The sequence below is a fragment of the Erysipelothrix sp. strain 2 (EsS2-7-Brazil) genome (assembly GCF_016617655.1).
Taxonomy (GTDB): domain Bacteria; phylum Bacillota_I; class Bacilli_A; order Erysipelotrichales; family Erysipelotrichaceae; genus Erysipelothrix; species Erysipelothrix piscisicarius.
Window position 1 is genome coordinate 1 of record NZ_SCFT01000003.1, and the last position, 57,671, is coordinate 57,671.

The window sequence follows — 57,671 nt, forward strand, 5'->3', positions numbered from 1 at the left end:
AGATATTCGATTAAGTGGGAATATTTTTCTCGAATATCAATCGTTCGTTTCTTATAGACATTATTTTTATATCTAGAAATCGTAGAATGAGATATATTGAGTTTACGTGCTGCCTTGCGCATAGAGTAGCCGATGCTTAATAGAATATCAATTTGGTCTTTCATTTTTTTATCTAATTGTTTATACTTCATATGGGAGCTCCTTTTAGTCGGGTGGGCTCCTTTTATTATACAAAAACAACCGCACCTTGGGTGGTGCGGTTGAGATTTGAATTTAGGAAAGACAGTATAAACTGTCTTTTTTTTGACGTTTAGAACATAATACCAATGTTTTATAACATTGCACCATGAAATTCGTTGGGAACTCCTAAAATTAAGATAAAAAAGGGGTGGATGCATTGAATTGTAAACAATTAAAAAAACGGATTAAAGATTATAAAGTGCTGGCTCTGCTCATTCTGGTGGGATTGATGACGGTAACATGGTTGGGATGGGAAAATCGTCCAGCGCAAATGCGTTCAGCCCGTTATACCAATGTGCAAAACTATGAAACCATCACGGGATCCTATGACTTTACCGATACATATACTTATTTTGAGTCATTGGGTGCTCCAGTCTCGCAATCACTTTTCAAACTGGAAAAACCCTACACCTATAATGCCAATAAAGTTGATGTTGTATTTCAAGGATATGAACTTGTTGAACTTGAACAAGCAATTCAGATTGGAACTGCATCACGAACGCCAAAAACAAAACGGTATTTGATTATCCATGTAGTTATGGAAAATCACCAACAAGAACCAATTGTGGTGAAGAATTTTCAAAATTTCAATTTTGAACGGGATTATCTTACCGCGATTAAAACCGATGCCAGTTACCCAAATTTAAATTGGACCAGTGCATCTGCAACGGGCGGGCAAATTACGATACAACCCGAATCGTCCCAAGCAGGAGATCTCTTGGTTGCGTTGAGTCCGACTCATTATGCCAATCTCTTTATGGATGGCGGCATTAAAGTGGAGTCGCCTGAAATCGATTTTGAAGATGACTTATCGGATGATCGCTTGTTTGAAAGTTATCGTCAATTGGATCTTCCGATTGCTGAAACCGAAGTTGCGAAAATCTATGATACATCAGCTGCATTACCGACAAATATGCTGCGTTCAGCGAATGGTCATGGTGTGGTAACTGAGCAATATTTACCCGATGTTACGTTTAAATCTGAGGACGGACTTTTATCCGCAACGTTGGAACGTATCGATTTTATTAATGCTGAATACAAACCATCCTACCGTGAAGGAAGACGCTACGCGGAAAAAGGGGTGCAACGGTCTATGGTGTATCGGGTCCGATTTGAAAATCACGGTACCCGACCAATCCAGGTGACTGATTTACAAACGGCACTTGAATCGGTCAATACAGGGCGTAAACGTTCGAATTATCCAGCATCAAGTCGAAGCTTCATTAATCCAAATGAACCGAAAGAAGTTTTGTATGAATTGGAAGAACACAGCAATTCTGTCATGAAAATCAATAGCGGGGATCAACTCGAATTCACCGTTGTATCAGAGAGTAATCGCACCTTATTAACGGGAACCTTTACACTAGAAAAATAGGAGGCTTATTATGGCATTAATTGATATCGTTAAATATGAAGGAAATCAAGATATCTTCGCTTGGAAATATCCAGGCGATGAACTCACAACATTTACACAACTTATTGTGAATGAATCACAGGCGGCAGTTTTATATAGAGAGGGCGTTGCCTATGATGTTTTTGAAGCAGGAAGACATACCTTAGATACCGCAAACATTCCGCTTTTAAATAAAATCGTCAACCTACCTTTTGGTAAGAAATCGCCATTCAAGGCTGAAGTATGGTTTGTTAATAAAGCACATACACTTGATATTAAGTGGGGAACAACATCACCCATTCAAATTCAAGATCCTAAGTATGGGATCTACGTGCCTTTAAGCGCATACGGTCAATTTGGAATTACGGTCAACGATCCAAAGGCATTTCTCATAAAACTTGTTGGAACGTTAAAAAGTTTTGGTCGTGATGAAATTATTAACTATTTTAGAGGATTTTATAACACGCATGTGAAAGATGCAATTTCTACCTACCTTGTGGAAAAACGTATTACCGTGCTGGAGTTGAATGCATATCTTAAAGAACTTTCAGAATACGTTAAAGAACAAATGCAGCCAACATTTTCTGAATATGGAATTGAACTCTTAAATTTCTATATTGCGGATATCAGTGTTCCAGATACTGATGCTGCGGTTATGCGTCTTAAAGAAGCACTTTCAAAACGTGCTGAGATGGATATTGTTGGATACGACTACAAACAGGAGCGTTCTTTCGATACATTGGTAGGTGCTGCGCAAAATGAAGGAAGTTTGGGTAGTGTTATGGGTGCTGGAATGGGATTAGGTCTTGGCGCAGGTCTTGGTAAAACGATGAGTGAAACCATGGGCACGCTAAGTGTTGATAAGGATACGTCGTGTCCTCATTGTGGTGCGAAAGTCATGGACTCGGATAAGTTTTGTGGGACATGTTCCGAAATGCTTAATCATGAAGAAAAACAATGTCCTGGATGTCATGCAGACCTCAAGGATGCTTCGCAAAAATTTTGCCATGAGTGCGGAATCCAACTTCAAAAACAATGTCCATCATGTGACGCACTGTTAACAAATAATGCGAAATTCTGTGGATCATGTGGAAAGAAGGTTGATGACCATGAATAAAAACTATAATATCATCGGATTAATTACCGTGCTTGCGACGATCTTGATTGGATATCTCAGTGGGATGATTACCGAGATATCGTTTATCTGGATTTTAACTACTGAGGTTGTTTTCTTTTTAATCACCGGGTTTGTGGGTACGATGAAGTCAACATTCTTAAAAAGCAGTGTCACGACCATCACAGCACTCTATGCACTCTTATCAATCAGTTATACACTTATCGTAGCATTTCTTATTCATCAAGCAGACCAAACCCTTTTAATTGGTCAAATTGTGATTCATGCACTTCTTATCATCTTACTTTTAATTGTTAAGAATAAAGCTGATCGCTTAGAAATGAAATAGACTATGCAATTTAAAAAAATAACTATTAACCCCAAAACAAGACTTTATCAACGCAAAACAGGACGTTTAGTGTGGGGTGTTGTGCTATTTTTCTTTGGACTTTTCGGATTGGTCACGGAAGTGCAAGATGCATACCGATATGATTACAGTGGAATGATTCTTGGTGTTGCATTTATGTTTGGTGGCTTGGCGATGGTTTATTCCGCAACCAAATCAAACTTAAACTTAGAACGATATCTCGCATACAATCAACTTATCTTTAAAAAAGGAATTTTTTCGATTGATACCCTTGCGCGATCAATGGATCAAACATATCAAGAGACTTTACAAGATTTAGATCAACTTGTACGAAAAGGTTATCTTCAAGATATGAGTGTTAATCGTGATTCAAAAATGATTGAAGGTTTATTTGTCTCAAATTATAAAGCGCGCGTCCAGTCGAAGATGATTCGCTGTCCTGGGTGTGGTGCTTCAAATGAAGTAATCCAACATGAAACCATTCCTTGTGAATATTGTGGACGTAAATTAAAATACACGGATGCATAAAAAAACGTTCGGGCTGATGCCGGAACGTTTTATTTTTGTTTGGTTGTAATGAAGGGACCATCTTTCGTAATGGCGAAAGTATGTTCATATTGACAGCTAAGACATCCGTTATTGGTACGGGCAGTCCATCCGTTATCGTCTAATTTCGCATAAGGTGTGCTCTCATTAACAATCGGTTCTACCGTAATCACCATGCCTTCTTTGAGCTTAGCACCTGTTCCGTAAACACCGACAAAAGGAACCATGGGCTCTTCGTGAATGGTAGGACCCAGCCCGTGTCCTGAAAAATCCAATGACATCTTATAACCGAATTGTGTGATGTATTCATCCATGGCTGCACCGATATCACCAACACGATTGCCAACTTGGGCTTGTTCGATGCCGATGTAAAGCGCCTTTTCAGTAACTTCCATTAATTGTTTTACTTCTGGACTTGGATTATTTCCAACACAGTATGCCCAACATGAATCGGAAAGAAATCCATTAAGATCAACACAAAAGTCTACCTTAACGAGATCGCCATCTTTCAATTTTTTATGGGTAGGAAAGCCGTGACACATTTCGTCATTTACACTACAACATGTTGCGTATTTATAACCTTCATAACCGATTTGGGCAGCAACGCCACCGTTGTCCTCAATCATTTTTTGTACAAATTGGTCGATATCATGTGTTGATATTCCTGCTTTAATAAAGTCTCGTAAAGCCTCATGAATGGATGAGAGTAATTGACCGGATTGATACATACCGTCAATTTCGCGTTTTGATTTAATCGTAATCATAGATACTCCTTTTTTACTTATATTTCTATTATACGCTTAATTTGAAATAATTAAACCGCGTGGCAAAACGGCGCGTTGTGATATCTTGGTGATAAATTTGATAAAAAATGATAATTAATTTAATATATGTATAGAAATGGAAGATATTCCGGTAATGATTTTCAACAATGTGAAATTTTAAATATATTTTACAAACTCGTTGATTTTGTAAGGGATTTCGGCTATAATCCATATGCGTGCAACTATATTTCGCATATAGGCATTAGCGACTCGAATTTTTTTTCGTGAGCTCTTGTTTTCAGCGAGGATAGTTGTTTTTTTGTTGCAGGAGCTCTAGTGTAATCCAGGAAGAAGGAGATGAACGTATGAAGAATCAGTTCAAAGTAGTTCGAGCATTCACCCATAATATTGTCTTTGCCCAACTTGATAAGTATGACTATATCTTGATTGGCAAGGGCATCGGCTTTGACGCTAAGAGCAAAGCGGTCATCGATGAGGAATCTGTCACAAGTTTTTACCGTATTCAAGATTTAGATAAAATGAGTCAGTATGAAAAGATCGTTATGAACACGGATGATCACGTATTGCTCGTTACGGAAGCGGCAATTGCTTATGCGGAAAAAACCCTTAATTATAAATTTGATGAATCGATTCATATCTCATTACTCGATCATATTAATTTTGCGATTTATCGTTATCATAATCGCGTTAAGATGAGCAACTTCTTCACCGAGGAATACTATCTTATGTATTCTGAGCTTTATGATATTTCAAAACATATGGTTGAAATGATCAATGCCGAATTGGATGTAGAACTCCCTCATTCTGAGGTTGGCTCGGTAATTCTCCATTTACATGCTGCCATGCATCAAGGTAAGGTTTCAAACAGCGCCTTTTATGCTCAGGTGATTACTGCATCCGTCGACTTTATCAACAATCGTATTCCAGAAGAATTCACTCAAAATAGTGTGGGAAAAGCACGTTTAATTACACACCTCAAATTTGCATTTAAACGTTCAGAAGATAATGTAACCCTTACGAATCCATTGATTGATATTCTACGTGAACGGTATTGTGAAGCCTATGAAATCTCTGAAGATCTTGCATTAATGCTTGATCAAGAGTTTAATATTCAACTTCCTGAATCAGAAATTGGTTATATTGCACTACACATTTACAATTTACAACACTCTTAGTGTTGAGGAGGTTAGATTATGTTAGAAGCTGTGAAAGGCGGACTTATTGTTTCTTGTCAAGCACTTGATGGGGAACCGTTACAAAGCTCGATGATTATGGGTCGTATGGCGATTGCTGCAAAGGCAGCAGGTGCTGTAGGGATTCGAGCTCAAGGGGTTAATGATATCAATGAAATTAAAAAGATGGTAGATTTACCGGTAATTGGTATTATTAAGAAAAACTATGAAGGCAGTGAAGTGTTCATCACTGCAACACATCAAGAGGTTGAAGCACTTCTTGAAACGGAATGTGAAATGATTGCACTTGATGCAACAAACCGTGTTCGTCCCATGGGCGTGAAAACGGAAGACCTCGTCAAACAAATTCATGATGGTGGACGTCTAGCAATGGCAGACTGCTCAACTCTTGAAGAAGTCATCGAGGCAGAACGTATTGGTTTCGATTGTGTTTCATGTACACTTGCAGGCTACACATCGTATTCTAAAAATGTTGATGGACCGGATTTTGAACTGGTAGAGAAGATGGTTCAATCGGTAAAGGTTCCCGTAATTGCGGAAGGGAAAATACATTATCCCGAGCAATTAAAACGTATTATGGATTTAAAGGTTCATAGTGCTGTTGTAGGGGGTGCCATTACCCGTCCTCAAGAAATTGCGACACGCTTTATAGAAGCGATTAAGGAGAAATAATGTTTAAACAACTACAAAAAATTGGTAAATCATTTATGTTGCCAATTGCAATCCTTCCAGCTGCTGGATTGCTCTTAGGGATTGGTGGAGCACTATCAAACCCAAATACTGTAGCAGCTTATCCATTTTTAAATCAACCAATCTTACAGGCTGTATTCCAAGTTATGTCTGCAGCCGGAAGTACTGTATTTGGAAATCTTGCATTACTCTTAACAATTGGTCTTTGTGCAGGTCTTGCGAAAAAAGATAAAGCAACAGCGGTTTTAGCGGGTGTTGTTGGTTATCTTGTCATGAATGGAACCATGACGGCGCTTCTTGGGATTTTTAGTCCTGAAGGGGCAGCGATTGATACTGGTGTTATTGGTGGTATTGTAATCGGTAGTGTTGCGGTATATTTCCATAACCGATACCACAATATTCAATTGCCACAAGTTCTTGGATTCTTTGGAGGATCCCGTTTTGTGCCAATTATTACTTCGTTTGCAGCAATTTTTGTAGGAGCCGCATTCTATCTTGTTTGGCCTCCCTTCCAACAACTTCTTGTAAGTTGCGGGGACTTTATTGCTACTTTAGGTCCTATCGGAACATTCCTTTACGGATTCTTAATGCGTTTATGTGGTGCTGCAGGGCTTCACCACATGATCTATCCAATGTTCTGGTTTACAGAGCTTGGTGGTGTTGAAGTTGTAAATGGTGTTTCTGTAGCGGGTGCTCAAAAAATATTCTTTGCGCAACTTGCAGATCCAAACCATGTCGGTCTTTATACACAAGGAACGCGATTCTTTGCAGGTCGTTTCGCAACGATGATGTTTGGTTTACCTGGAGCATGTCTTGCAATGTATCACTGTGTACCGAAAGATAAAGCCAAACAATATGGTGGTTTATTCTTAGGTGTTGCACTTACATCATTTATTACAGGGATTACAGAACCGATTGAATTTATGTTCTTATTTGTATCTCCAGTCCTTTATGTAATTCACGCGTTCTTAGACGGTGTATCCTTCTTAATTGCGGATGTTCTTCGTATTTCAATTGGGAACACATTCTCAGGTGGATTTATTGATTTCTTACTCTTTGGAATCTTACAAGGGCAAGCTAAAACACACTGGCTCTATGTCTTACCAGTAGGGGCACTTTGGTTTGTAATTTATTACTTTGTATTCAAGACATATATCTTGAAATTCAATGTACCAACACCAGGTCGTGGTGAAGATGAGGCAGCTCCAGAAGCAGCGGTTACAACGAAAGATTCATTAAAAGATGACTCCATTAAGATTATTGAATATCTTGGTGGTCAAGAAAATATTGAAGATGTTGACGCATGTATTACACGTTTGCGTGTAGCGGTAAAATCTCAAGATAGCGTAAACAAAGAAGGTTTAAAAGCACTTGGTGCTACGGATGTACTTGTGGTTGGAGATGGCATTCAAGCGATTTATGGCGCGAAAGCAATTCTCTATAAAAATAATATTGTTGATATCTTAGGTATTGACGAGTAGGTTTCGTTACTAACATAAGTACGAGTTTGAACAGAATTTTTAAAATATAAATGGAGGTTCACCATGTTTGAACGATTTAAGAAAAAAGAAGAAACAATGAAAGCATTTGGAACTGGAATTGCACGTTCATTAACGTCGGTTCCAGATCAAGTCTTTTCTCAAAAAATGATGGGTGATGGTTACGCAATCGAACTTACAGATGGTGAAATTGTTGCGCCAATGAGTGGAGAGGTTACGATGATTTTTCCTACAGGTCATGCATTCGGTATTCTAACGGATTCAGGGCTTGAGGTTCTCATACACATTGGTATTGATACGGTAGAATTAAAAGGTGAAGGATTTCATGCTGTAGTACAACAAGGTGATAAGGTGAAACAAGGCGATGTCTTAACGCATGTTGATATCGACTTTGTGAAAGCACAAGGCAAATCCTTAGTAAGTCCTTTTATCTTTACATCAGGACAAACCATTACACTTCATAAAGAAGATGAAGCTGTTGATCCCTCAACAGCAGACCTTCTCACAATTCAATAGATAATATACAAAACACGTTTCATCGACAATCGTTGAAACGTGTTTTTTTGTATAAAAATATCACACGTTCTTAACTAAAATTTCGTGTTAACTTTGTATAATCTTACAAAAAGGAGGGTCATGATGAGAACGTTTAAACGACCTCTGACACGTGTTTTAAACAGGTATCTTCTAAGTGCTCTAATAATCTTTGTTTTTTTAAGCGTGCTTACATTGATCCTTCAAAACCAAACACGCCTTGATTGGGCCAATGTTTTAGGCATCTATGTATCTCTTGGTGGGGTTGTCTCTATTTTGTGTATTTACTTTATTATTCTTAAGGATGCCATTCGATTTGAACTGGATGATACCCGTATTATTTCGTACCAACTCTTTCGTGTCAAAAAACGTTATGATTTTAATGACTATCACATTACTGTACAGGATTCAGAAATGACGCTCCGCTTTGAAAATATGCATACCTTTAAAAGTGACGTGATTCATTGCCAACCGTTAGGTCATGCTGTATTTAAGAAATTAGTCGATCATTTACCCCATGATTAAAGATAAGACAATTGGATGCAATCGTATGCTTGATCCAAACGTTGGTCCTAGTAAAAAACGTAACCGTATGGCTACGTTTTTTATTTTAACTTAAAGGTCATGGATACCGGGTTGTGATCGGAATGTTCAAAGTTAAGTGTTCCATGTCCAATTGTTTGCTTGATTTCAATATTATCCGATACGAGGAAACCATCAATGACTGCGGTAAAGGTCTCTTGAGGACGGTAAGCCTTATCGACGGCCCGTACCGAAGGATTTGTAGGGTCTACACCCCAATGATACCCTTTGGGGGCAAAGTCGTCAGGAAGCTTCATAATCCAATCTGGATAAGCATCCGTCCAACGAAAATGTTGCGCATCCGTTGTCGGTAACTCATGATTAAAGTCACCACCTAAAATAACGTAATTTCCCTGAGCATACTCGGTTTCAAGCACATGACGCATTTGGGCAAGTTGTTGAACACGGACTTTACCGCCTTCATCAAAAGCAGAGAAGTGAGCGTTAATAAGAACGAGTTCTTTACCGTTATCCGTTGGATAGCGCGTCATACTAAATGCTCGTTTTAGATCAAATAATTGTTTAATCATTGGTTCTTCTCCATCGAAACGATAACGTTCAGAAAGCGTTGGAACGGATTTTGAAAGGGTTACAATACCACTTTCTGCTCCACCCATTGGATGTGTAAAAGGAACCGGTACGTATTTCACTTTGTAATTGGGAGCATAAATACCGTTGTATTCGGTTTTACGCAACAATTCATACTGATTAATGTCATAACTGCGATTACCGGATAAATCAACTTCTTGAAAGAACGCAAAATCAGGATCTTGCTTGATGAAGAATTGATTGATCGCATCCATATTTGTCATCACTTCATCGTAGGAATCAGCCCCAGCTTTACTTCCGCCATCCATAAAGAAGTCTTGATCTTTTCCTAAAGCACCATAGCCAATATTATACGTTAAAATTGAATAGAGTTTATCCGTTGTAATCGTGGACTGGTGGGTTCCCTGATCAATCTCGAGTTGAATGCGCGGCTCTGGCTTATAATCGGTAACAAAAGCATAGGTTATAAATCCACCCAACACAATTAGAACAATCAGTAAAAAAGCTAAGACCACTTTGATTATTAATTTAAATAGATTCTTCATAGGCATCCTCATTTCTATAGATTAATTTTACGTTAGATTGTTGGGAGCAACAAGATAAATGGATGAAACTTTTAAATATGGGATTTTGGTGAGAAATGAATAAGTTAAAATGTTTAGTAGTAATTGGGAAGATGTTGTGATATACTTTAGAAGTTATAAGATACTCATTGCAATTGTGTGAACAAGGTAAGCATGACCTTCTTAATTAACTAGAACTGGAGGCATACTTATGGAATCAGGAAAAGTAAAATTCTTTAATGCAGATAAAGGTTTTGGATTCATCATTACTGACAGTGGAAAAGAAATTTTCGTACACTACTCAGGAATTATCAGCGATGGTTTTAAAACTTTAAATGACGGTGATGTTGTTACTTTCGATATTGAAAGTGATACACGTGGTGATAAAGCTATCAACGTTAAAGTTGCTTAATTAAAACATTATCATTTAACTCTCGGAAACGAGAGTTTTTTTGTGTCTTTAAAGAGACGTTTTTTGTTTTATGTGGTCAATGTTGTGCTTAAATTTCTCTGAATTTGATATAAAATCACGCGATTTTTGATGATTTTGGAAACTTTCTTAAATCTTAACCTATCAAAAAATAATTCATGTATTATAAAAAAAAGAAAATAATAAATACTATATATAAGGATAGCGGTGATTTTATGAAGAAACGATTTAAAGCGATGATGCCCATAGTTCTTTCACTTCTTTTAGTGATTACAACCGGCACAAATATCCGTGCAAATGACGAAGGAATTGGTGCAGAACTCACACCAGTGGATGATATATCGATCGTTCAAGCGATTCTGGATGAAGAAGCGACGGATGTTGAAGAGGACGCATCTGAGGTTTCAGTTGATCCCAGTGACCCAGTCGATATTATCGTAGAACTGGAAGCACGACCAATTTTAGATTACGAAAATGAGATCCATAGGGTTGGTAGTTTAGGGGCGTTTTCAGAAACCAAACAAGCTCAAGACCTCGAAGAAAACTTAATCAAATCTCATGACGTTGTAGTTGATAAGATTTCTGAAGTGATTCAAAAGGATGTGGAAGTAGAGCGTAATTTTACACGGGTTATGAATGGTTTTTCTCTGAAAGCATCCTTGGATGATCTTAATTTAATAAAAGATATTGAGGGCGTTAAGAGTGCTTTTGTCAGTCAAACCTATGACATTCCCGAACCACAAATGGTTGATAGTAATCGTACCATTGGTTCGGATACCGTTTGGACGCAATCACACTACAAAGGTGAGAATACTGTGGTAGCGGTTTTGGATACGGGTCTTGATACAGGACATCCTGCCTTTGCGGTAGCACCAACACAATTTAGAATTAATAAACAAAAGATCCAAACGGTTTTAAATAATAAAAAACTCAAGGCGACAGCCAATACACCCGGACTTACTGTAGATCATGTTTATATCAATGATAAAGTTCCATTTGTTTATGACTATGCCGATAACGATCCGATTGTTGATCCGAGTGCGCATAATTATGGACGTTTAGCCCATGGAACTCACGTTGCAGGAACTGTAGCGGGAAAAGATCAAGCAGATTTTAGAGGCGTTGCACCGGAGGCGCAACTCATGATTTTTAAAGTGTTTAGCGATAAAGGCGGTGGGGCCAGTGATATTAGCTTGGTATCGGCATTGGAAGATTGTGTTTATTTAGGCGTTGATGTCATTAATATGAGTTTGGGTAGTGATGCGGGGTTTATGCATGATGCCTACAAGCCTACAAACGATATGTATAATCGTATTCGAGATAACGGTATTGTCCTCGATGTTGCGGCAGGAAATGCCATGTCCGCTTCTGAGAAAAACCTATATGGGAATGATTTAACGCTTGCTTCAGATCCCGACCACGGTATTGTTGGGAGTCCGTCAACGTATGCGTCTCCGGTATCTGTAGCAAGTGTGAATAATACGAAATATCGTCCGGGAAGTAAGACCGTTGATCCAACTCAAGTCACCCTTTCTGGTTTCTCCAGTATCGGGACAACTCCTAACATTAGTATTAAGCCAGAAATTTCAGCGCCAGGGGCATGGATACGTTCCGCAATGCCCCGATTAAATGGACGTAATTATGATGAGATGTCCGGAACATCCATGGCAACACCGCATGTTGCAGGGGCATCCGCATTAATGAAACAATACTTAAATGATAAATTTGGAAGCCTTACCAACATTCAAAAGATGGAACTTACCAATAATCTATTGATGAGTACCGCCCATCCAATTGTACAAAAAGATGGTGCGCCCCAACCGGTTCGAAAACAAGGGGCAGGGATGATGGATATTAATGCTGCTATTAAGACCCCAGTTTATTTAAGTGTTGATCCCAAGCAAAATCATGATGGCTCCAATCGCCCTAAAATCGAATTGGGAGATGACCAAAACAAAACGGGTAATTATACGTTAAAATTTAAAGTTACCAATATCGGAACACAAGCCGAAACGTATCAAATTCAAGAAAAAGTGAGTGTACCCGCAATCAAACGCAGTATCATGGATGATCATCGCGAACGTGTGTTTATGACGGATGATAACCGAAGTGCGGATGTAACACGTTCAGGATCTACATCGGTGACGGTAAAGCCGCAGGAAACAAAGGATGTATCGATTACCGTTCAACTTACCCAGGCTGAAAAAAATCGACTCAACCAGGAATTTGAAAATGGCACGTATGTGGAAGGTTTTGTACAACTCACGCATGCCAGTCATCCACAAATCAGCATTCCATTCTTAGCGTTTTATGGTGATTGGGAAAAGCCACCCCTCTTTGATCATGCCGCGGAATATGAGATGGGTGTCCGTGCAAGTAACTATGCACACCGTTATCGTTCTGACAAAATGCCCATGGGTGGTAATATTTTTGATCGTCGGATGATTCATACAAATCCAAGTCGTTTTGTACTCTCTCCAAATGGAGATGGCTTGTTTGATAAGTTGAATGGAATTAATTTAGGTCAATTAAGAAATGTTGAATCCATGACCTTGGAAATTACCAACAAACAAACAAAACAGGTCATTATGAAAGAAGAACGTCCAAATATTCGTAAAACCTTCTACAACAATACCTATGGAAAACAAGTTCCAAACATCCTTTTCTGGCCTTTCTCAACGTTTACAGGCCTAGATCAACATAAAAATCCGCTCCCAGAAGGTCGCTATGATTTAAAAATCAGTGCTGATTTGGGATATCGTAAAGGAATTGATCAAGAACTTGTTCATACAATTCATATCGATCATACAAAACCAGTCATTCCGCAAGATAAAATTAGGTTTACAGAAAAAAATGGAACGGTGATGATGCATGTGGAAAGCAGTGATAATACATTTTTAACGCAAACTGCCCTTTATCCTGTTTATAATGACAAAGTCCAAGTAAACCGTCCGCTAAAGAAACAGTATACACCCTATGATCTTGTATCCCGTCATGCCTTTGATGTGGATGTGACGAATTTAAAAGGTCAAGAAGTTGTGATATCCGCAGTTGATGCCGGAATGCTTGAAACCAATTATAAAACTGTGGTACCCGGCACACCCAAACCACACCTTAAAGTGGATGAGTTTAAAATAAAAGTGGGTGAACAAATTCAACTTGAACCAGGTAATTTTAAATGGCAGACACCAACGTTTGAATCGGAAGATCGTGATGTTGCGGGTGTGAATGATAAAGGACTTGTAACGGGCATTAAACCTGGAGCGACTTTTATTAAAATCCAAGATAAAAATGGCATTGATCTTGTTGCACTTATAGAAGTATTTGAAGAAGAATCGCTGAAACTTCAAATGAAGGTTGGAGAAAAACGTAAACTTGTATCTTATGAGTTAGAGGGAACACGTACCTTTGATTCGGATGCTCCACACATTGTTTCAGCTCTTGATACGGGCGAAATTGAAGCCCATCAAAACGGTAAAGCAAAAATTACGGTTCAAAATGCGTACGAAAAATTAGAGTATGAGGTTGAAGTTGTGGATCAACCACAATACAAACCAACGCTAAGCTTTGAGAAAAACGTCTACGAAATTAATTCGGGAACGGTTGTTGCTCCGAAATTTACAATAGAAAACAATGATCCAAGCAATCCTGAAGTTGTAACACGATTACTTACAAGCAACGAGGAACACGTGAGCATAGCCGGCCTTAAATTTACAGGGGAGCATGCTGGTGAAGCTGCAGTCATTGCGGAACTTAAAAATGGAACACGAGCCGTTGCGAAAGTAAAAGTAGGGGGCTTGGATATGAAAAAATTAGATATTCTAATCAGTCAAGCATCCAATTTAAATGCTGCCGATTACACCCAAACTTCCTTTACGAATTTAATGACCTCACTTCAAGAAGCGAAAACACTTCGCAATCAAAAAGGGATTGATCAAAATCTTATTGATAATATGGTCGACAAGCTCAAACAATCCCTGAACCAACTTGTTTTGGTCATTAAAAACTTACCGAGTTCAATGGACGTTGAAGTAGGGAATACTTTTAAACTCAGTCCGAAACCAGCTCAAGGAAAATGGATTTGGGATGAAGCATATCTTGAAGGAACACCTCAAAATAATGGTCAGGATATGATATTTAAAGGGCTTAAAGAAGGTCAAACGGACATCCGTTATCGCACTAAAGATGGTGAAGAACAATCCGTCGCGGTTACGGTTAAAGCCAAACCGGAACCCATAGAAATCGATCCAGTTGTTCCCACAAATCCAATCGATCCCGAAAATCCCAAAGATCCCGTAAAACCAAAAGATCCTGTAGATCCCGTAAAACCAAAAGATCCCGTGGATCCCGTAAAACCAAAAGATCCCGTGGATCCCGTAAAACCAAAAGATCCCGTAGATCCCGTAAAACCAGCGGATCCTGTAGACCCAATAAAACCAAAAGAACCCGTAGATGGGGGATTAAAACCAATTGACGATTTGAAAAAACCAATTATTAAACCCAAAGATCCTGTTTCACCACCATCACGTGATGAAGGTGTCAAACCTGAAAAACCAGTAGTTCATTTTGGTATCGTAAGTGAATCTTTACCGCAAACAGGTATTACACCTCAATATCGTGGTTATACACTTTTAGGATTAGGTCTTGTGTTACGAATTATAAGTGATAAAAAGAATCACATAAAATAACAATCATGATGTTTTACTAAAATTTACACTAAATTCATCACAACAAGTCCTCAATATGTTATTCTAATCATAGTCTGTTATAGGCATAATATAAATAGGAGGACTCTAGTTTGATTGAGTTATTAAAAGTTATAATCCTCGGTATCGTTGAAGGAATTACAGAATGGTTACCTATCAGTAGTACAGGTCATATGATTCTTGTAGATGAATTCTTAAAATTGAATGCACGACCTGAATTTAAATCCATGTTTTTTGTGGTGATACAATTAGGTGCAATTCTCGCCGTGGTCGTTATTTATTGGCATAAGTTGTTCCCATTTAAGAAAAATAAAGCGGGAAACATAACTGTCGAAAAAGACATCATCAATATGTGGTTAAAGATTGTGGTTGCTTGCATTCCAGCTGGAATTGTTGGAATTCTATTTGATGACTGGATTGACGCACATTTGTATAATCCGACCGTTGTCGCAATTATGTTAATTTTATTCGGGGTAATTTTCATTGTTGTTGAAAATCGCAATAAAAATGCGAAACCAAAAATCACAAAAATTTCTGAAATTACATATCAAACGGCATTGATTATTGGACTATTCCAATTAATTGCAGCTGTATTCCCAGGGACATCACGATCCGGTGCAACAATCGTTGGGGCATTGATTATTGGTGTGTCCCGCATTGTCGCTACAGAATTCACATTCTTCTTGGCAGTACCCGTTATGTTTGGGGCAAGTATTTTAAAATTAGCGAAGTTCTTCATTAAAGGGAATGGATTTATGTTCTCTGAGTTTGGCTTACTAGTTGTCGGAATGGTTGTGTCCTTTATCGTTTCGGTATTCGCAATCCGTTTCCTATTAAATTATCTTAAGAAGAATGACTTTAAAGCATTTGGTGTTTATCGAATTGTTTTAGGGGTAATTGTTTTACTGTTCTTCTATGTTGTGAAACCACTGTTATTCTAAAATAGAGAAGCTTCGGCTTCTTTTTTTATTAAAATCACAATACAACACACAGTTGTTATGAGATGTGTGTGCTAAAATGTAAATAGAAGATAATGAGGAAGGACTGTCGACATGAGAAAGATCATTTGTATTTGTTTGATGTTAGGGATTACTGCTGGGTGCTCCGATCGCGGGAAAACTGCGACTTCGATAAAGCCACATCCCGTTGATAAAGAAGTTCAAAAGCTTCCACCAATCAAACCAAATACAGAAAATCCAAACCATCTCCCTGATGTTTCCTTCGAAGATGCACTTGATTTTTATTTCTCGTTACACGATGAACAATCAATCATTACGGAAGTTGCCTACAGACCTCTTCATGAAGAGGGAGTCTATGAGGTTAAGGCAGCGATTGAAGATAGTGAAGTTGAAATCGTATTTAATAGTAATCATGCCATTCTTTCGGAGACAAATGAATACTTGGACCATGAAGAACAGCTTGAGGTTGAACGGGATGGATTTACGCGGGATGAATTTGATACGGTGATTCCTGTTTCGGATGCAATGCATCAAGCATTAAAAGTTAAGCCTGGACATTTTGTGGAAGTTGAACTCAAGAAGAAGGATGATGCCTTAGTCTATGAGGTTGAGATTGTTGGTGCACATCAAAAATCGATCGATATTAAAATTGATGCGATGACGGGTAAAGTGATGCGCGAAGACTAGTTCGTAGAACTTAGGAAGTGGTATGATGAGAAAAATTAAACTATTCATTGCCATGAGTCTGGATGGCTATATCGCGGATGAGAAGGGAGCTATTGATTGGTTAGACCCTTATAACTCTTTAGATGATGATACTTATGATTGGTTCTACAAATCCATTGATACCGTCGTCATGGGGCGGAAAACATACGAACAGGTTACAGAAGTACTTTCACCGGATGTCTATCCGTATGAGGATTCCTTTACCTATGTTGTTTCATCACAGGATATAAAACTGCGTAAAAACATGGCAATCATCTCGGACGATGTTGTTGGAGTACTGAATGCCATAAAGCAACAAGAAGGCAAAGATCTTTGGATTGTTGGTGGTGGAATGTTAGTTTCAGAACTTGTGGCATCAGCGATTATTGATGAATATTGGATTGCGGTTGCTCCGGTTTTACTGGGGAAGGGGATTCCATTATTTGATGAATCGATAAACAGCCACCACCTTGATCTAATTGAAAGTGATACAAAGGGCCAGTTGGTTTATATGAAGTACCGAAAGCGCGATTAAGTGCGCTTTTTTTGTTGTTTTGATACGGAATCAATTTAATTATGAAATAAGTGTGAAAAATGACCGCAAATCTCCTTGACTTGTCCATGTGGCAGTTGTATTATAAGTGGAATGACACACTTATGTCGCAAAGAGGTTATGATGAAACAACAAGAAATTATTCGAAGAACTGTGCCCTTTATAATTATGAATCCGACCGCTACGGTAAATGATATCGCAAAAAATGCCGGTATCAGTCGCGCGACGTTTCACCGTACGTTTACAGGGCGTGATGAGCTTTATGACGTAATGGCTCGCGCTTGTATTGAGGAGATTGATACAGCCCTAAAGGGACTTGAACGTAAACTGGATTTATTTGAATCTTTAAAAGATATTGTAGATGTACTGATTGAATTGGGTGATCGCGTGTACTTCTTATATTATTATCCGGATGGTCTGAATTCGGATGAACTTCGACAAGAATGTCATGCAATCCTTAAACCCCTTTATACTGTTGTAATTAAAATGTATAAAAAGAAGATGTTGAATCAAAACGTTAATGAAGGATGGATTATCAATACCATCAATAATTATGTTTCAATTGCATGGGTTCAGGTGTATGTGGGAAATGTAACGCAAAAAGAAGCCGTCGAAAATACAATGCAGATGCTACTACATGGAATTGTAGCTTACTAAAAAAGTCTCAACGATTGCGGTCGTTGAGACTTTTTAAATTTAAGACAGGTCTTCTTTATGATTAATGTACTTATTAATAATGACCGAGATAAAGATTCCGAATAATGTTTCTAGAATCCGGCGAATCATGTATTGGATGGCATCCCCTTGTGTGCCATTATGATTAAGGAGTACCGCAAGAACCAAAATTGCGGACATGGATGTTGCATATTCGCGAAGGTTTAATATTTTACATAACGTAAGATCAACCAGTAGTACCAGTACAATCAATACGGTGTATCCTAAGGAATCATTAGGGATATTAAAATAGATGGTAATAAGAAGAAAGAGGATACCGATAATCCCTCCAAAGAGGGTACCTAATATTCGATCGAGTGAAGCACGTACAGCATGCTCAGGGGATGATTTCATCATCAGTACGGCAGTAATTGCTGCATAGAAGGGAGCAGGATAATCTAATGTCCAAGCAACAATAAGACAAATTGCAACCGCAAGGGTTGTTTTGAGAATTCGTAATCCAGGTAAATATTTCGTGTCCATTTGGCACCTCAAGTTTCTTTTTTTGTGTAAAAATACAAAATATCCTTAATTTCATACAAATTATACATAAAATATCAAAATATGTCATTCTTCCGTTATTATAGGTTTGCATAACAATACAAAAAAAATCATAACCTTCTTTGTATGTATGCAGCACACACCATAATAATGATTCATCAGTGTGTGATGAATCGTGTGCAACCGTCTTTGGTGAGACGACTGCTTTTCGATGAAGTTAAGTAACAGTTAGGAATGTTTAAACGAAGATGAACACACTTCGGAGCTCTTATTTAGGTATGGTGGGATATTCTAAATAATATATTGACTTCCTATAAATCATTATATCGCACATAATCGATTTTATCGCTTGGTTATACTTGACCATATAGTCAAGCATTGTTACTTCAGTTATTACGAATAACGATCCGTTTGCATTCTATCATTGATGTAAACGAAGCACATCGTACCAAAATTTGTTTTGATCAAGGGGATGTGAAGCAATACAGATTTTTGGGGCGGAAGGAGGAGGCCAATGAAAAAAATAGTTAATCACGTTGTACAGGGTCTGTTGAAAATTTCAGATCAAGCAACAACATTATCGCTATGGTCTTTCTATAAGCCGGAATTACCAAAGAAAAAATAATAAAAAACCTTGGTTAGTAACGGACCAAGGTTTTTTTATGGTTCAATTATAGGGAAAGGTTATGCTATAATTTAGGCAAAGGAATGGTATGGTTATGATTAAAATAGCAATTGTTGATGATGAAACGATCATGCATGATCGTCTTCGGGAAGTTGTGAATCAAACACTGCTTAGCCGAGATATTGATTATCGTGTCTTAATCTTTGATAATCCAGATGATGTGTTGTCGTGTGTAAAACAGACCAAGATCGATATTGTTTTATTGGATATCGAATTGGGTTCTCGAAATGGCGTTGAATTAGCGAAACGTCTTTCTTTGGATAGTCCAAGTACAGTCGTTATCTTTATCACCTCCTATGAGGGCTATATTAAGGACGCTTTTGGTCTTAATGTCTATGACTATATCTTAAAGCAAGAATTGGATTTACAGTTGCCAGAGGCGTTAATTCAGCTTACGACGCGCTTAACCCAACGCGATAGTATTGTTTTTAAATTTGATTCGGGGATTTTAAATTTGGAGCTTATGGAGATTGTTTTTGCGCTCTATGAAAACCGTAATATTACGATTTATACTCAAGATGAGTCGTATGTTATGAAGTCCACCAGTTTGACGAAGGTCTATGAAAGTTTGCCTGAATCAATGTTTATCCAACCTAACAGTCGCTATATTGTGAATATGATGTATATTCAAGAAATGCGAAAGGGCGTTATTAAACTGAAGGGATATGATGACGTAATTGAAGTATCGCGCGGTCAGTTTAAAAATTTATATCAAAATTATTTAGATTTCTTAGTAGAAAGTGAGCGATTGTAGATGACAAATGAAGGCATGATGCTGATTGGGGAAGCATTGTTTTGTCTTTTAGATGTATTGTTGCTTTTTAGAGCTGCGCAAGTCTTTCTTACAACTAAAGATAATCATAAATTTAAATTCTGGGGTGTTACCTTCCTAACATCCTTTTTGATTTTTAGTGCCACCGTTTCGACCGCGTTTTCTTCTTTTGTTTCGATTATTATGGGTGTTTTACTAATTGTCTATGTGTTTGTATTGTTTGATGGTAGTGTGTTTGCGAAAGTAATGTCCGCCATTGTCTATTATCTTCTCTTAGGTATTATCACGATTCTGGTAATTTCCGCAGTCGTTAAAATTACCAATATTCATGTTGATGTGCTAATGGGGGCAACCGAATTAAGAATGATTGTGATGTTTGGTATTAAGACCATTACAATCATTCTCATTGAGTTGTTGCGTCGATTTTTAGGCCCCAAGCAGTTTACTCAAGATATTTTTGTTTCCAACTATACATTGGGTTACCTCGTGGTTAACCTGCTCGTAATTATCGTCCTTTTTGATATTGTGTTAACTCAGGACTACATTATTTCGAAAAATCTTATTTTCTATTTTATTATTATCCAAACAATCTTAATCTCGATTATGTTTATGATTATCAGTAACTATTTTGAAATGAAAGTAAAAAACGAGACATATCAAACGATGATCGATGCATTCAATCTCTATCAAAAACGAGAAGTGGAGCGTGTTGAATCCGATGTGGAAGTCATGAAACTTAAACATGATCTTAAAAACCACATGGCCTCACTTTCCTATATGATTGAATCGGGAAAGGATGATGAAGCGCGGAATTACATTCATGAGCTGATTCATCATGAAGCTTTAAAGACGTATGTGAACACTCCCAATCCGGTTATAAATGCAATCGTAAACTCTAAAATCACGCAAAACCCACATATTCATTTTGTTACGCGGGTTGGTATTTCTGAATTTCAAATTGAACCCTATGACTTAACGGTGTTGCTTGGGAATGCATTGGATAATGCGATAGAAGCTGCAGGTAAGTGTGAACGACGGGTCGTCAAACTATATCTTGAAGAAAACAGTCAGTTCTGTAAGATTCAAGTCTTGAATACATTTCATGAAATGCCACGTATAAAAGATGGCGTTTATCTGTCATCAAAACGGTTAGGGGATAAACGTGGTTTTGGAATGGTTGCCATGAAAGAAACAACCGAAAAATATATGGGGAAAATGGATAGCAAGATTGAAGATGATTATTTCAAATTAACGCTAATCCTTTCCAAATCATCATAATATGCATAAAAAGATACAATATAAACCATTTCGATTTATCAAGTATCTTTTTTTCATATAATACAAATAGAGGTGTTACATGAAAAAAATATCATTGAAACTAAGTCATAATTTCTATAAATACGGGTATATTGATGAAGATGATTGTGATCGCATGCGTTTTGCTTTAGAAGTTGTGATGTCCAATCTTTTTACGTTTGGTTTTATCATTCTAATGGGGATTGTATTTCATTGCTTTCGACCCACACTGGCGTTTGTTGTGATGTTAGGGGCTTTGCGGAGTTTGGATGATACGTTCCACTCAAGTACCTTTTTGGGATGTTTTACTATGACGGTGATTGCCTATGTCTTCTCGGTATTTGGTCCAAGTGTGATTGATACGAGTTTCAAGGTCCCTTATATGCTCTTATCATCAGCATTTTGTGGATCAATCATGCTTGTATTTTTATTTAACCGCAATAACATTCGCCTAAATAAAAACACCGGATTTATGAGTTACATTATTATCATGTGTTTCATCTTATTTATTCTTGCTTTAGCACTCCCAAGTATCTTTGATATTGTTTTAGTGGTGATGAATGTCATTATGGTAGTTACGATAACGTTTGCGTTTGGCCAAATTATTCATCTTCGCGAAGCATAAGGATACCCAGAACAATTAAGATCTTTAAATTACGGTTGTATTTATCTTTAAACCTATGCTATAATCTCGATAGTATGAGTCCTTTAAGTTGTGACAGAGAGCACAACAAGGTACGCAGTCAACTTTTGTATTATGATGCATAAAGCTGCTTTTTACCTTATTTAAACTTAAAGGACACCTTCGGGTGTCCTTTTGTATAAAAGACCATACGGGAGAAAGAAGAGGTTTTACACATGAGTCATAATCTTACAGTCGGGGTTCAAGAAAAACCCAGCTCAACAAGCAAGTGGATTATTCTAAGCTTGCAACATGTTTTTGCGATGTTTGGGGCAACCATTCTCGTTCCATTTTTAACGGGATTGGATGTAGGGGTCGCACTGGTCGCAAGTGGTATCGGTACCTTGATTTACATTCTATGTACAGGTGCTAAGGTTCCAATTTATTTAGGAAGCTCCTTTGCATATATTGGAAGTGTTGCTGCCGCAATCGCTTCAACCGGAGGCGCAGCAAGTGCTTATACCGGTCTTATGGTTGTAGGTCTTATCTACTTAGTTGTTTCCATCATCATTACATTTACGGGTAGTGGTTGGATTAAGAAATTATTACCACCCGTTGTTGTAGGGCCGATGATTGTGATTATCGGATTATCCCTTGCACCAACAGCGGTTAAAGAAGCAGGTTTAATGGGTATTGATGTTCTCTTAGAACAAGGTAAATATCTTGGTGTACAGGGTGCTGCTTGGAAAGTTCCTTTAGTAGCATTTGTAACATTTATGAGTGTTGTGCTCGTCTCAATTAAAGGAAAGGGCTTTATTAAAGTTGTTCCATTCTTAGTCGCTATTTTTGTAGGATACTTTACATCAGTTGCTTTAGGACTGGTGGATCTGGGTACCGTGTTCCAAGGATACAGTTTCTTCCAAATTCCAAAATTCCAATTTATTGGAACATATAAACTTGATTTCACAGCCGTTGCGGCTTTCGCACCATTAGCGCTTGTAACGATTGCGGAACACATTGGAGATCACGTAGTTCTCGGTGAGATTACGGGTGAAGATTATCTTGATAGTCCAGGATTAAACCGTACTATTTTAGGTGATGGATTGGCTACATTTGTCTCGGCTGCCCTTGGGGGTCCGGCTAACACGACTTACGGTGAAAATACAGGCGTTATTGCAATGACCGGTGTTGGTTCAGTGTATGTAACCGGATTGGCTGCAATCTTCGCAATCTTACTTGGATTCTTAGGTTGGGTTCAAGCCTTTATCACAAGCATTCCTTGGGCTGTTATTGGTGGTATGACGATTGTGCTTTATGGCTTAATTGCATCAAACGGTATTAAGGTGCTGATTAAAGATCGTACCGATCTCTCCGATATGAAAAACTTGGTTGTCGTTGCATCCATGTTGGTGATTGGTCTAGGTGGTGCGAGTGTTCAAATTACATCACAAACGTCATTAACAGGGATGAGTTTAGCGGCGATTGTCGGAATTCTCTTAAACCTATTCTTAAATTTCATCGATAAACCAAAAGAAATAAAAGAGACTTATTAATAAAACGGCTTCGGCCGTTTTTTTCTTTCGAATGTTTCGTTTGCATTTTTCAAACGTAAATCGAAAAGTACAACTGAATTGTTTATTAAACTAAATCACTGTTACGTTGAACATGATAATCTATACTCGAGAGGTGACATAGATGAAAAAAAATCCATTATTTTTATTAAACAATAAACGTCCTGTGGGTGTTTATTCTGCATGTACGGCAAGCGGACCCGTACTTGAAGCAACATTAGAGTTCGCAAAGGAACACAATTCTTCAGTAGTAATCGAAGCAACTGCAAACCAAGTAAATCAATTTGGTGGTTATACAGGCATGCAACCTGCTGATTTTAAAGCGTTTGTTTATGAATTATCCGACAAAGTTGGATATGACAAATCACGCATTATTCTTGGTGGTGACCATTTAGGTCCTTTAACATGGACGGATTTAAATGAAGATGAAGCAATGAAAAATGCATGTGACTTAGTCTATGCTTATGTTCGTGCCGGCTTTACAAAAATTCACTTAGATACATCAATGCGTGTTGCAGATGATAGCACTGAAGAAGTGTTATCAAATGAAACTATTGCACGTCGTTCAGCAATGATGGCAAAAGTTTGTTTAGAAGCTTATGATGATTTACTCAAAGAAGATCCCGAAGCAGTATTCCCTGCATTTATTATTGGTAGTGAAGTGCCAATTCCAGGTGGTGCTCAAGAGGAAGAAGATACTTTAGCAGTAACATCTCCTGAAGCATTTAAAGAAACATACCGTGTATTCCAAGAAACGTTTAAAGCAGCCAATGTGGAAAAAGTATTTGATTCAGTAATTGGTATTGTTGTACAACCGGGTGTTGAGTTTGGTGATGCGGATTTATTCCAATACAATCGTGAAAATGCAAAAGAACTCACAGATACGTTAAAACGTGAATTTGATTCATTTGTATTTGAAGGTCATTCAACAGACTATCAAACACCGACACATCTACGTGAAATGGTTGAAGATGGTATCACAATCTTGAAGGTTGGGCCAGCATTAACGTTTGCATACCGTGAAGCACTCTTTGCCCTTGCACATATCGAAAGCCAAATCTGTACGGATCCATCAAACTTTGTGGATGTTTTAGAAGCAGCAATGCTTGACCAACCGGGTAACTGGCAAAAACATTACCATGGAACCGAAGCAGAACTCTTTATTAAACGTAAATACAGCTACAGTGATCGTGCACGTTACTACTTGCCGGTACCTTCAGTTCAAGCAGCGATTACAAAACTTGTTGCAAACTTAGATGCTGTGGAAATTCCAATGACATTGATCTCACAATACATGCCATACCAATACCGTCGTATTAAAGATGGTATCGTAGAGAATCATGCGGATGCCCTCATTAAAGATTACATCAAGCTTTACCTTGATGATTATCAATATGCAACGCATGTTGATGAGCTTGAAGCTTAGTTAAAGAAAACCCATTCCAATTGGAATGGGTTTTTTTAGTCTTTACGGCGACGTGTCGCCATGAACATACCAACTACGACAATACCAAGACCGATAAAGGGTTTGATACTCGCATTCATTCCTGTATTAGGAAGTGAATCCATATCGACCGCATCATTACTATGAATCTGTCCCGAGTTATCATTAATTACAAAGACCGTATTTTTTGATGTTGTGATATTTCCATTTTCAACACGTTCTTCAAGGTTGTTTTCGGATTGTATATGTGTTGGACCTTGTGGTAAGTTAGGTTTTACTTCGGGTTTTGTTTCCGGGCGAGGATTGGGTTTAATGGGTGTTTCTGTTTCTGGAAGTGATGGCGTTGGTGTTTCCACATCGCCATCCACAATTCCTACCATAACCTTCTGTTCGGAAACACTATAAGTTGTGGGATCTGAAACGGATACTGTAACTTCATAATTGCCAAGTTGGTTTAAATTCACAACGGTATCAAAATTTGAAGTTAGTTGAATTTGTGGAAGCATACGGGATGCATCCACACGACGCACATGAGCGTTGATATCTCGCAGGAAGTCTGTTTCTTCACATACAGTACCCAGTTTGTATTCAATGCTTGAATCGACCACAAGCTCTAATGCATGGATTCGATTCCAAGAAGCATATAAAACAGTATCCCCTTCAAGCGTGTCGGTTTCTGTTACAGGTTGTAATCCTTCTTGATCGTAAGTCCATCCAATAAACTCATGCGTTTCATGAGATAGGGTTGGTAAGGTTCCTACGGACTCTTGAGCATAACGGTATTGTGACTCAGGATTTACAACATCACTTAATTGTGTATTAAATGAGAGAAGGTTTTTATTTACATTGAGTTGTACGGCATTTGTTGTAACTTCGGTGCTTGAACGATCAACACCGATCACAAGGCGGTAGAATGCGCCATCGTTGTCTTTTGTTGCTTGAAGTGAAAGTGTTGCTTCGTTTTCGTTTTCAAGATCGGTAAAGACATCGTTATCGGCACTTACTTGCCATTGATAGTTTAATTTAAACGTTACCGGTGCGGTGATGGATGCTGATGTGCTGAGTGTTAGTGATTCATCAAGATTATAAGAATCTTGAATGGTTAAAGGCTCATATGAAATCTTTGCATCATTTTCCACTTCATAGTAAACATAATTACCGAAGCTAAATGAATGCCAAGCACCATGGGCATGAGGCCATAATGATTCATCTTTTTCTTGGCTGATTTCAAAGATTTTTCCATTATTTACGATATTTGTTTCGCCATCAAATAAATCAAATGCAAGCACGTTGTTGTCTTTGCTGTTAAATGAGATTTCTTTTAAATTCCAACCACCATTCAAAAGGGATTGGTACGGACCAGACAGACCCGTTTCAGGGAGGGGTGTTTCAGATTTCGGACGTAGAGCCAAGGCACCTTTACCGGTATCAAACATGCGAAGTCGAATGCCATTTGGATTCCCCGGTGTTACTGTTGCCAATGGATTCCCATCAATATCAACCCAAGGGTTTGGTACTTTCCATTGTCCTTCTTCATTATCCCATACCATCGCAGTAGCGGCTTTGCGGTCCCCGCCATACCAATCTTTCTTGTAATAGACATGATCGATTGCATTGGTGACATATTTTAAACGTCGTCCCTCAGGAGCGGTTTTAAGGCTGAAGTTGGCATTAAAGTCGTAACCATCAAAGCGTTCGGTATTTTTCCCGTTATTGTTGATTACAACTTCATAATAGAAAAAGTCGGAATCAACACGTCCGGATGCATGCGCAAATTTTTGGTCGATGATGACATCTTCGACGATGGTTGGTTCTTGCGCAGATACTGCGGTAAATGTTGTCGATACTAAAACTGCGGTGATAAGTCCAAGACTTAGTTTTTGTAAGGTTTTTTTCATAACTGGTTCTCCATTCTTTGATAGAACCATTGTATAATCCAAGTCCGTTTGGAATGGGTTATCTGTCATAAAAAACACCATAGATGTTATAAAACCTACATAAACTACACAAACTACATTATCTGGACAAATAAAAAAGGGATGCGAGCATCCCTGATTTTCTGATTATTTTGCTTCTTTCGGTGTCGGTAATTTATACCATTCCACAATTGGTGTATAACCACCTTGGATTGGATTACCGTTTGCATCAAGTGCACCCGAGTCTTCAGCCCAAATACCAAATGCAGTACCTACAAGACCCATTACAAGTAATAATCCAATACATTTTGTAGGGGTCCAGTTGTGTTTCTTAACAAGTACAAAGAGCATAAGTGTAATAATTAACGGAATCAATTGAGGTAAGATACCATCCAAGACTTCTTGGAAGTTAATAAAGGCCCCACCACCTTGATCAATTGAAATACGTAGGGATGTAGCACCATAGTTTGATACAAGTGCCCCAACAATAAATACACCGAGAATGCTTGCGGCACGTGTAAACTCTTTCGCATTTTCTGTAAAGAGTGATACAGCGTTTGTACCAAGCTCATACGATTTATGCATTAAGAAGTAACGAACTGCAAATTGCGCAATATTGAAGATTAAGAGGAATAAGATTGGTCCCATTAAACTTCCATTAATTGCCATGTTAGCAGTAAGTCCCGCCGTAATTGGTACTAATGTTAACCAGAAGAGCGCATCCCCAATACCACCAAGTGGTCCCATAGCCGCAACACGTACGGCACGAATGGTTGGAATATCAGCTTTTTGTTGTTCAAGTGAAAGCACAATACCCATTACAAACGTAACAAGGAATGGGTGCGTATTAAAGAACTCTAAGTTATGTTCCATGGATGCTGAGAGATCATCTTTGTCTGTATGAATTTTCTCAAGTCCAGGTAAAATACCGTAGAGCCATCCACCTGCTTGCATACGTTCATAGTTGAACGATGATTGTAAGAAGAGTGAACGCCAAACCATTTTATTTAATGTTTTCTTATCCAGTTGTTGCGCTGGATTAAGATCTTTATATGTATTAGATTCCATCTTCATCACCTCCACCTGCTGTTAAGTCACGTAGTTTTGTATTTGTTTGGAAATCGTAGATTGCGATTGCGGTACCAATCATTGCGATAATAAGCAATGCGGAACCACCAAGTCCTGGAACTTTACTGATAATCGTAGCGAATGCAAATCCAAGGAAGAAGAATCCCCAGAGTTCTCCGGAAAGCATAATCTTCATAAGAATTGCGAATCCGACATAACGCATCATTTTACCACCCGCTGCAAGACCAGCCATAAACCAACTGTTATTGGATGACCAATCAACGATTGCTCCACTAAAGGAAACACCAAGTTTCATACCTACCATAATGATTACTGCAAAGAGAAGCCCGATTAAACCCATTCCGATATAGTTGATTTGTTCAATGGCTTTTGGATTCGCAGCTTTTGCTGCCTCATCCGCTTTCTTCATTAAAGGTGACATTAAGGTAAAGGCTGTTGTTACAGCATATTGACCTAAGAGTGCAAATGGAACCGCCATCCCCACAGCGGCACTTGGATCAACACTTGGCATGGAAACTGCAAAGATTGTTGCCATGATTCCACCAATAACTGCATTTGGTGGTTGTGCTCCCCCAACAGGCATACTACCAATTTGAATTAATTGATATGTTCCCCCAACAACAAGCCCGGTTTTCATATCACCCAAAATCGCTCCGACAACGGGACCAACAACGATTGGTTGGTATAGCGATTCAAGGAAACTGAATTGATCAATCGCAACAATAAATGTAACGATGAATACGAGCAAGTATTGAATAATTGAAAAACTATTCATAATTCTTTCCTCCTATATATTATTGAAATAATTTATCGATGTTTTCAGCACTTTCGGTTGGAACTTTTCGTATTTCAAGTTCAACACCCAGTTCTTTCAATCGTCTAAATGCTTCCACATCATGATCATCAACAGCAACAACTTGTGCTACTTGACGTTTTCCTTCTGACATATGCATGTTTCCAATATTGACTTTCGTAATGGGAACACCACCCTCCACAAGTGTTAATACGTCAGCAGGGCTTTCGCAAACAATAAAAATCTTTTGTTTGTCTGAAGCCTTATGAATTGTTTCGATTGTCTTTTGCAAAGTCCAATAGCGTGTGGTTGCATAACTTGGTGCAGCCATATCCATTAAACCTTGACGCATTTTATTTGATGCTACTTCGTCATTTGCAACAAGAATTAAGTTGGCTCCGATTGCGGAACACCATTGTGTTGCGACTTGACCATGAATTAATCGATTGTCAATTCGTGTTAATACAATATTAGGCATCTAAACTCTCCTCCTTCTGCCATAAGAGATGTAAGCGCTCTTATATTATAAGTGTACCCTATCATTCACAAATAATATTTGCACAATTTTATACTTGTTTTGCACTTTTGTGTTTACTCGTTTGCTTATCACACAATAAGAACAAGAATATCTTATGATTAAATTAGAATATTCGTAATAAAAAAGGAGAAACTATGTATTTAAAAACGACAAGCCCACAATTCTTGAAGTATGGACAAGTACAAGATCACCCTTCAAACTATAAAGTTCATCGATTCTTTGTAGAAGGAAAGGTTCCTAAATATTTAAAATCGGTATCAGCACCCGTGACCCTTGAAGTTCTAGAAGGGATTGCATTGATTGTGATTTTAGATCCTTCTGGCGATCCGGAACAGTTTGTAATCCATCGGATTGCACGATTAAACCCAGATATTCCTTATACCGTAATTCCGCTTACCCAAAGTGCTGTGATTGAAGAATCCATTCAATCGGACGGTGTTTACGCGGTACATCATTACGAGAATGAACAAGAAGTTGGTTACCTACCCATTCGTCCTAAATTTTATGTAACAGATATTTTTTCCTATTATTACAGTGTAAAGGGAAAAAACTATCATTTTTCGGGAGAATCCCATTTCTATTGGGAAATTACGTATGTGGATACGGGAGAGTTGGTGACGGAAATTGATGGCAAAGAATTCACGCTTGAAAGTCAAAGCATGATGTTATACTTCCCAAATCAATTTCATAAACAGCGCATTGCGGGCGATAAATCATGTTCTTACTTAACAATCATGTTTGACATGAATATCAATGTGCATGATATTGATCACATTAAGAATAAGGTCTTTACGTGTACGCAAGAAATGTATAATTTGTTTAATAGTTTTATTAAACATTCAACGATTTTAGAAACATATAATGTGCCGTATTCACGAGATTTAATGATTTCATACCTCCAAGAATTGATTATCTTAGTCATCCAGTATGACAGTCCCAATCATACACAGCATTTGAACTCCAATCCCATTCAAGCGAATTTTGAAAATGAGTTGGTTAATGAGATCAACAAGTATATCTTAAATAATATTTGTGAACCCATATCAGTCGAGGATTTATGCGATCATTTTGCGATCAGTCGTTCAAGTTTACAGGTTTTGTTTAAGAAAAACATGGATATGCCTCCAAAGCAGTATATAAATGACATTAAGATGATGCGAGCACAAGTCATGATTTTAGAAGAAAACTTACCCATTACTGAGGTAGCGATGCGTTTAGGTTTTAGTTCAATTCACTATTTCTCGCGTAAGTTTAAAAAACAATTCGGCTTGTCTCCCACCGAGTATGCGCAGTCCTTATACAATAAAAATACCAGCGATGATTAGCTGGTATTTTTATTTGATTTGATAAGCTTTGAAAGATTATCAAATTCGATTTAATGATTAGATGCCATCGCCATCTTCAAGATCATCATCGCGTTGTAAGTCTGCGATGTCAAAGAGATCGACTTGCGATGCTCCGGTCTCGCTTAATGATAAAGCGAAATCATGGAGTAATGGTTCACCAAGTCTCATAAGACTGGCTTCAAGTAACATGGATAAATTGGTTCCTGTGAGAACTTCCACGTTTTCTTGTTGTGTCGCAATCATGACGGCTTCTTTAAACGGTGTTCCACCTTTTAAGTCTGTAAAGACAAGAACACCATCTCCAGTGTTAACGTTGTTGATTGCAACTTTTAAGTCTTCAGACAACGCCTCAGGTCCTTTTTCTTCTAAAAAGAGTACGGATTCATATGAGGGTTGTTTCCCAGCGATTAATTCTACAGCAGACGTTAAACCTTCCGCAAAACGTCCGTGTCCTGTTACGACAATACCAATCATCTATTTTTCCTCCTCGTAGGAATATGGATAAATAATAACACCTTGTACGACACGGTTTACAAGTCCTGATGGCCATGGATTATCCGGTGACTTATCTAAATCAAGCGATTTGTAAAGTGAAAGTACTTGTGCATACATCACCATATTAAGTCCAACTAAATCTTTGTTTGTATCTTCATTATAGTTAATTGAAACATAAACATCAACGAGTTCACGAATTGTATCGTCGTTCATTGTATCTACAACCATGATTTGGTTTCCATTACGTTGAGGACTCATTTCCTTAATAATATCAACTTGATATTGACGTGTGTAAGGATCTTCTTTCATGTAGACTACCGTCAGGGTTGTACCATTTACAATTGATTTAGGTCCATGACGGAAACCAAGTGGTGAGTTATGCATTGTCACAACTTCACCTGCAGTCAGTTCAAGCATTTTTAATGCGGATTCTTGAGCAAAACCGTTTTGATCTGCATCGCCAAGATAAACAATACGATCAAATTTAAAGTTTTCTACAAGTTCCATTGCGACTTTATAGCCTTCTTCATTAAATGCATAACCCACACGGATAATGTCTTTAATTGAAGGGTAGAGTGCTTCAAGGTTGTCAGTGTTGAAAGCCAAGAACGCAGCAAGGAACATGTTTGAGAAACTGCTTGTCATTGCGAATGAGAGGTCATTTGTTTCTTTTGGTAATTTGATTGAGAAGATGTTTTCATCATCACGTAGTGCAAGCTTTCCTTCATGATTACAGGTAATCACTAAGTGTTTCGCATTTTTATTGATTTCATTCACAACATCTACCGCTGCAATGGATTCAGGTGAGTTACCGGAACGACCAAAGGATACAAGTAATGTAGGTTTCACAGGATCAATAAAGAGCGCTGGTGTTGCTACGATATCCGTTGTTGCGATGGATTTAAAGTTTGAATTAAACTCTTTAACGAGTACAGGTGCGAGTGCATTTCCTACAAATTCACTGGTACCTGCTCCAGTGAAGATTACATCGTATTCTTTTTCATTAATCACTTGATTAATAAAATTTTGGATTTCTTGACGACGTTCTAGAATAATGTGGTATGTTTTATCCCACGTTTGCGGTTGTTGGTGGATTTCATTTGCAGTATCAAACGCTTTGAGATCCTTCCAAGTTTGTTCGTTGTTGTTAAACATAGTGTGTATGTCTCCTATCTTTCATTGTTCACTGTCATTATAGGTAAGCGGTGAGGGGACCTCAACCAAATTGGTTAAAGATACAAAAACCTCGTTAAAAAAGACAAGTGAATTCGAAATTGTTTACAGTACAATAAAGAAAAGGAGTCAATTATGAGCGAAAACCAAAAAAATACATTTACTGATTTTCTAACACGTGATGTGTACCGAGTGAATAAAAATCAAGAAAAACAGGTTGTTTTTTATCGCAATCGCTATGTCATTGCGATTATGATGGGGATTTTTCTTCTCAGTTTTAACGTTCCACCATACCTCAGCCTTTTATTGGCAGGCGGCTTTGCTATTATTGCGGAACTTCGTTATCGTTTTGATTTTCTAAAAAAATGTCAACGGGTCGCATTGGCACAAGTTAAACACAAAACGGTTGCTTCATCCAATATGCTTCTTAATAGTGCGTTGTATGGTGTTTTAGCGATTTTATTACTCTATTTAGCGTTTAATGAACCAAGTGTACAATCGTATCGATGGTTTTTAGGAGGCCTCGGTGGTATTGGGGTGATTGTGGCACTTGTTTATATCATTCAATATATTTCAAATCGAAATGACAAAATTTAAAGGTGCGATGCACCTTTTTTCTTATGAATTATCCATGAAAACCCAAGTCAATAATCTAGCCTGGGTATGCTTTGTGCTAAGATAGAAGAGTAAAGACCGACAAGGAGGTATTGTATGCAAACAATGATTGAAGAATATCGACTTAAAACAAAGGGAAATTTTGGAACTATAATTTATAAATGGGGACCAGCAGTGCTTTTAGGTGGAGCAGTGCTCTTATTGGTATTAGCGCAAATGACATTTGGAAATATCTTTGATGCCATGACCCATATTGAACGCTTTTCCGGCAATGTGATGAAGACGAAAGTCATGGTTTCGCTTTTGATGGTTGCCTCAATTTGTGTGGGTTTGTTGATGGTTTGGGATTCTATCGCTTTTAAAGAAAAGCGTGGGGATCTAAATCGTATTTACAGTTTGGTTGGGACGCTGTTTTACTTTTTAACTTTAGTTAATGTCAATAAAATTACAAAGATTTTTGAAATCGCTGAACCAACACAATCGGTATACCGTATTATTGCATGGGGTGTAATCGCGGTATTAGGTTTAGTCTTGGGTCTCATTCATGCTTATAAACAAAATTCACGAATTGTGATGGAACGCGAGGTAACCTATCATGCTTAATTCAAAACAATTAGAACGGTTAAAACTCGAACATGTGGAATCGTTGGATGAAGCGTTGGATCAGTTACGACGTGACATTAAACCAAAGGTTTCACCCCAAAAATATGCGAAGGTTGTTGCTTCAGTAGCAAACCATTATGCAGCACTTTATGAAAACCAACCCGAAAATGATGGTGTGGATGAAATGCCCCAAGTTGAAGAACTGGAACAACCTCTTGAGACATCAACAGCAGGATTCAGTACCCAATTTTTTGCGACCTTACTTACAGCCCTTTCTGTCGTAAGTTTGGGTGTGGTGATGATGAGTAATCGTAGTTTTGGGAAGATGACGAGTATGTTTGATCAAGGGAGTCCTTTGATTTGGATTATCCTCAGCATTTTACTTTTTGTATCGATGCTTGTGATTCGTATGATCGAGCGCAATGAAAACGCACATGCTAAGTATTACCTCAGCCGTAAATTGGTTTTATGGATGAGTGGTCTGGGTTTAATGAATGCGCTTATGGGTATTTTTGTCTTGATGAGTGCGAGCTCATTTAATTTAGTTTTAAAACTTATGTTTTCACTAGTCTTAGGAAAAATTACCGCGGTCATTTGTCTTCTGACAGTGATTGCATTTATCGTGGTCTTTGTGAAACAAGATGAATTAGTTCTTGTGAAAGTACAAGCGTAGGAGGCATACAGATGGAAGAAAAAGATGAATTGGATGACATTCTTGATGAAGTTGATGCGAAAGCCGCAGAGCTTGATGCAGAGGCAAAACGACTCGAAGAATTGGAAGAAATCGAAACGAACCATGAAGAAGACGAAATCATCGACGATCTTGATGACATACTCGATGAGGTGGAATCAAAACCGGATGACGTTATCGAAACTGTTTATGTTGTGGAAACATCCCCAAAATCAGTTGAAGAAACTGTGGTCAAAACGTCAAAACCAAAACGTTCTGATAAGCACATCAAGACAAAACATAAAAAATCAAAGCATAAACGCAATGCGTTAATCGCCTTATTAGTTTTAATTGTCGCATGCGGTGGTGGGTTTGCGGTCTGGAAACTGAAGTTTAGTGGACAACCTTTGGACGCATTTAAATATGTAAGTGTTGAATTTGAGGGTGTTGATACAAAAGGAACGGCTACATTTGAAGTGGATTTGGATGCCATCAACAATCCTGATCAAAAAGAAATCTATGAGAGCTTAACGTATAACTTGAGTCCTCAAGAAGGGCTATCGAATGGAAACCGGATTAAATTAGCGGTTGAGAAGTCAGAATTGACAGATAAGCTTCTCAAAACCCATAAGTACCGTCTTGATCATTTGGAGAAAGAGGTCGTGGTTAAAGGTTTATATGATTCCGAGCAATTTAATCTTTTCGAACAATTCACATTTAAATTTGAAGGTATGGACGGAAGTGGGACTGCTGCCTATGATACGAATTTAGATGTTGAAGAGGCATATCTCCAAACGATTGTGGAAGGGACAACCTTAACGTTCTCTAAAGATAAAAATCTTGTGAATGGTGAGGAAATCACCGTCAAGGCAACCTTTAATAAAGAAGCAATGGCTGCCATGAATCAACATAAAGTTAAAATTTCTGAGGAACAAACAACCGTTAAAGTTGAAGGCCTGAGTGATGTTTATGCAAGCATGGATGATGTGAAGGAATATAAAGAGTTACAAAATCTTGCATTAAGCAAAATCAAAGCAGATTATGCGAAACATCCGGATACGTATACTAATTTTAAATTAGAGTATGCATGTTATGCAGCCGATACTCAAAATAATGTGAATGCGGTCGATTACTTTAATAAACATGGGTATTCAAAAGGAAGTTTGATGTTTATTTATAGCTTTGATCGCATCCGCGGCAATGATGTTGCGCATTTTGCAGATAATTACGGTTATACCAATATGGTGCTTCGTGATGGGAGTCTTGATCGGGATGCAATGTTGTTGATGTCACCTTATCAAGATGGTGCTACCGTTGAAAAAGTATTAAATGAATTGCAAGCAAATAATTTTAAGTGTGAGGCCCAATAAGCGGCTTTAGAGTTTGAATTAGGACTGTTAGAGTGTGTGACAGTCCTTTTACGTTCTCGCTTTTAGTATTTGCATTCACTTCTTTAATGTAAGCGCTTGCTATATTTGTGTAGTTTGTGTATAATCTGTGTAGAGAGCTAAACATGCATATAGTTAGGGGGATTTTATGAAAAACTATTATGCCGTGTTTATTGCATTTACGCTCATTGTTCTTACACGAACCGTGATTCATCCAGACTTACTTTTGACCGTAACGGGTATCGTAACGTTTTTGGTGATTCTTGTATTTGCGACAACACAAATATTTAATTTAAAGCATGAAGTGAGTGATGAGAGATTGCTCTATCTTAACGCTGTATTAAATGTGTTTACAGCTTTCTTATATTACAACAATGTTTATAAAGCGATAACATTAACACCCTATGATTCGCTGTTATTCGGGTTAACAAGCGTTCTTGCATTCATATCTCCAGTGTTACTGTTTCTTGCTCGTGATGCAAACCACATCTGAGTGCTTTATACATAATCGTAATTGCTTGTGAAAATATAACCAGTGCCAGGTTATATTTTTTTTGTCTTTTGATTGCATATTAGTGTGGGTTTAGTATAATGGGGTTAGTTTCTGATAGAGACTAAGAAAATTGAATTCGTACAAGGGGTGCTCGTATTTCGGGCTGAGAATAAACGGTTACGTTTTAAACTCTAAGCTTTAAGCTTTGTACCTGATCCAGCTAATACTGGCGGAGGGATGTATTAATCGCATACTTTTTTTTGAGTAAACGTGTATACCTCTTTTCGTACGAGAAGAGGTTTTTTATATTATAAGGAGGTTCATATGAACGCAAGTGTCGCAATTCAAATTTTACCGAATACAACATCAAATGAAGAAACAATTCGTATTGTGGATGAGGTGATCGCATATATTGCGCAAACGGGTCTAAACTATGTTGTCGGACCGTTTGAAACATCGATAGAAGGGGATTATGATGAATTGATGGAAATTGTTAAGAACTGTCAACTCATTGCGGTTAAGGCAGGTGCCGATAAAGTATCAGCATATGTAAAGATTGCTTATGCGCCAACAGCGCACATTCTCACCATTGATGAAAAAATCACAAAACATCAAAAATAGATTATTGTCCGTATCCGCAATTGTTGGATTGTTGGTATTATGGCAAGGTCTTTCATCACTTGGAGTGATTCCACGGTTTATGTTACCCGCTCCCAGTGATGTCGTGAAAGCATTTAATAATGATTTTAGTTTACTTATGTATCATGCGAAAACAACGCTCTTAGAAGCTTTTTTAGGATTAACATTTGGGATTTTGTTAGGATTTATCTTTGCGGTCATTATGGATCATGTTTCATGGTTTCATAAAATGTTTTATCCGTTGATTATCTTGACACAGACAATTCCCACGGTTGCATTAGCGCCCCTTTTAGTACTTTGGATGGGTTATGGATTACTTCCAAAAATTACGTTAATCATTTTAACGTCGTTTTTCCCCATTACAATGGGATGTATGAATGGATTTCAGTCCTGTGATAAGGATGCTTTAAACTTAATGAAATCAATGGGAGCAAATACCTTTCAAACTTTTCGTCATATAAAATTTCCACATGCCTTACCTTATTTCTTTTCCAGTTTAAAAATTTCAGTATCGTATTCTTTAATCGGTGCGGTCATTGCGGAATGGTTGGGGGGATATAGTGGATTGGGCGTTTATATGACGCGTGTACGGAAATCGTATTCGTTTGATAAGATGTTTGCCGTAATTTTCTTTATATCTTTCTTAAGCTTGGTATTAATGGGACTTGTTTCGTGGTTACAAAAACGAGCTCAGCCATGGCTTGATGCGGAAACCTTACAAAGAGATGGAGCAAATAATTCATGAAAAAGAAATTAATGGGGATATTGGTTTTGGGGTTACTTTTAACGGGATGTGGCGCTAAGTCGTCCAAGCCGGTTCGGATTGTATTGGATTGGACCCCAAATACGAATCATACTGGGCTCTATGTAGCTCAGGAAAAGGGATTCTTTAAAGCGCAAGGTCTTGAGGTGGAGATTGTACAACCGCCTGAAGGATCTACAACATCGTTAATTGGAGCAGGGGGTGCAGAATTTGGTATTAGTTTCCAAGATACCATGGCACCGGCACTGGCAAGTGAACATCCACTCCCAATTACTGCGGTAGCAGCTTTAATTCAACACAATACGTCAGGTATTGTTTCATTAAAAGAAAAAGGCATTGATGCACCCCGTAAAATGGCTGGACATACGTATGCCACATGGGATTCACCGATCGAACAAGCGATTATTCGTAAAATTGTAACGGATGATGGTGGGAATTATGAGGATATTAAAATGGTTCCAAATACCGTTACGGATGTGGTATCAGCACTCCAAACAGATATTGATGCAGTCTGGATTTTTAAAGCATGGGATGGCATGGCCATCCAACAAGCCGGTTTGGATACACATTTTTTAAACTTTGCGGATTATGGCCAAGAACTTGATTTCTACAGTCCCGTCTTGATTGCGAATAATGCTTATTTGGAAGAAAATGGGGAAGAAGCAAAGAAAGTTTTAAAAGCCTTAGAAGAAGGGTATGAGTTTGCGATTGAAAATCCTGATGAAGCAGCGGAGATTCTTGTGAAACATGTACCGGAACTTGATCTTGATTTGATTAAGGCAAGCCAACATTTTCTTGCGAAAGAATATAAAGCTGAAGTTACGAAGTGGGGTACCTTTGATGGTGCGCGTTGGAATCAATTCTACGCATGGCTTTATGATAATCAATTAATTGATATGCCCATTGCTGAGAATGTAGGATTTACCAATGACTATCTCAACTAAACCTGTTTTAGTGCTTGAACATGTTTCCATGGCTTATGGATCAAAGCGTGTCTTGGATGATGTTTCGGTGACGTTAAATCAAGGTGAAGTTGTATGCATCTTGGGAGAAAGTGGTGTTGGCAAGACGACATTATTTAATGTGATTGCAGGACTTCTTCACCCTGATAAGGGTTCCGTATCTTTACATAAACAGGATATTACAGGGACGACGGGTCATGTTTCGTATATGCTTCAAAAGGATTTATTGTTGCCTTATAAGACGGTCATTGATAATGCGGCATTGCCGTTGCGGATTCAAGGTAAGAGCAAAATAGAAAGCCGTGAAGCGGCTCTAAAATATTTCGCGACCTTTGGCTTAGAGGGAACGGATCATCTGTATCCTGCCCAATTATCGGGTGGAATGCGACAACGTGTCGCATTTCTGAGAACATTCTTATTCTCAGATGATGTTGCTTTATTGGATGAACCGTTTAGCGCATTGGATACAATTACCAAACATCAAATGCAAACATGGTACTTGGATATCATGAGTCAGTTAAATCTGTCCACATTTTTTATAACGCATGACATTGATGAAGCGATACTCCTTTCGGATCGTATTTATGTCTTAAGTGGAAAACCGGGGAAAATTACGTATGAATTAATCATTGATACGCCCAAACCTCGAAATGAAGACTTTTTGTTAACGGATGCATTTATAAATTATAAACGGATCATTAAAGCTCACTTAAACGATACCAAATCAGAATAGACCCAAAAGATACACACGGATAAGTGTGTATCTTTTTCATAAAACTTGTTATATTGATAAGAGAAGGTTGAGGATATGCATGTTAGATACAAAAACAATTAAAGAACGCGTCGTTTTAGTTGGCGTGGATTTTGGGAAAAAAGATTTTGACTTGGATTCATCCATGATTGAATTGGGGGATTTGGTTGAAGCGGCTGAGGGAACGGTTGTTTATCAGATTACGCAAAACCGAGATCGCCCTGAAAGTGCGACCTATATTGGAATTGGGAAAATTGAAGAAGTGATGCGTGCAGTCGCAACCTATGATGCCGATACCGTGGTGTTCAATGATGAACTCAGTGGATCACAGATTCGAAATCTGGAAAGTTTAATTGGTTGTAAGATTGTTGATCGAACCAATTTAATCCTTGATATTTTCGCTTTGCGTGCAACCACGGCCGAAGGGAAACTTCAAGTAAAACTTGCGCAACTAAAATATCGTTTACCGCGCTTAATTGGGTATAGTGATTATTTATCTCGTACTGGTGGTGGCATTGGGACACGGGGTCCCGGTGAACAAAAACTTGAATTGGATCGACGCCACATCCAACGGGAGATTCTTCACGTCCAAAATGCCTTAACCAAATCTGAAGAAAACCGTGAAATTACCCGTAGTAAACGGTTAAATTCAAATCTTCCAATTATCTCATTTGTTGGATATACCAATGCGGGTAAATCAACCTTAATGAACGCAATTTTAACCAATGGTGATCCCCAAGCTAACGATAAACATGTGTTTGTGAAGGATATGCTCTTTGCGACCTTAGAGCCCTCCTTGCGTAAAGCCCGTCTTAATAATGGACTGAATGTCATTCTTACGGATACCGTAGGGTTTGTATCAAAATTACCCCATACACTTGTAGAAGCATTTAAAGGGACTCTTGAAGAAATTAAGTATTCAGATCTAATTATTCATGTGGTGGATGCGTCCAATCCTGACTTAAACATTCAAATGGATACAACGTATAAAATGCTTCGCGATTTGGATGTGCTGGATCGTAAAATCATTACCGTCTTTAACAAGATGGACCAGGCAATGGATCAAGATATTGTCTACTATCAAAGTGAATTTGGAAATCGTATGTACATCAGTGCCCTCGACATGGAAGACATAGATCGACTGGTTGATGCGATTGAAGTTGAACTGGAATCAAGTTTTAAGAAAGTAAGTTTTGAAATCCCGTTTGCGGATCTTGGAATCTTAGATGCGATTGCCTCCAACTATGAAATCATTGGTTTAAATTATACGGAAAAAGGGGCAGAATTTCGAGCTGTCATTCGTGAATCAGATCAAAATCGTTATAAAAAATATATAATCTAAAAGATGTGTGTGTTTTTGGATGCTCATTAACCACTTTGTACTGAGATAGTGTATAATGAAAAAGCACTTTCACACATGTCCAATCGGTATGGTGAATTCGGTTTAGAATAACCATGCATAGAAAAGAGATGATATCGTGAAACATACATTTAAAAATTATGGAATTGATGACTCAATTCTAAAGTCAATTCAGTATTTGGGCTATGATGCCCCAACTGATGTTCAACAAGAAGTGATTCCTGCTGTATTAAGTGGGAAAAATATTGTTGTGCAATCACAAACAGGTAGTGGAAAAACCGCTTCATTTGGGATTCCTATTTGTCATCAGGTTGATTGGGCAAAACGTAAGCCCCAAGTTTTAGTGTTAGCACCGACGCGTGAACTTGTCATCCAAATCCAAGAAGATTTATTTAATCTTGGTCGTTTTAAACGCTTAAAGGTTGAAGCGTTATTTGGGCGCAGTTCATTTGAGAAACAGGCACAGCGTTTAAAAGAAATGACCCACATCCTTGTCGCAACGCCTGGTCGTTTATTAGACCATATGGCCAGAGAAACCGTGGATCTTTCGCATATTGAAACATTAGTTATTGATGAAGCTGACGAAATGTTTAATATGGGCTTTATTGATCAAATTACAAGTATTATTAACCGTATTCCCAAAAAGAGTCAAAAATTACTCTTTTCCGCAACCATGCCAGAACGCGTTAAAGATCTCTGTACGCTTTACATAAAAAATCCGCAGTGGATTGATATCGAAACAGAAAGTCGTGTTGAAGACCGTATTGATGAACGTTACTATATTGTCGATTATCCCGATAAAATGGCGTTACTTGAATCCGTACTCATAACGGAAAATCCAGATAGTTCAATCATCTTCTGCAATACCAAAGAACAAGTAGAATCCGTGACTGATTTTATGGAAGACTTAGGGTGCAAGGTAGATACCCTTCATGGTGGGATGGAACAGCGTTTTCGAACCAAAGTCCTAGCGGACTTTAAACATGGTCTTTTCCGTTATCTTGTGGCTACGGATGTGGCAGCACGTGGATTGGATATTGATGATGTTTCACTCGTGGTGAACTTCGATGTTCCTGAAAATACGGAAAGCTATACACACCGCGTGGGCCGTACCGCACGTGTGGATAAATATGGTAAAGCCGTAACCTTCGCTAGTCCCTACGAAATGAAATTTATGAATTTAATTATTAATGAAACGGATCATGAACTTCAAAAAGTTGTGAAACCAAGTCAAAGCCTTGTGGATGCACGGCGTGATGCATTTGAAGCCAAACGTGATCGCAAACCTAAAGTCAAAAAAGATAAAGCGCATGACTTTAAACAAGAAATCACCAAAATTCATATTAACGCAGGTAAGAAAACAAAAATGAGACCGGTCGATATTGTGGGTGCATTGTGTTCCATTGAAGGCATGAATGCAGAAGACATTGGGGTTATCAGTATTGTCGATGTTTCAACCTTTGTGGAGATTCTTAATGGTAAAGGAGACCTTGTTTTAAAAGCACTTAAAACAATGCCCATTAAGGGGAGACCTCGTAAAGTAAACCGTGCCAATAAAACGGAATACGAACGCCTCTTATAAAAAAATAAAAACTGTAGCTGCACCTTAAAGGAGGCAGCTACAGTTTTTTTCTAAAAAAGATACGTTAGCGATAAAAAATTATTGTTTGCGTTTAAAAATCACAAATCCGCAAAGGGATACAAGCATTCCAAGTCCGACAAATCCAGAAACAGCTTTTCCTGTTTTAGGAAGTGTTGCATCGGTTTTGTCTGTCGGTGTTGTTTGAACATCACCTTCAGTTGTGCTATCGGGAGTTTCGGGTTCTTGAGAATCCGTATCCGGTTTTGGATCTACAATCGGAGGTGTGATGCTTTCATCAGGGTTTGATGGTTCCTCTGTTTCAACCTCACGTTTGCTTAAACCTCTAACGGCTGAGTCTAAGGCTTCAATGGCTTCTTTAATCTGCGCTTCATTTGGTGTAGAAGCTTTGAAGAGACTTCTAAAACTGAAGCGCGGTGTTTGAAGCAGTGCTTTCGCAGACTCCAACGCATCATATACAGTCTTCACACTTGTCTCTGTATAAAGAGACAGATCAAGGGTATTCATGTAATCCTCAACCTCTTGAATTTTTAAACGTAATGAATCTAAAGTGTAGTTACTTAACTCGAGATTGTTGATCAATTCATTGAGGTTTTGAACCATTTCATCAATTATTTCCTGTGTTGTTTCTGAGTTATCAAGAAGCTCATAGGCTTTTTCTTTTAATTCAAGTAATGGTTTAAAACTTGCTTCGGTATAAAGGCTTTGATCGTAGCTTTCAAGTGTTTCAAGAACGTGATTTAAGCTTGAATAATCGAGAGGTGCACGATATGTTTTTCCATGCAGGGTAATTTCCGCAGCATTTCCATAGTTTTCAAGACCTTTCACGACTTTAAAAACTAGTGTATCCACATGAGCATCCTCAAACGTAATGGTTTTCTTTGAAAGATTTGTATCGAGAGTGCCTTCAGTGAGAACCTGAAGCGGTGCATCACCCAATTTACCTAAGATTTGATATTCTGTGACGACACCGTTGATCGTTCCATCTTGACGTGGTAGATAGGTCAAGGCATTCACAACCATCTCATGATGGAATGAAATCGTTACATCAAATGGCGGGTTCTTATCGCCCCATTTGGAGTGCCAGAAGGTACTTGGATCGCCATCAAAGGCTAAGCCGATAGGACCTTCAACGAGTGTGTTCCCTTTTTCATCTTCTTGACTTGATGCCGTTACATCAAACATTGAGTTTGGAATGTAGGTTGGATCAATCGCATCAATCATTGCATGGATTTGTTGGATGAAATCACCAATGGTAAAGGGATTATCACTTAAGAGTTCTGCTTTGGTAATCAGTTGATCCGCTGCATCTTTTACACTTGGTGCTAGGTTTTCAAAATCAAGGGCTTTAAGTGTTTCGAGTGCTGCATCAAGACCGTGTTTATTCGCAATATTGAGTGCTTTCCCATCAAGTGTTTCAAGATAGCCTTCAGTAAAGCCATTGATAATGGTGATGGGTTCTGTTAAGTTAAAGCGTATTGTGTTCGCATCAACACGTTTTGGTGTTGATGTTTGATGTGTATTATACGTTAACGTTAAGTTTGAGCTAGGAATTAAAGCCTTATCCGATTTTATTTCAAGGAAGGTATCCTGAATATCAAGATTTAAACTTGAGGTATCTTTAACACCTAAATCTTCAAACGAGAAACGTTTAAACATCATCGACATATTATCCCCGTTTTCAGGTTTTTTATGTTCGTACATTAAACCAAAATGTCCATCAGGAAGTGGTTGAACCACATTGTACTCATAATTTCCACTTTGCATATGCGTATTGGAGAGCAGAACGAGTCGTTCACCTTCTAAAACTTGAAGCAGCTTTACTGCCCCATTGGTTCGTTTAGGACCATTTGGATTTGCAAGTAAGATATACTCGTTACCTTCATGGTTATAATGTAAGGCCGACATTTGTGAGTAAACATCGGTAATGGGAAGCGTTTCAAGATCATTCTCCCAGGTTTCTCCATTATCATAAGATGTACCTACCAGAACTTTTCCGGAAACATTTCGCGCAAATTGTTTCAGGGTACCGTTATTAAGTTGGACCACTTGGGATTCGGTGACCAGGGCACCCCCATTATTTAAGGTTTCGGAATTTAAAACTTGACCGTTAAAGTTACGGTTATCGTTGAGGGATTCCGTTTTATGCCACGTAATACCATCGGCACTTTTGATCATGGATGTGGATTGAGAATTACCGCCATGACGGTTTGTATGGTAAATCGGGAAAGCGAGTTCGCCGTTTTCAAGTTGAATGCCAACGCCAGGACCCGTTCCTATGAACTGCATCCAATCTGCTTTGACTTGTGGTGTAATATCATGAGGCGATGACCAGGTTTGACCGTCATCATCCGAATGGGTTAACCATAGATAAGCCGTTTGACGGATGCGTAGGGGACTTTTCTTAAGGTAGATATTTCCAACATATGTATCGCCCTCATAAATATCTCCAAGATCATTGAAAGGCATGCCTTTCTCAGATTCTAAGACAACGCGATAATTCGTGATGATATCCGTATTTAAATCAAATACGGTCCCATCAGCTTTTGCGTAGTATTTCTTGCCATCAGTACCTTTTAGAACAATATGCGTGCCGTCTTCTTTGGTTACATAAGGTTGACCAAAGTCCTGGTCTTCATTTTGAACACTAAAGAATCCACGTGATTCTGGGAACATATCAACTAAAAGATAAATACGGCCATTCCGTTTATCTTGTGCCATTGCCGCATCAATAAGGAATGCGGAACTTTGATAGTTTGTATTCACATTTTCCTGGGAAACATTTGGATCTGATTTTAAATCAATAATCACTTGGGTATCAGACCATGTTTTACCACTGTCTTGACTTCTACGGATTGCGATATCGATATTTCCCCAGTCTGCTTGATGGGTAATACGTTTATCAATCGCAGCTAAGACAGTCCCATCTTGAGTTGTGAGAAGACTTGGAATGCGGTAGTTTTTACTGCCATCTTGTCCCGGTGCATAGAGCTCAATTGCTTCTGAAGTTGATGGATCAACGGTTGAAGCGGTATCGGAATGTAATGTTTTAATGGTATCAACATCGAGGATGTCGTGGGTTAGGTTTAATGAAGCAATCTTTCCACTAAAAGGCCATAAGTTTTCACCTTTTAAGCGGGCAACGCCACCCAGTTTCATACGATTCCAAGGTATGGATTGGATTTTCGTGAAATCAATATCATCTTGGGATGCAAGTAAGAGTCCATCTGCATAAATTTCTACACGATTACCATGATTAAGGACGGTAACGGTGTGCCAGTTTGCGTTGGCAAGTTGGGTACTTGTGCCCGAAGTATTAATAATATGTTTTCCAGTTTCATCTCTGAATTCAATGCCAAGCTTACCGGTACTGTTTTGATAGTAAAGCGCGAAATAGTTGTTTTCCAAATTTGCGTTTGATATTGAAAACAGTGAAGTAAGATCACTGGATAGTGATTCAGAACGGAAACGTAAGGTTAGGGAACCTTGGTTAAATTCTTTGATGTGTGATAAATGGTCGGAAATATCAGCACCTTCTCCCTTTAAGTGTAGGTCATTAAGATTTAGATCATTCATAGCAAAGATAGAACTTGGGTAAAGACTTATACCCAATACAAGTGTAAGAAGCACGACGAAAATGTTACTTATTTTCTTCAATTTAAATACCCCTCTCATATAAGTAATGTATGGACGATTCAAATGTAAGCGCTTCATTCATCGACATTATAGCATCTTTTTTCGCCATGTCCAAAACAATTTACAAAATTTCATATTCATGAAAATCAGTTTCCTTAAGTGTTGAATTTTAGCTTGTAAACCCGCAATTTAGCGAAAATAATTACCAAAAAAAGGAGCTTAGCGCTCCTTCGCATATTTACCTTGCCAGGTGTTCTTTTGAACCATGAGTTTATCGATTTCATTGGTGACTGCAATTTTGCGAACCGTCCAAAGTGGGGCAAGCAAATCATCCGCCATACCATCTCCAGTAAGTCGAGCAATCACAATATCTTCGGGCAGGCGTTCAATTTGTTTCACAACCACATCCACATAGTCATCACGGGAGAGAAGTGGAAACGGATTTTTTTGATATTCTGCACCCAGTTTTGTTCCTTTAATAATATGAAGCATGTGTATTTTAACCATCTCAGGATGCATTCGTGCAAGGTAATCGGCAGTTTCAAGCATCATCTCAGGCGTTTCCTGAGGAAATCCGTTAATAATATGAACACAAGTACGAATGCCTGCTGCTTTGAGTTTTTGTATACAAGTTGTGACCGATTCAAGATCGTGACCCCGATTCATCCATTCGGAAGTTTCAGGATGAATGGTTTGCAAGCCAATTTCGATGGTCAAGTCTTTCTTACGACTCATTGCTTCAAAATATGCAATCTTCTCATCATCCAAGCAATCACTGCGTGTCGCAATATCAATCCCCACAAAACGATCATCATTGAAGAAAGGATCGTAGAGTTTTTTGAGGTTTTCTAAGGAATCATGTGTATTTGAGTAGGCTTGAAAGTATGCAATCTTGGCGGCATGGGGCCATTTTTGAAGCATTATATTTTGGCTGTGCTCGATTTGCTTTTCTAAGTCTGGATTTTTTAAAATCATATCCCCTGATCCACGGGCACTACAGAAGTTACAACCGCCACTTCCACACGTACCATCACGATTTGGACAGGTAAATCCTGCATCGATGCTGACTTTAAATGCTTTTTGGCCATAAGTTTTCTGGGTAAAATAGTTATATGTTTGATAACGCTTGTTATCAAGGGAATAAGGGTATGGGTTTGTCATCGTAATACCTCCATAATACAATAGTCGATGTCATTGCGGGTAAATGTTTGATCTGTTTGTGTAAAACCAAAACGTTTATAGTATGAAATTTTGCTTGTTCGCGCATTAAGAATGATGCGCCCCTTATATAATGATAGCACATGGCTTAATAACATGCTTCCATATCCTTGATTTTGGAAGCCTGGAAGGGTTGCGAATTTTCGAAGTTGGACCGTGTCATCATGCTTAACGACAGAGATTACGGAAAGACAGTGTTGGTCCATAAAGAGACCATAATGAAGTGCCATGGCGTCATCCTCTGTTTGTGCTAAGGTTATGGGTCCATCAGGATACATTGCTTGATGGCGGATGGGTAAAACCTGTTGAAGTGAAGTTGTTTGTATCGATATCATGATTAATCTCCTTGTGACATATTATACGGTAAATGGTAGAATAGATGTAAAGAATTAGAAAATAGATTGAGGACTTTATGAAACAAGCACGACAACAAGCATCAAACGCCAATGAAAACATCAATCCCATTCAGCACGAAGCGCGGGAATCGTTGCGTTTAAATAAATATATCAGTGATTCGGGTTATTGTTCACGTCGACAAGCAGATCGTTATATTGCGGAAGGGGTAGTTGCCATTGATGGTGTTACGGCTATTGTTGGCCAACAAGTACTGCCAGGGCAACGTGTAACCGTTGAAGGCAATCACGTGACCATCGATGACGAGAAAGTTTATATCGCCTTAAATAAACCACGTGGTATTACATGTACAACGGATGGTGCCATTGAGGGCAATATTTCAGATTTTATGAACTACCCAAAGATGATCTTCCCAATAGGACGGTTGGATAAAGATTCCAGTGGCTTAATTCTACTTACCAATGATGGTGATATTGTTAATAAAATATTACGTGAAGAATACGGTCATGATAAAGAATATATCGTATCGGTGAATAAGATGATTGATGAAGACTTTATTACCCAAATGTCCAAAGGGGTCGAGATCTATAACCAACAAACCCATCGTATGCAAGTGACCAATCCATCCGATGTGGAGCAAGTTGCACCGAAAACCTTTCGAATTATTTTAAATCAAGGTTTAAACCGACAAATCCGCCGGATGACAAAGGCATTGGGATTTAAAGTCACAACGTTAAACCGGGTTCGAATCATGAATATTAAACTGGGTGATTTAAAGGTAGGAGAATGGCGTTATCTAAGCGTCCAAGAACTTGAAGAAATGAATCGACGTATCCAAAGCCGCTAAGCGGCTTTTTTAATGCGCTATAATCAGAGATTATTACGTAATAGGTTTTAGTTATAAGTATTGCTTATGACTGAATGGCCAAAACGGTCAAATTTTGTGATACAAGTTATTAATTTCACAAATACAAAAGAAATAAATCACTTTTAAATCGAAAAAAGTGATATAAGGGCAGATTATGGCTAAAGTCGTAAAAACTCGTGAGTTAATTAGTTGTAATGTCAACAATACGTGATACGATTTATGAGCAAGGCAACGATTAGCCTTAAACATTTGATGATTATCCATGCGGTGATGCGCAAAAGATACGGGGATCTGATAATCCTATAAATGTAAGGTGTCGTTTGCTTATTTGTCATTCATAGGAGGAGAACATGAAGAAGACAGAAAATATTATTGGATTTGTATTGCTTATCGCAGTATTCATCCTTGGAAAGAATTTTTTAGCGTCTGATATGCATTTATTCAGACTTGTAATGGGGATTGCATTAGGATATACATTAACACGTGCTGCAACAGGGTTTGCAGGAAGTGTGAACCGTGCTGCAAATACAGGTTCCACAAAATTAATGAAAACCTTAATGTTTATGTTCTTTATTACAACAGCATTATCCGCATCATTTATGATTTTCCAAGATCCATCACAAATGGATTTATGGGTTAATCCAATTAATGGTGGGTTACTTGTTGGGGGTGTGCTTTTCGGATTTGGGATGGCATTCTCATCCTGCTGTGCATCCGGTGTTTTAACGGATTTAATTACAAGTTTACCACGTGCTTTAATTACACTCGTATTCTTTAGCTTTGGGGTCTTTATTGGATTCCCTCTTCAAAAACAAGGTTGGGTTGCGACATCATGGTTTGTATCTGAAGTTGGATCACAAACAGCAGGTGGTGTCTTCTTACCAGACCTCTTTAAATGGGATGGTCTTGGTGGATACCTTGGCGCATTAATCTTAACAGCACTGCTTTGTGGTCTTGTGGTTGTGCTTGCGAACAAATACGAAGCAAAACGTAAAAAAGAGGGTACATACACAGGTCACTTTGTGGAAAAAGGCCAAGATAGTATGGAATCATTTGAAGTTGAAAAAGATTATGCTTTCCCAACAGAAAGTACTTATGAACGTCTTTTTGTAAAGACATGGACTTTAAAACAAGGTGCAGTGATCATCGCGATCCTCTTTACATTATTAATGGGTGTTACTAAAGCAGGTTGGGGTGCATCAACACCTTACGGTTTCTGGTTCGGTAAATTCTTAACACTCTTTGGTGTATCCGCAGAATCCCTGGGATCATTTACACAAATGGATCCAGCTGTATTCTCAAAACCATTCTTAGCAAACCCTGTAACAGTTCAAAACATGGGTATCCTTGTTGGAACTGCAGTATACTTACTGACAGCAGGTAAATTTAAAAATACATTTATGTCAGAGCTACACATTACCGTTAAAGATGGACTGCTTTATGCAATGGGTGGTATCACAATGGGTGTTGGAACACGTCTTGCGAACGGATGTAATGTTGGTGCTTTATATACACCGATTGCGAACTTCTCATTATCCGGTTGGGTATTCCTTGTTGTGATGGTAATCGGTGGTTACTTGGGAAACAAACTCGCAAAACATTTACAAAAATAAAGTCTTAAAACGATAACTTAGAAAAGAAAGAGGATTCTACCATGAGTAAAAGAATATTAATTGTTGGAGGGGTAGCTGGAGGTGCTTCAGTTGCAGCTCGTGTTCGTCGTCAAGATGAACATGCGGAAGTCATTATGTTTGAACGCGGACCGAATGTGTCCTTCTCAAACTGTGCTTTACCATATCACCTAAGCGGCATTGTTGCTTCAAGTGATGACTTAGTCTTAATGACCCCTGAACAATTTAAAAAACAATATAACATCATTGCACGCACAAGCACTGAAGTTCTAAAAATTAATCGTGACGCGAAAACCGTTACGGTTAAAAACCTTGAAACTGGTGAAGAAATGGATGAAGCGTATGACAAGCTTGTCCTATCACCAGGAGCAAGTGCAATCTTACCACGCAGTATCGAAGGCATTGACGGTGATAATGTCTTTACCGTACGTAATGTTGTCGATATTAAAAAATTAAACGGACATATCGTCAACAACAACATTGAAAACATTACCGTTGTTGGTGGGGGATTTATCGGTGTGGAAGTTGCGGAAAACTTGCGTCATGCAGGCAAAAACGTAACACTTGTGGAAGCTATTGATCAAATCATGAGTCCATTCGATTATGATATGGCACAAGTACTACATAAAGAAATGATGGATCACGGCATCAACCTAATCCTTGGTGATGGCGTTAAAAAGATTACAGAAACAAGTGTGGAACTGGGTTCAGGAACCATCTTAGAATCCGGCGCAGTTGTCATGGCAATCGGTGTTGCACCTGAAACAAGTCTTGCGAAAGCCGCAGATCTTGAAATTGGTGTTACTGGTGGAATTAAGGTAGATCACAATTATCTTACAAACGATAAAAATATTTATGCAGTGGGTGATGCGATTGAAGTCTTCCACCAAATTACACATAAACCAACACGTCTTGCACTTGCAGGTCCTGCTCAACGTCAAGCACGTGCAGCTGCAGATCACATGTATGGAATTCCTCATAACAATAAAGGTGTTGTCGGATCATCATGTGTACAAGTATTTGATTTGAACGCTGCATCAACTGGTCTTAATGAAAAAATGGCAAAGGCTAACGGTTTCGACTATGACTTTGTTTACATTATCCCGGGTGATAAAGTAGGGTTAATGCCCGATGCAAATCCAATGCACTTTAAACTTTTATTTGAATATCCAACAGGTAAATTACTGGGTGCACAAGCAATCGGTAAGGGAAATGTTGATAAACGTATTGATGTCATTGCGACAATGATTCAAATGGGTGGAACGCTTGAAGATCTTAAAGAAGTTGAATTATGCTATGCACCACCATTTGGTACAGCAAAAGATGTTGTGAATCATGCAGCGCTTGTTGGTTTAAACCTTCTTTACGGTCGTTTCAACCAAGTTCCTGTAACGCAAGTTCGCGAATTGGTAGAATCCAATGCATGTATTATTGATGTGCGTGAAGAACATGAATATGCTTTAAGTCACCTTATCAATGCAATCAACATTCCATTAAGCCAAATTCGTGATCGCTTGGATGAAATTCCTACGGATAAGCCTGTATATTTACACTGTCGTTCAAGCCAACGTTCATATAATGCTGTAATGGCACTTCAAAACCTTGGATTTGATAATGTAATTAATATTTCTGGATCATATCTTGGAATCTGTGTTTATGAATACTTTAACGATCAAGTCACAGGCCGTGATAAAATCGTTACAGAATACAACTTTAACTAAGGAAACAGTATGCGCAAAAGACTCAGTAAATTGGATATCTTGGCGCTTGCATTAGGTTCAATTATCGGTTGGGGATCGTTTACGCTCCCGGGGACCAAGTTCTTGCCCGAAAGCGGTGTAATTAACACTGCGATCGGGCTTATTCTTGGTGGCATCGCAATTATCTTTATTGTTCAAGGCTATCATGTCATGATGTCTTCCCATAATGAAGATGGTGGTGAGTTCTCATATACATACAATAATTTAGGAAAAAAGCACGGTTTCATTGTAGGCTGGTTCTTAATTCTTTGTTATATCAGTATGGTGCCTCTGAATGCGACAGCATTTGTGCTTGTCGTGAAAAAACTTTTTGGATCAATTGTAACGTTTGGATACCTCTATGATATCGGAGGAACCTCTGTATATCTCTCAGAAATACTAATCGCAAGCTTTATCATTATTATCTTTGCGAAAATAAACATCCAAGGACTTAAGATGAGTTCGAAAGTTCAAAATGTGATGATTTTACTTACAGTCGCAAATATTATGGTAATTTTCACCATGATGCTAGCCACTCAAGGAACTTCCGTTCTAAAAGAAAACTATATTACACCCTATACCTTTGATTTTGCTCAAATTGCGAAAGTTTTTGCGATTGCACCGTTTCTCTTTGTAGGGTTTGATGTCATACCACAGGTTTCAACAGATTTAGACTTTAGTCCTTCAAAAGCCGTTCGGGTTACCATTCTCGCTGTGTTTGCAGGTGTTGTATTCTATAATCTCAATAACATCACGACAGCCTTGGTCTTTGCGCCACAAGCAGGTTTGCTTGAGGAGTGGGCATTAGGGTCAGCGGTTTTAAGTCGCTTGGGATTTGCGGCGTTTATCTTGCTGCTGATTTCACTTGCAGGTGCGGTATCGGGTGGTATTAATGGCTTTATGCTTGGGGGAAGCAAACTTATTGGAGCATTAGCTCAATATAAACTCATTCCTGAAAAGTATAGCTATGAAAACCAAAATGGGATGTACACGAAAGCAATTCGATTTATTACGATCGTGAGTCTTGTTGCGCCATGGTTTGGACGTGAGATGATTATCTATATAGTAGATATGTCATCGCTTCTAGCGGCCATCGTTTATTTCTATGTGTGTATGATTAGCTATCGAAAATCGTCGGGGCGTTTAAGTGCTGCTGGTGCTTTAGTAAGTCTTGTGTTTGTGGGACTTCTCGTCATACCGGGATCACCTGGACAACTCCAGTTGCCCTCATTTATCTTTATGATTATTTGGTCGGCACTTGGTGTTTTCTATTATTTTAAATATCAATAATCTTTTTGGTTAAAGCGCTGTCGCTTTAACCTTTTTTTATAAAACACCTTCGATGATGTTTAATTGTGTGACACAACATTTTCGTTATGTTTCAACGCTGAAAAGGGTATAATAGAAAAGAAAAGAGGAATCCCATGAAACGAAATGCAGCTTATTTAACCATCGCAATTCTTATCTCAAAAATATTGGGTCTTGTAAGAGGCCTTGTTTTATCATATTTTTACGGAACATCCATGGTATCGGATGTTTACTTTACTTCATGGAGTATTCCTAATGTTATCTTTGGTTTTGTAGCAATCGGATTGGTAAGTACGTTTATTCCGGTTTATATTCGAGCATCAGAAGAGCTCGGTGAAGGCGTTGCCGATCGATACATGAGTGATGCCCTCAATCTGATTGCGCTTTTAGCTTTGGTACTTGTATTACTGGGGCTTGTCTTTACCCAAGAACTTGTACTCGTATTCGCACATGGGTATACAGGAGCCAAACTGGCACTTGCGGTTCGCTTTACTAAAGTGACATTGTTATCCATCTTTTTTATTGGGGCACGGTCGATTTATGAGAGCTATCATGAGATTCATAATCGCTTTCTTATTGCGCCAATCGGAAGTTTTATGATGAATATTGTCGTGATTCTATCCATTTTTATGAGCGTGAAAACGGATATCATGGTCTTACCCATTGGGATTTTTGTTGCGAGTGTCATTCAATATCTATTTGCCTTCCTAACATCAAAAGGTAAAGGCTTTAAACGTCGTTTAACCTTTGATGTTCGCAATCCTTATGTGAAGATGATGACGGTGATGGCGATTCCAATTATTCTTGGGGCTTCAATTGATCAAATAAATCTCGTCATTGACCGCACCATTGCCTCTACATTTACGGATGGATCGATTTCCGCCATCAGTTATGCATCGCAAATCAATGACGCAGTCTTAGGTGTATTCGTCTCCACAATGGCAACAGTACTCTATCCAACCCTAGTGGGGAATGCAGTTCGAAATGAAACCGAACAACTTAAAGAAACCGTTACGAAAATATTAAATGTTGTGAATTTATTAATGATTCCTGCGTCAATTGGGATTATGGTGCTTTCAAAACCGATTGTTATGATGCTTCTAGGTCATGGTAAGTTTGATGATCAAGCGATTGTGGTTACGGGTACAATTTTATTTTTCTATGCCTTGGGTCTTGTGGCATTTGGAATGCGACAGGTTCTAACGAAAACCTTTTATGCACTGGAAGATACAAAGACACCCGTACGTATTGGGGTTATTTCTGTAGTCGCCAATATTGTTTTAAATCTTCTGCTTTCAAAGACAATGGGGGTAACCGGTCTTGCACTTGCAACCACATTGGCTGCATTTATCGGATCACTGTTACTCTATAATGCTCTGCGTATCCGTTTAAATGGATTGAGAACGGGTCAATTTATGCGTTCGTTCTCAAAAACGATGATCGCTTCACTTATTATGGGATTTGCGGTTTATGCCATCTATTACCCAACGGTGCTTGGTGATATGGGTAAAAAAGGTGTTGTGATTGTGATTGCCTTTGGTATTGCGGTCTATATGCTCGTCATGCATTTTATGGGTGTACCGGAATATGATGAAATTATTAAAAAAAGAATCAAGGTTTAATCATAAAAAAACTTCTTGAGAAGAACTTGTTTTGTTCTTTTAAGAAGTTTTTTTATCGAGATAATTGGTCAACGTATCAAGTTGCCATTTTCGCTCAAGGGAACGTTTACTGCGTTTTCCAACTTGAACTGCTTTTAAGGCATAGTCTGCACATTGAATGCCGTGTGCTTTAACCTGTGTCGTTCCTGCCGCATGACCGCTCGCTCTAAGTAAATAGATGTGTTCTGTTTTTGTAAGCTCACGTGCACGTTCATGGGCTTTTAAGGCACGTTTTCGTGCTTCATCAGTCGTCATAGTGCCTTGAACCCAATCTCGTGTTGCTTTAAGGGACGCGGTGGCGTGCACATCACGATATCGACAAAGAGTTAAGGCATGTTCCAAGCAATCACCAGCCCACATGACAACAATGGGTTTGGGTGTGTCTTTTAAAAGTGTTTCCAGTAATTCAGTATCAGTCATGTTTGATGTGTTGGATATAGTGTCCATAGCCTTCCTCTTCCATTTGATCAAGTGGTATAAAGCGAAGCGCTGCGGAATTAATGCAGTAACGAAGTCCACCAAGTTCTTTCGGTCCATCGTTAAAGACATGGCCTAAATGCGAATCTGCATTTAAGGAACGGACTTCGATACGTCGTGTTTCATCTTCAACCTCAAGCAATGCATCAATTGGTTTTGAGAAAGCTGGCCATCCACAACCTGCATTAAACTTATCATTTGATAAGAAAAGGGGTTCGCCACTTACGATATCGACATAAATTCCCGGCTCATAAAAATCATCATATTCTCCCGTAAACGGTGCTTCAGTGGCACTGTTTTGGGTGACTTCATATTGAATGGGTGTGAGTTTATTTTTTAGATTCATCTTTATGTCCTCCTGAATTTATTATAGAACAATGTTGTATCTTAAACAATTCTTAAACATTTGACCCGTTGGTTTTTAAACAGTTAGTCCCTATAATAGAACTATGAGGTGACGAGATGGCTAAAATTTTGATTTGTGATGATGAAAGAGATATTGTGAATGCATTAAAAATTTATTTATCACAAGAAGATTATATGATTTATGAAGCATTTAATGGTGTCGAAGCATTGGATGTGCTTAAGAAGGAGCGGATTGATCTGGTGTTACTGGATATTATGATGCCTGAAATGGATGGGTTGGAGGCGATAATGCATATTCGTCAAACAACAACAATCCCAATTATATTCTTGACGGCTAAGGGAGAAGATACGGATAAGATTTTAGGATTAAATGTTGGGGCGGATGACTACATAACGAAACCGTTTAATCCAATGGAAGTGATTGCGCGCGTAAAATCACAACTTCGTCGGTATAGACAATTTAATCAAGGTTATATATAATCGTCACATATTTTAAAAGTAGGTGGACTGGAATTAAATGATGAAACCAAATCGGTGAGTATGGATGGAAAACACGTCCGTTGTACACCCACTGAGTTTGAAATCCTAAAGTTCTTGATGGCACATCCAAACCGTGTTTTTTCACCCAAGCAGATTTACGAACAGGTATGGCAAGACCATTCCTATGGTGCAGAAGGGACAGTTGCAGTTCATATTCGCCACTTAAGAGAAAAACTCGAAATCAATCCATCCGAACCACGTTATTTTAAAGTAGTGTGGGGACAAGGATATAAAATAGAAGGAGATATAAACCATGAATCGAAATAAACGCAAACATTTTATGATTCGTTTCGTCTCAGCGGCCGTATTTATCGTATCCCTTGGGGGATTTGTAGGGAGTGTATATGGTCTGGTGAAGATGCAAGATCTTCATGTGAACAGCATGACGCCAGAAGCATTACGGGAGCATGTTTTCAAAGAAACAGCCCAAGAACAAATTAAGGCTTTGATTCGAACGTCATCGTTTGATAATGCGTCTGACAAACGTTTTTCGGCAGGACTTATAGACATGGAACAATCTGTCGTGTCTCCAAATCATTTTTTTAAAATCTATAATTCGGAGAATGCACTTCTATACAGCAAGGAATCCCCTTCTAAATCTGGATTTATCACAGTCTATACTCTTTCGGATTATCAAAGCGTGGATGAACGTGATTCAAGTGGTAATTATATAAGATCACAAATGATTCAAAAAGATTACCGGGTTGAAAGCCAAATCGTTGAGGGAGCACCCGATGTGTTTTGGTACCTGGATCTTTTGATCACGACGCTTTTAGAGATTGGTTACCGATTGTATGGCATTCTCATTGTTTCTGCATTCTTAATGCTTGCATCGATGATTACATATACAAAACATGCAGGGATTCGACAAGAAGATGGTAACATCGAACAGAATACCTTCGATCGCTTACCTTTAGAACCTTTTGCGTTATTATATTTGCTGGCCTTTGGCTTTTCAATGAGTCTTCTTGGCGAGAGTATTAATGTATTCTATCGCGATGTTCCCAATGCCTTTTTGATGGGTACGAGCATTTCGCTCATCGGACTGGGATTATCCTTTGTCTTTTATCATTCTTTAATTAAACGCATTAAAGCAAAACAGCTCTTTGTGAATTCATGGGTCTATCGATGGGGTTACCTCCCGATAAAACGTTTGTATCAAGCGTCATTTTCCAATCGTGACTTGCTTCTAAAAGTTTCCATGATTGTGGGAGCATCGTTACTGTTTGATTTTATAACGATGATATCAATTTCCAATCATAATAGTGGAACCATGCTGTTTTTCTGGTTGATTAAAACAGGGGTGGTTGTCTATTTTATCTTGAAATTTGCACTTGATGGTAAAGCAATCCGTGAAGCGACACAAGCAATGGTTTCAGGAAATTTCGATAAGTCCCTTGATACTTCAAAACTTAATGGCGTCTTAAAAGACCATGCACAGGATTTAAATCAACTATCTGATGGGATGCATCGTGCGGTTGAGCGACAAATGAAATCGGAACGCATGAAAACGGATTTGATTACAAATGTCTCACATGACATCAAAACACCGTTGACATCAATTATCAATTATATTGGTCTTCTTGAACAAAAATCGTTTGACGATCTTGAAGTGCAGGAATACTTAAACGTTCTTTCAAGACAATCGTTACGTCTTAAAAAATTA

General features: G+C 38.4%; 56 protein-coding genes and 1 riboswitch (1 of these 57 running past the window's edge). Of the genes, 41 read left to right on the forward strand and 15 right to left on the reverse strand.

The features are described from left to right. Positions 1 to 191, reverse strand: a 191-nt coding sequence (locus tag EPJ90_RS01860; protein WP_200542507.1) for a helix-turn-helix domain-containing protein, incomplete at its 3' end; no start/stop codon positions are given. Between the two features lie 197 nt (positions 192 to 388). On the opposite strand from EPJ90_RS01860, the gene EPJ90_RS01865 reads away from it, so the two are divergent. From EPJ90_RS01865 to EPJ90_RS01880, 4 genes are read left to right on the forward strand one after another with little or no spacing between them, the layout of a single operon-like run. Next, positions 389 to 1,615 (forward strand): hypothetical protein, encoded by a 1,227-nt coding sequence (locus tag EPJ90_RS01865; protein WP_200542508.1) that lies wholly within the window; start codon positions 389 to 391, stop codon positions 1,613 to 1,615. A gap of 10 nt (positions 1,616 to 1,625) precedes the next feature. Beyond that, positions 1,626 to 2,750, forward strand: a complete 1,125-nt coding sequence (locus EPJ90_RS01870) for an SPFH domain-containing protein (RefSeq protein ID WP_200542509.1) — start codon at positions 1,626 to 1,628, stop codon at positions 2,748 to 2,750. Then, positions 2,743 to 3,096, forward strand: coding sequence for a hypothetical protein (locus EPJ90_RS01875; protein WP_200542510.1), 354 nt, complete (start codon positions 2,743 to 2,745; stop codon positions 3,094 to 3,096). The genes EPJ90_RS01870 and EPJ90_RS01875 overlap by 8 nt, the downstream gene beginning before the upstream one ends. Positions 3,097 to 3,099: 3 nt before the next feature. Then, a complete protein-coding gene (locus EPJ90_RS01880; protein ID WP_125164120.1) occupies positions 3,100 to 3,642 on the forward strand; it encodes a hypothetical protein in 543 nt (180 codons plus the stop codon). Positions 3,643 to 3,671: 29 nt separating this feature from the next. Here EPJ90_RS01880 and map read toward each other — a convergent pair whose 3' ends face one another. After that, positions 3,672 to 4,424, reverse strand: coding sequence for a type I methionyl aminopeptidase (map, locus tag EPJ90_RS01885; protein WP_200542511.1), 753 nt, complete (start codon positions 4,422 to 4,424; stop codon positions 3,672 to 3,674). Between the two features lie 365 nt (positions 4,425 to 4,789). On the opposite strand from map, the gene EPJ90_RS01890 reads away from it, so the two are divergent. The 5 genes from EPJ90_RS01890 (at position 4,790) to EPJ90_RS01910 (ending at position 8,886) form a co-directional block, all read left to right on the forward strand. Then, positions 4,790 to 5,620, forward strand: coding sequence for a PRD domain-containing protein (locus EPJ90_RS01890; protein WP_200542512.1), 831 nt, complete (start codon positions 4,790 to 4,792; stop codon positions 5,618 to 5,620). An 18-nt stretch (positions 5,621 to 5,638) separates the two neighbouring features. Then, positions 5,639 to 6,310 carry an N-acetylmannosamine-6-phosphate 2-epimerase gene (locus EPJ90_RS01895; RefSeq protein ID WP_161636964.1) on the forward strand — a complete coding sequence of 224 codons (672 nt, stop codon included), beginning with the start codon at positions 5,639 to 5,641 and terminating at the stop codon, positions 6,308 to 6,310. Beyond that, positions 6,310 to 7,809 carry a PTS transporter subunit EIIC gene (locus EPJ90_RS01900; protein WP_161636965.1) on the forward strand — a complete coding sequence of 500 codons (1,500 nt, stop codon included), beginning with the start codon at positions 6,310 to 6,312 and terminating at the stop codon, positions 7,807 to 7,809. Before EPJ90_RS01895 ends, EPJ90_RS01900 begins: the two co-directional genes overlap by 1 nt. Positions 7,810 to 7,872: 63 nt before the next feature. After that, entirely contained in the window at positions 7,873 to 8,343 is a 471-nt protein-coding gene (locus EPJ90_RS01905) for a PTS sugar transporter subunit IIA (protein WP_161636966.1), read from the forward strand. A gap of 123 nt (positions 8,344 to 8,466) precedes the next feature. Beyond that, positions 8,467 to 8,886, forward strand: a complete 420-nt coding sequence (locus EPJ90_RS01910; protein WP_125164124.1) for a hypothetical protein — start codon at positions 8,467 to 8,469, stop codon at positions 8,884 to 8,886. Positions 8,887 to 8,966: 80 nt separating this feature from the next. On the opposite strand, the gene EPJ90_RS01915 is transcribed toward EPJ90_RS01910, so the two are convergent. Continuing rightward, positions 8,967 to 10,037, reverse strand: a complete 1,071-nt coding sequence (locus EPJ90_RS01915) for an endonuclease/exonuclease/phosphatase family protein (RefSeq protein ID WP_161636967.1) — start codon at positions 10,035 to 10,037, stop codon at positions 8,967 to 8,969. Positions 10,038 to 10,266: 229 nt separating this feature from the next. Between EPJ90_RS01915 and EPJ90_RS01920 the strand changes: the two genes are divergently transcribed. The 6 genes from EPJ90_RS01920 to EPJ90_RS01945 all read left to right on the forward strand — a co-directional run bounded on the left by EPJ90_RS01920 (position 10,267) and on the right by EPJ90_RS01945 (position 18,065). Then, positions 10,267 to 10,467 (forward strand): cold-shock protein, encoded by a 201-nt coding sequence (locus EPJ90_RS01920; protein ID WP_003775691.1) that lies wholly within the window; start codon positions 10,267 to 10,269, stop codon positions 10,465 to 10,467. A gap of 233 nt (positions 10,468 to 10,700) precedes the next feature. Beyond that, complete coding sequence (locus tag EPJ90_RS01925; protein WP_161636968.1) at positions 10,701 to 15,173, forward strand: S8 family serine peptidase; 4,473 nt, start codon at positions 10,701 to 10,703, stop codon at positions 15,171 to 15,173. Between the two features lie 110 nt (positions 15,174 to 15,283). After that, positions 15,284 to 16,132: an undecaprenyl-diphosphate phosphatase gene (locus tag EPJ90_RS01930; RefSeq protein WP_161636969.1), complete on the forward strand. Its 849-nt coding sequence runs from the start codon at positions 15,284 to 15,286 to the stop codon at positions 16,130 to 16,132. A gap of 111 nt (positions 16,133 to 16,243) precedes the next feature. After that, positions 16,244 to 16,837 (forward strand): PepSY domain-containing protein, encoded by a 594-nt coding sequence (locus tag EPJ90_RS01935; RefSeq protein ID WP_161636970.1) that lies wholly within the window; start codon positions 16,244 to 16,246, stop codon positions 16,835 to 16,837. A gap of 25 nt (positions 16,838 to 16,862) precedes the next feature. Next, positions 16,863 to 17,390, forward strand: a complete 528-nt coding sequence (locus tag EPJ90_RS01940; RefSeq protein ID WP_237558290.1) for a dihydrofolate reductase family protein — start codon at positions 16,863 to 16,865, stop codon at positions 17,388 to 17,390. Between the two features lie 141 nt (positions 17,391 to 17,531). Continuing rightward, positions 17,532 to 18,065 (forward strand): TetR/AcrR family transcriptional regulator, encoded by a 534-nt coding sequence (locus EPJ90_RS01945; RefSeq protein ID WP_161636972.1) that lies wholly within the window; start codon positions 17,532 to 17,534, stop codon positions 18,063 to 18,065. A 39-nt stretch (positions 18,066 to 18,104) separates the two neighbouring features. Here the strand turns inward: EPJ90_RS01945 and EPJ90_RS01950 are convergent, their stop codons facing one another. Beyond that, a complete protein-coding gene (locus EPJ90_RS01950; protein WP_125164130.1) occupies positions 18,105 to 18,605 on the reverse strand; it encodes an FUSC family protein in 501 nt (166 codons plus the stop codon). Between the two features lie 532 nt (positions 18,606 to 19,137). Here EPJ90_RS01950 and EPJ90_RS01955 point away from each other — a divergent pair. From EPJ90_RS01955 to EPJ90_RS01980, 6 genes are all read left to right on the forward strand, one after another. Continuing rightward, positions 19,138 to 19,248 carry an AgrD family cyclic lactone autoinducer peptide gene (locus EPJ90_RS01955; RefSeq protein WP_018580021.1) on the forward strand — a complete coding sequence of 37 codons (111 nt, stop codon included), beginning with the start codon at positions 19,138 to 19,140 and terminating at the stop codon, positions 19,246 to 19,248. Positions 19,249 to 19,342: 94 nt separating this feature from the next. Next, entirely contained in the window at positions 19,343 to 20,062 is a 720-nt protein-coding gene (locus EPJ90_RS01960; protein WP_237558291.1) for a LytR/AlgR family response regulator transcription factor, read from the forward strand. Further along, positions 20,063 to 21,358 carry a sensor histidine kinase gene (locus tag EPJ90_RS01965; protein ID WP_125164131.1) on the forward strand — a complete coding sequence of 432 codons (1,296 nt, stop codon included), beginning with the start codon at positions 20,063 to 20,065 and terminating at the stop codon, positions 21,356 to 21,358. Positions 21,359 to 21,437: 79 nt separating this feature from the next. Continuing rightward, the gene (locus EPJ90_RS01970; RefSeq protein ID WP_125164132.1) at positions 21,438 to 22,001 is read left to right on the forward strand and encodes an accessory gene regulator B family protein; all 564 of its coding nucleotides are present in this window, start codon (positions 21,438 to 21,440) and stop codon (positions 21,999 to 22,001) included. A 233-nt stretch (positions 22,002 to 22,234) separates the two neighbouring features. Beyond that, positions 22,235 to 23,551 (forward strand): uracil-xanthine permease family protein, encoded by a 1,317-nt coding sequence (locus EPJ90_RS01975; RefSeq protein ID WP_161636974.1) that lies wholly within the window; start codon positions 22,235 to 22,237, stop codon positions 23,549 to 23,551. A 142-nt stretch (positions 23,552 to 23,693) separates the two neighbouring features. Next, positions 23,694 to 24,995 (forward strand): class II D-tagatose-bisphosphate aldolase, non-catalytic subunit, encoded by a 1,302-nt coding sequence (locus tag EPJ90_RS01980; protein ID WP_161636975.1) that lies wholly within the window; start codon positions 23,694 to 23,696, stop codon positions 24,993 to 24,995. Between the two features lie 35 nt (positions 24,996 to 25,030). On the opposite strand, the gene EPJ90_RS01985 is transcribed toward EPJ90_RS01980, so the two are convergent. The 4 genes from EPJ90_RS01985 to agaV form a co-directional block, all read right to left on the reverse strand. Next, positions 25,031 to 26,911: an LPXTG cell wall anchor domain-containing protein gene (locus tag EPJ90_RS01985; RefSeq protein ID WP_200542513.1), complete on the reverse strand. Its 1,881-nt coding sequence runs from the start codon at positions 26,909 to 26,911 to the stop codon at positions 25,031 to 25,033. A 165-nt stretch (positions 26,912 to 27,076) separates the two neighbouring features. Next, positions 27,077 to 27,997, reverse strand: a complete 921-nt coding sequence (locus EPJ90_RS01990) for a PTS system mannose/fructose/sorbose family transporter subunit IID (protein WP_125164136.1) — start codon at positions 27,995 to 27,997, stop codon at positions 27,077 to 27,079. After that, entirely contained in the window at positions 27,987 to 28,793 is an 807-nt protein-coding gene (locus EPJ90_RS01995; protein ID WP_161636976.1) for a PTS mannose/fructose/sorbose/N-acetylgalactosamine transporter subunit IIC, read from the reverse strand. Before EPJ90_RS01995 ends, EPJ90_RS01990 begins: the two co-directional genes overlap by 11 nt. 19 nt (positions 28,794 to 28,812) lie before the next feature. Further along, the gene (gene agaV, locus EPJ90_RS02000) at positions 28,813 to 29,289 is read right to left on the reverse strand and encodes a PTS N-acetylgalactosamine transporter subunit IIB (protein WP_161636977.1); all 477 of its coding nucleotides are present in this window, start codon (positions 29,287 to 29,289) and stop codon (positions 28,813 to 28,815) included. A gap of 194 nt (positions 29,290 to 29,483) precedes the next feature. Here agaV and EPJ90_RS02005 point away from each other — a divergent pair, with 194 nt between their 5' ends. Continuing rightward, complete coding sequence (locus EPJ90_RS02005) at positions 29,484 to 30,674, forward strand: AraC family transcriptional regulator (protein WP_200542514.1); 1,191 nt, start codon at positions 29,484 to 29,486, stop codon at positions 30,672 to 30,674. A 57-nt stretch (positions 30,675 to 30,731) separates the two neighbouring features. On the opposite strand, the gene agaF is transcribed toward EPJ90_RS02005, so the two are convergent. Beyond that, positions 30,732 to 31,169 (reverse strand): PTS galactosamine/N-acetylgalactosamine transporter subunit IIA, encoded by a 438-nt coding sequence (gene agaF, locus EPJ90_RS02010; protein ID WP_125164140.1) that lies wholly within the window; start codon positions 31,167 to 31,169, stop codon positions 30,732 to 30,734. Then, entirely contained in the window at positions 31,170 to 32,345 is a 1,176-nt protein-coding gene (locus EPJ90_RS02015; protein WP_161636979.1) for an SIS domain-containing protein, read from the reverse strand. 153 nt (positions 32,346 to 32,498) lie between these two features. Between EPJ90_RS02015 and EPJ90_RS02020 the strand changes: the two genes are divergently transcribed. The 11 genes from EPJ90_RS02020 to EPJ90_RS02070 all read left to right on the forward strand — a co-directional run bounded on the left by EPJ90_RS02020 (position 32,499) and on the right by EPJ90_RS02070 (position 42,189). Then, positions 32,499 to 32,960 (forward strand): hypothetical protein, encoded by a 462-nt coding sequence (locus EPJ90_RS02020; protein ID WP_161636980.1) that lies wholly within the window; start codon positions 32,499 to 32,501, stop codon positions 32,958 to 32,960. Between the two features lie 114 nt (positions 32,961 to 33,074). After that, positions 33,075 to 33,581 carry a hypothetical protein gene (locus EPJ90_RS02025; protein ID WP_200542515.1) on the forward strand — a complete coding sequence of 169 codons (507 nt, stop codon included), beginning with the start codon at positions 33,075 to 33,077 and terminating at the stop codon, positions 33,579 to 33,581. After that, entirely contained in the window at positions 33,574 to 34,254 is a 681-nt protein-coding gene (locus EPJ90_RS02030) for a hypothetical protein (protein WP_200542516.1), read from the forward strand. The genes EPJ90_RS02025 and EPJ90_RS02030 overlap by 8 nt, the downstream gene beginning before the upstream one ends. 11 nt (positions 34,255 to 34,265) lie before the next feature. Then, on the forward strand, positions 34,266 to 35,621 hold the full coding sequence (locus EPJ90_RS02035) for a hypothetical protein (protein WP_200542517.1): 1,356 nt from the start codon (positions 34,266 to 34,268) through the stop codon (positions 35,619 to 35,621). Positions 35,622 to 35,787: 166 nt separating this feature from the next. After that, positions 35,788 to 36,132: a hypothetical protein gene (locus tag EPJ90_RS02040; protein ID WP_125164145.1), complete on the forward strand. Its 345-nt coding sequence runs from the start codon at positions 35,788 to 35,790 to the stop codon at positions 36,130 to 36,132. Between the two features lie 133 nt (positions 36,133 to 36,265). Beyond that, a riboswitch (TPP riboswitch) is annotated at positions 36,266 to 36,387 on the forward strand. Positions 36,388 to 36,456: 69 nt separating this feature from the next. Then, positions 36,457 to 36,753 carry a thiamine-binding protein gene (locus EPJ90_RS02045; RefSeq protein ID WP_013852597.1) on the forward strand — a complete coding sequence of 99 codons (297 nt, stop codon included), beginning with the start codon at positions 36,457 to 36,459 and terminating at the stop codon, positions 36,751 to 36,753. Next, positions 36,725 to 37,516, forward strand: coding sequence for an ABC transporter permease (locus EPJ90_RS02050; protein WP_161637072.1), 792 nt, complete (start codon positions 36,725 to 36,727; stop codon positions 37,514 to 37,516). The genes EPJ90_RS02045 and EPJ90_RS02050 overlap by 29 nt, the downstream gene beginning before the upstream one ends. Continuing rightward, a complete protein-coding gene (locus tag EPJ90_RS02055; protein ID WP_161636984.1) occupies positions 37,513 to 38,478 on the forward strand; it encodes an ABC transporter substrate-binding protein in 966 nt (321 codons plus the stop codon). Before EPJ90_RS02050 ends, EPJ90_RS02055 begins: the two co-directional genes overlap by 4 nt. Then, complete coding sequence (locus EPJ90_RS02060) at positions 38,462 to 39,229, forward strand: ABC transporter ATP-binding protein (protein ID WP_161636985.1); 768 nt, start codon at positions 38,462 to 38,464, stop codon at positions 39,227 to 39,229. The genes EPJ90_RS02055 and EPJ90_RS02060 overlap by 17 nt, the downstream gene beginning before the upstream one ends. Before the next feature lie 79 nt (positions 39,230 to 39,308). Continuing rightward, positions 39,309 to 40,589, forward strand: a complete 1,281-nt coding sequence (hflX, locus tag EPJ90_RS02065) for a GTPase HflX (RefSeq protein ID WP_200542518.1) — start codon at positions 39,309 to 39,311, stop codon at positions 40,587 to 40,589. Positions 40,590 to 40,725: 136 nt separating this feature from the next. Continuing rightward, positions 40,726 to 42,189: a DEAD/DEAH box helicase gene (locus EPJ90_RS02070; protein ID WP_161636987.1), complete on the forward strand. Its 1,464-nt coding sequence runs from the start codon at positions 40,726 to 40,728 to the stop codon at positions 42,187 to 42,189. Between the two features lie 78 nt (positions 42,190 to 42,267). Here the strand turns inward: EPJ90_RS02070 and EPJ90_RS02075 are convergent, their stop codons facing one another. The 3 genes from EPJ90_RS02075 to EPJ90_RS02085 all read right to left on the reverse strand — a co-directional run bounded on the left by EPJ90_RS02075 (position 42,268) and on the right by EPJ90_RS02085 (position 47,396). After that, complete coding sequence (locus tag EPJ90_RS02075) at positions 42,268 to 45,864, reverse strand: exo-alpha-sialidase (protein ID WP_244660365.1); 3,597 nt, start codon at positions 45,862 to 45,864, stop codon at positions 42,268 to 42,270. 198 nt (positions 45,865 to 46,062) lie between these two features. Then, a complete protein-coding gene (locus EPJ90_RS02080; RefSeq protein ID WP_200542519.1) occupies positions 46,063 to 47,004 on the reverse strand; it encodes a TIGR01212 family radical SAM protein in 942 nt (313 codons plus the stop codon). Beyond that, positions 47,001 to 47,396: a GNAT family N-acetyltransferase gene (locus tag EPJ90_RS02085; protein WP_161636989.1), complete on the reverse strand. Its 396-nt coding sequence runs from the start codon at positions 47,394 to 47,396 to the stop codon at positions 47,001 to 47,003. Before EPJ90_RS02085 ends, EPJ90_RS02080 begins: the two co-directional genes overlap by 4 nt. 77 nt (positions 47,397 to 47,473) lie before the next feature. Here EPJ90_RS02085 and EPJ90_RS02090 point away from each other — a divergent pair, with 77 nt between their 5' ends. The 5 genes from EPJ90_RS02090 to murJ all read left to right on the forward strand — a co-directional run bounded on the left by EPJ90_RS02090 (position 47,474) and on the right by murJ (position 54,583). Then, complete coding sequence (locus EPJ90_RS02090; RefSeq protein ID WP_161636990.1) at positions 47,474 to 48,262, forward strand: pseudouridine synthase; 789 nt, start codon at positions 47,474 to 47,476, stop codon at positions 48,260 to 48,262. Positions 48,263 to 48,633: 371 nt separating this feature from the next. Further along, a complete protein-coding gene (locus EPJ90_RS02095; protein ID WP_161636991.1) occupies positions 48,634 to 49,896 on the forward strand; it encodes a YeeE/YedE family protein in 1,263 nt (420 codons plus the stop codon). A 41-nt stretch (positions 49,897 to 49,937) separates the two neighbouring features. Continuing rightward, complete coding sequence (locus tag EPJ90_RS02100; protein ID WP_161636992.1) at positions 49,938 to 51,635, forward strand: FAD-dependent oxidoreductase; 1,698 nt, start codon at positions 49,938 to 49,940, stop codon at positions 51,633 to 51,635. 9 nt (positions 51,636 to 51,644) lie between these two features. After that, the gene (locus EPJ90_RS02105) at positions 51,645 to 52,943 is read left to right on the forward strand and encodes an APC family permease (protein WP_161636993.1); all 1,299 of its coding nucleotides are present in this window, start codon (positions 51,645 to 51,647) and stop codon (positions 52,941 to 52,943) included. Positions 52,944 to 53,077: 134 nt separating this feature from the next. After that, positions 53,078 to 54,583, forward strand: a complete 1,506-nt coding sequence (gene murJ, locus EPJ90_RS02110; RefSeq protein ID WP_161636994.1) for a murein biosynthesis integral membrane protein MurJ — start codon at positions 53,078 to 53,080, stop codon at positions 54,581 to 54,583. Between the two features lie 39 nt (positions 54,584 to 54,622). Here the strand turns inward: murJ and EPJ90_RS02115 are convergent, their stop codons facing one another. Together EPJ90_RS02115 and msrB are read right to left on the reverse strand one after the other, a co-directional pair. After that, positions 54,623 to 55,069: a putative immunity protein gene (locus EPJ90_RS02115; RefSeq protein ID WP_228410512.1), complete on the reverse strand. Its 447-nt coding sequence runs from the start codon at positions 55,067 to 55,069 to the stop codon at positions 54,623 to 54,625. After that, a complete protein-coding gene (gene msrB, locus EPJ90_RS02120) occupies positions 55,035 to 55,445 on the reverse strand; it encodes a peptide-methionine (R)-S-oxide reductase MsrB (protein ID WP_125164157.1) in 411 nt (136 codons plus the stop codon). The genes EPJ90_RS02115 and msrB overlap by 35 nt, the downstream gene beginning before the upstream one ends. A gap of 116 nt (positions 55,446 to 55,561) precedes the next feature. On the opposite strand from msrB, the gene EPJ90_RS08715 reads away from it, so the two are divergent. The 3 genes in view from EPJ90_RS08715 to EPJ90_RS02130 are tightly spaced (at most 60 nt apart) and all read left to right on the forward strand, a layout consistent with a single transcriptional unit that may run on beyond the window. Next, complete coding sequence (locus EPJ90_RS08715) at positions 55,562 to 55,945, forward strand: response regulator transcription factor (protein ID WP_414650430.1); 384 nt, start codon at positions 55,562 to 55,564, stop codon at positions 55,943 to 55,945. Positions 55,946 to 56,005: 60 nt separating this feature from the next. Further along, on the forward strand, positions 56,006 to 56,272 hold the full coding sequence (locus EPJ90_RS08720; RefSeq protein WP_414650431.1) for a winged helix-turn-helix domain-containing protein: 267 nt from the start codon (positions 56,006 to 56,008) through the stop codon (positions 56,270 to 56,272). After that, positions 56,259 to 57,671, forward strand: partial view of a sensor histidine kinase gene (locus tag EPJ90_RS02130; RefSeq protein WP_200542520.1) — the 5' portion only. 498 nt of this gene lie beyond the right edge of the window; only the first 1,413 of its 1,911 coding nucleotides appear in the window; it begins with the start codon at positions 56,259 to 56,261; the stop codon falls past the right edge of the window. The genes EPJ90_RS08720 and EPJ90_RS02130 overlap by 14 nt, the downstream gene beginning before the upstream one ends.

Coding starts and splice junctions, on each gene's coding strand:
- EPJ90_RS01870 (WP_200542509.1), top strand. CDS start 1,626: ATGGCATTAATTGATATCGTTAAATATGAAGGAAATCAAGATATCTTC.
- EPJ90_RS01875 (WP_200542510.1), top strand. CDS start 2,743: ATGAATAAAAACTATAATATCATCGGATTAATTACCGTGCTTGCGACG.
- EPJ90_RS01880 (WP_125164120.1), top strand. CDS start 3,100: ATGCAATTTAAAAAAATAACTATTAACCCCAAAACAAGACTTTATCAA.
- map (WP_200542511.1), bottom strand. CDS start 4,424: ATGATTACGATTAAATCAAAACGCGAAATTGACGGTATGTATCAATCC.
- EPJ90_RS01890 (WP_200542512.1), top strand. CDS start 4,790: ATGAAGAATCAGTTCAAAGTAGTTCGAGCATTCACCCATAATATTGTC.
- EPJ90_RS01895 (WP_161636964.1), top strand. CDS start 5,639: ATGTTAGAAGCTGTGAAAGGCGGACTTATTGTTTCTTGTCAAGCACTT.
- EPJ90_RS01900 (WP_161636965.1), top strand. CDS start 6,310: ATGTTTAAACAACTACAAAAAATTGGTAAATCATTTATGTTGCCAATT.
- EPJ90_RS01905 (WP_161636966.1), top strand. CDS start 7,873: ATGTTTGAACGATTTAAGAAAAAAGAAGAAACAATGAAAGCATTTGGA.
- EPJ90_RS01910 (WP_125164124.1), top strand. CDS start 8,467: ATGAGAACGTTTAAACGACCTCTGACACGTGTTTTAAACAGGTATCTT.
- EPJ90_RS01915 (WP_161636967.1), bottom strand. CDS start 10,037: ATGAAGAATCTATTTAAATTAATAATCAAAGTGGTCTTAGCTTTTTTA.
- EPJ90_RS01920 (WP_003775691.1), top strand. CDS start 10,267: ATGGAATCAGGAAAAGTAAAATTCTTTAATGCAGATAAAGGTTTTGGA.
- EPJ90_RS01925 (WP_161636968.1), top strand. CDS start 10,701: ATGAAGAAACGATTTAAAGCGATGATGCCCATAGTTCTTTCACTTCTT.
- EPJ90_RS01935 (WP_161636970.1), top strand. CDS start 16,244: ATGAGAAAGATCATTTGTATTTGTTTGATGTTAGGGATTACTGCTGGG.
- EPJ90_RS01940 (WP_237558290.1), top strand. CDS start 16,863: ATGAGAAAAATTAAACTATTCATTGCCATGAGTCTGGATGGCTATATC.
- EPJ90_RS01945 (WP_161636972.1), top strand. CDS start 17,532: ATGAAACAACAAGAAATTATTCGAAGAACTGTGCCCTTTATAATTATG.
- EPJ90_RS01950 (WP_125164130.1), bottom strand. CDS start 18,605: ATGGACACGAAATATTTACCTGGATTACGAATTCTCAAAACAACCCTT.
- EPJ90_RS01955 (WP_018580021.1), top strand. CDS start 19,138: ATGAAAAAAATAGTTAATCACGTTGTACAGGGTCTGTTGAAAATTTCA.
- EPJ90_RS01960 (WP_237558291.1), top strand. CDS start 19,343: ATGATTAAAATAGCAATTGTTGATGATGAAACGATCATGCATGATCGT.
- EPJ90_RS01965 (WP_125164131.1), top strand. CDS start 20,063: ATGACAAATGAAGGCATGATGCTGATTGGGGAAGCATTGTTTTGTCTT.
- EPJ90_RS01970 (WP_125164132.1), top strand. CDS start 21,438: ATGAAAAAAATATCATTGAAACTAAGTCATAATTTCTATAAATACGGG.
- EPJ90_RS01975 (WP_161636974.1), top strand. CDS start 22,235: ATGAGTCATAATCTTACAGTCGGGGTTCAAGAAAAACCCAGCTCAACA.
- EPJ90_RS01980 (WP_161636975.1), top strand. CDS start 23,694: ATGAAAAAAAATCCATTATTTTTATTAAACAATAAACGTCCTGTGGGT.
- EPJ90_RS01985 (WP_200542513.1), bottom strand. CDS start 26,911: ATGAAAAAAACCTTACAAAAACTAAGTCTTGGACTTATCACCGCAGTT.
- EPJ90_RS01990 (WP_125164136.1), bottom strand. CDS start 27,997: ATGGAATCTAATACATATAAAGATCTTAATCCAGCGCAACAACTGGAT.
- EPJ90_RS01995 (WP_161636976.1), bottom strand. CDS start 28,793: ATGAATAGTTTTTCAATTATTCAATACTTGCTCGTATTCATCGTTACA.
- agaV (WP_161636977.1), bottom strand. CDS start 29,289: ATGCCTAATATTGTATTAACACGAATTGACAATCGATTAATTCATGGT.
- EPJ90_RS02005 (WP_200542514.1), top strand. CDS start 29,484: ATGTATTTAAAAACGACAAGCCCACAATTCTTGAAGTATGGACAAGTA.
- agaF (WP_125164140.1), bottom strand. CDS start 31,169: ATGATTGGTATTGTCGTAACAGGACACGGACGTTTTGCGGAAGGTTTA.
- EPJ90_RS02015 (WP_161636979.1), bottom strand. CDS start 32,345: ATGTTTAACAACAACGAACAAACTTGGAAGGATCTCAAAGCGTTTGAT.
- EPJ90_RS02020 (WP_161636980.1), top strand. CDS start 32,499: ATGAGCGAAAACCAAAAAAATACATTTACTGATTTTCTAACACGTGAT.
- EPJ90_RS02025 (WP_200542515.1), top strand. CDS start 33,075: ATGCAAACAATGATTGAAGAATATCGACTTAAAACAAAGGGAAATTTT.
- EPJ90_RS02030 (WP_200542516.1), top strand. CDS start 33,574: ATGCTTAATTCAAAACAATTAGAACGGTTAAAACTCGAACATGTGGAA.
- EPJ90_RS02035 (WP_200542517.1), top strand. CDS start 34,266: ATGGAAGAAAAAGATGAATTGGATGACATTCTTGATGAAGTTGATGCG.
- EPJ90_RS02040 (WP_125164145.1), top strand. CDS start 35,788: ATGAAAAACTATTATGCCGTGTTTATTGCATTTACGCTCATTGTTCTT.
- EPJ90_RS02045 (WP_013852597.1), top strand. CDS start 36,457: ATGAACGCAAGTGTCGCAATTCAAATTTTACCGAATACAACATCAAAT.
- EPJ90_RS02050 (WP_161637072.1), top strand. CDS start 36,725: ATGAAAAAATCACAAAACATCAAAAATAGATTATTGTCCGTATCCGCA.
- EPJ90_RS02055 (WP_161636984.1), top strand. CDS start 37,513: ATGAAAAAGAAATTAATGGGGATATTGGTTTTGGGGTTACTTTTAACG.
- EPJ90_RS02060 (WP_161636985.1), top strand. CDS start 38,462: ATGACTATCTCAACTAAACCTGTTTTAGTGCTTGAACATGTTTCCATG.
- hflX (WP_200542518.1), top strand. CDS start 39,309: ATGTTAGATACAAAAACAATTAAAGAACGCGTCGTTTTAGTTGGCGTG.
- EPJ90_RS02080 (WP_200542519.1), bottom strand. CDS start 47,004: ATGACAAACCCATACCCTTATTCCCTTGATAACAAGCGTTATCAAACA.
- EPJ90_RS02085 (WP_161636989.1), bottom strand. CDS start 47,396: ATGATATCGATACAAACAACTTCACTTCAACAGGTTTTACCCATCCGC.
- EPJ90_RS02090 (WP_161636990.1), top strand. CDS start 47,474: ATGAAACAAGCACGACAACAAGCATCAAACGCCAATGAAAACATCAAT.
- EPJ90_RS02095 (WP_161636991.1), top strand. CDS start 48,634: ATGAAGAAGACAGAAAATATTATTGGATTTGTATTGCTTATCGCAGTA.
- EPJ90_RS02100 (WP_161636992.1), top strand. CDS start 49,938: ATGAGTAAAAGAATATTAATTGTTGGAGGGGTAGCTGGAGGTGCTTCA.
- EPJ90_RS02105 (WP_161636993.1), top strand. CDS start 51,645: ATGCGCAAAAGACTCAGTAAATTGGATATCTTGGCGCTTGCATTAGGT.
- murJ (WP_161636994.1), top strand. CDS start 53,078: ATGAAACGAAATGCAGCTTATTTAACCATCGCAATTCTTATCTCAAAA.
- EPJ90_RS02115 (WP_228410512.1), bottom strand. CDS start 55,069: ATGGACACTATATCCAACACATCAAACATGACTGATACTGAATTACTG.
- msrB (WP_125164157.1), bottom strand. CDS start 55,445: ATGAATCTAAAAAATAAACTCACACCCATTCAATATGAAGTCACCCAA.
- EPJ90_RS08715 (WP_414650430.1), top strand. CDS start 55,562: ATGGCTAAAATTTTGATTTGTGATGATGAAAGAGATATTGTGAATGCA.
- EPJ90_RS08720 (WP_414650431.1), top strand. CDS start 56,006: ATGGATGGAAAACACGTCCGTTGTACACCCACTGAGTTTGAAATCCTA.